The 52124-nt window shown below is 64.2% G+C and carries 53 protein-coding genes, 2 tRNA genes and 1 pseudogene; 13 read left to right on the top strand and 43 right to left on the bottom strand.

The window, feature by feature from the left end; translation table 11 throughout:
* The 27 genes and pseudogenes from dctQ to HMPREF2914_RS27365 form a co-directional block, all read right to left on the bottom strand.
* Positions 1-273 (bottom strand): annotated as a pseudogene (dctQ, locus tag HMPREF2914_RS27470) (C4-dicarboxylate TRAP transporter small permease protein DctQ); the annotation flags it as partial.
* Positions 274-288: 15 nt separating this feature from the next.
* On the bottom strand, positions 289-1284 hold the full coding sequence (gene dctP / locus HMPREF2914_RS27465) for a C4-dicarboxylate TRAP substrate-binding protein DctP (protein WP_003105525.1): 996 nt from the start codon (positions 1282-1284) through the stop codon (positions 289-291).
* A 240-nt stretch (positions 1285-1524) separates the two neighbouring features.
* Complete coding sequence (gene dctD, locus HMPREF2914_RS27460) at positions 1525-2913, bottom strand: two-component system response regulator DctD (protein ID WP_003096187.1); 1389 nt, start codon at positions 2911-2913, stop codon at positions 1525-1527.
* Positions 2910-4748: a two-component system sensor histidine kinase DctB gene (gene dctB / locus HMPREF2914_RS27455; protein WP_049875018.1), complete on the bottom strand. Its 1839-nt coding sequence runs from the start codon at positions 4746-4748 to the stop codon at positions 2910-2912. Before dctB ends, dctD begins: the two co-directional genes overlap by 4 nt.
* Positions 4749-4807: 59 nt before the next feature.
* On the bottom strand, positions 4808-5353 hold the full coding sequence (rfbC, locus tag HMPREF2914_RS27450) for a dTDP-4-dehydrorhamnose 3,5-epimerase (RefSeq protein ID WP_009314461.1): 546 nt from the start codon (positions 5351-5353) through the stop codon (positions 4808-4810).
* Positions 5353-6234, bottom strand: coding sequence for a glucose-1-phosphate thymidylyltransferase RfbA (rfbA, locus tag HMPREF2914_RS27445; RefSeq protein WP_023092732.1), 882 nt, complete (start codon positions 6232-6234; stop codon positions 5353-5355). Before rfbA ends, rfbC begins: the two co-directional genes overlap by 1 nt.
* Positions 6231-7139, bottom strand: a complete 909-nt coding sequence (rfbD, locus tag HMPREF2914_RS27440; RefSeq protein WP_023092731.1) for a dTDP-4-dehydrorhamnose reductase — start codon at positions 7137-7139, stop codon at positions 6231-6233. The genes rfbA and rfbD overlap by 4 nt, the downstream gene beginning before the upstream one ends.
* Positions 7136-8194 (bottom strand): dTDP-glucose 4,6-dehydratase, encoded by a 1059-nt coding sequence (gene rfbB, locus HMPREF2914_RS27435; RefSeq protein WP_003096179.1) that lies wholly within the window; start codon positions 8192-8194, stop codon positions 7136-7138. The genes rfbD and rfbB overlap by 4 nt, the downstream gene beginning before the upstream one ends.
* A gap of 449 nt (positions 8195-8643) precedes the next feature.
* A complete protein-coding gene (locus HMPREF2914_RS32555) occupies positions 8644-9285 on the bottom strand; it encodes a hypothetical protein (protein ID WP_023092730.1) in 642 nt (213 codons plus the stop codon).
* Positions 9285-9680, bottom strand: coding sequence for a hypothetical protein (locus tag HMPREF2914_RS32550; RefSeq protein WP_124128699.1), 396 nt, complete (start codon positions 9678-9680; stop codon positions 9285-9287). The genes HMPREF2914_RS32555 and HMPREF2914_RS32550 overlap by 1 nt, the downstream gene beginning before the upstream one ends.
* 4 nt (positions 9681-9684) lie before the next feature.
* On the bottom strand, positions 9685-10734 hold the full coding sequence (locus HMPREF2914_RS27430; protein WP_023092729.1) for a hypothetical protein: 1050 nt from the start codon (positions 10732-10734) through the stop codon (positions 9685-9687).
* 450 nt (positions 10735-11184) lie between these two features.
* The gene (locus tag HMPREF2914_RS32110; protein WP_023092728.1) at positions 11185-12177 is read right to left on the bottom strand and encodes a hypothetical protein; all 993 of its coding nucleotides are present in this window, start codon (positions 12175-12177) and stop codon (positions 11185-11187) included.
* 269 nt (positions 12178-12446) lie between these two features.
* Entirely contained in the window at positions 12447-13349 is a 903-nt protein-coding gene (locus HMPREF2914_RS32105; protein WP_071537879.1) for a hypothetical protein, read from the bottom strand.
* A gap of 160 nt (positions 13350-13509) precedes the next feature.
* The gene (locus tag HMPREF2914_RS32100; RefSeq protein WP_071537878.1) at positions 13510-13785 is read right to left on the bottom strand and encodes a hypothetical protein; all 276 of its coding nucleotides are present in this window, start codon (positions 13783-13785) and stop codon (positions 13510-13512) included.
* Positions 13782-14762 (bottom strand): integrase domain-containing protein, encoded by a 981-nt coding sequence (locus HMPREF2914_RS27425; protein ID WP_023092726.1) that lies wholly within the window; start codon positions 14760-14762, stop codon positions 13782-13784. Before HMPREF2914_RS27425 ends, HMPREF2914_RS32100 begins: the two co-directional genes overlap by 4 nt.
* A gap of 928 nt (positions 14763-15690) precedes the next feature.
* Positions 15691-17010, bottom strand: a complete 1320-nt coding sequence (locus tag HMPREF2914_RS27420) for a tyrosine-type recombinase/integrase (protein WP_023092725.1) — start codon at positions 17008-17010, stop codon at positions 15691-15693.
* Positions 17011-17173: 163 nt separating this feature from the next.
* Positions 17174-17249 (bottom strand) — tRNA-Thr (locus HMPREF2914_RS27415).
* Positions 17250-17322: 73 nt separating this feature from the next.
* Positions 17323-18852 (bottom strand): DHA2 family efflux MFS transporter permease subunit, encoded by a 1530-nt coding sequence (locus HMPREF2914_RS27410; RefSeq protein WP_003146487.1) that lies wholly within the window; start codon positions 18850-18852, stop codon positions 17323-17325.
* 10 nt (positions 18853-18862) lie between these two features.
* Positions 18863-20047, bottom strand: a complete 1185-nt coding sequence (locus tag HMPREF2914_RS27405; protein WP_003110594.1) for an HlyD/EmrA/EmrK family protein — start codon at positions 20045-20047, stop codon at positions 18863-18865.
* A 14-nt stretch (positions 20048-20061) separates the two neighbouring features.
* A complete protein-coding gene (locus HMPREF2914_RS27400) occupies positions 20062-21540 on the bottom strand; it encodes an efflux transporter outer membrane subunit (protein WP_003118019.1) in 1479 nt (492 codons plus the stop codon).
* 3 nt (positions 21541-21543) lie between these two features.
* Entirely contained in the window at positions 21544-22014 is a 471-nt protein-coding gene (locus tag HMPREF2914_RS27395; protein ID WP_003110596.1) for a MarR family winged helix-turn-helix transcriptional regulator, read from the bottom strand.
* A 403-nt stretch (positions 22015-22417) separates the two neighbouring features.
* Positions 22418-23638, bottom strand: a complete 1221-nt coding sequence (locus HMPREF2914_RS27390; protein ID WP_023092724.1) for a methyltransferase — start codon at positions 23636-23638, stop codon at positions 22418-22420.
* 68 nt (positions 23639-23706) lie between these two features.
* Positions 23707-24399: an ABC transporter permease gene (locus tag HMPREF2914_RS27385; protein WP_003096163.1), complete on the bottom strand. Its 693-nt coding sequence runs from the start codon at positions 24397-24399 to the stop codon at positions 23707-23709.
* Positions 24396-25091, bottom strand: a complete 696-nt coding sequence (locus HMPREF2914_RS27380) for an ABC transporter permease (protein ID WP_003105543.1) — start codon at positions 25089-25091, stop codon at positions 24396-24398. The genes HMPREF2914_RS27385 and HMPREF2914_RS27380 overlap by 4 nt, the downstream gene beginning before the upstream one ends.
* Positions 25092-25152: 61 nt before the next feature.
* Positions 25153-25905 carry an ABC transporter substrate-binding protein gene (locus HMPREF2914_RS27375; protein ID WP_003096156.1) on the bottom strand — a complete coding sequence of 251 codons (753 nt, stop codon included), beginning with the start codon at positions 25903-25905 and terminating at the stop codon, positions 25153-25155.
* A 14-nt stretch (positions 25906-25919) separates the two neighbouring features.
* Positions 25920-26693, bottom strand: coding sequence for an ABC transporter ATP-binding protein (locus HMPREF2914_RS27370; protein WP_003096153.1), 774 nt, complete (start codon positions 26691-26693; stop codon positions 25920-25922).
* Between the two features lie 248 nt (positions 26694-26941).
* The gene (locus HMPREF2914_RS27365) at positions 26942-27631 is read right to left on the bottom strand and encodes a DUF502 domain-containing protein (RefSeq protein ID WP_003135910.1); all 690 of its coding nucleotides are present in this window, start codon (positions 27629-27631) and stop codon (positions 26942-26944) included.
* A gap of 157 nt (positions 27632-27788) precedes the next feature.
* On the opposite strand from HMPREF2914_RS27365, the gene HMPREF2914_RS27360 reads away from it, so the two are divergent.
* Positions 27789-28526 carry an SDR family NAD(P)-dependent oxidoreductase gene (locus HMPREF2914_RS27360; protein ID WP_003096148.1) on the top strand — a complete coding sequence of 246 codons (738 nt, stop codon included), beginning with the start codon at positions 27789-27791 and terminating at the stop codon, positions 28524-28526.
* Between the two features lie 56 nt (positions 28527-28582).
* Here the strand turns inward: HMPREF2914_RS27360 and HMPREF2914_RS27355 are convergent.
* The 8 genes from HMPREF2914_RS27355 to HMPREF2914_RS27320 form a co-directional block, all read right to left on the bottom strand.
* Positions 28583-28658 (bottom strand) — tRNA-Phe (locus HMPREF2914_RS27355).
* Positions 28659-28771: 113 nt separating this feature from the next.
* Positions 28772-29854 (bottom strand): oxidoreductase, encoded by a 1083-nt coding sequence (locus HMPREF2914_RS27350; protein WP_023092723.1) that lies wholly within the window; start codon positions 29852-29854, stop codon positions 28772-28774.
* A gap of 27 nt (positions 29855-29881) precedes the next feature.
* Positions 29882-30154 carry an oxidative damage protection protein gene (locus HMPREF2914_RS27345; RefSeq protein ID WP_003096100.1) on the bottom strand — a complete coding sequence of 91 codons (273 nt, stop codon included), beginning with the start codon at positions 30152-30154 and terminating at the stop codon, positions 29882-29884.
* A 43-nt stretch (positions 30155-30197) separates the two neighbouring features.
* On the bottom strand, positions 30198-31265 hold the full coding sequence (gene mutY / locus HMPREF2914_RS27340) for an A/G-specific adenine glycosylase (RefSeq protein WP_003110600.1): 1068 nt from the start codon (positions 31263-31265) through the stop codon (positions 30198-30200).
* Entirely contained in the window at positions 31262-33514 is a 2253-nt protein-coding gene (locus HMPREF2914_RS27335; protein ID WP_023092722.1) for an AsmA family protein, read from the bottom strand. Before HMPREF2914_RS27335 ends, mutY begins: the two co-directional genes overlap by 4 nt.
* A gap of 93 nt (positions 33515-33607) precedes the next feature.
* Positions 33608-34714, bottom strand: coding sequence for an NAD(P)/FAD-dependent oxidoreductase (locus HMPREF2914_RS27330; protein ID WP_023092721.1), 1107 nt, complete (start codon positions 34712-34714; stop codon positions 33608-33610).
* Positions 34711-34947 (bottom strand): hypothetical protein, encoded by a 237-nt coding sequence (locus HMPREF2914_RS27325; RefSeq protein WP_009314450.1) that lies wholly within the window; start codon positions 34945-34947, stop codon positions 34711-34713. The genes HMPREF2914_RS27330 and HMPREF2914_RS27325 overlap by 4 nt, the downstream gene beginning before the upstream one ends.
* Positions 34948-34983: 36 nt before the next feature.
* A complete protein-coding gene (locus HMPREF2914_RS27320; protein WP_009878269.1) occupies positions 34984-35382 on the bottom strand; it encodes an acetyl-CoA sensor PanZ family protein in 399 nt (132 codons plus the stop codon).
* 160 nt (positions 35383-35542) lie between these two features.
* Between HMPREF2914_RS27320 and hisB the strand changes: the two genes are divergently transcribed.
* The 8 genes from hisB (at position 35543) to HMPREF2914_RS27280 (ending at position 41271) form a co-directional block, all read left to right on the top strand.
* A complete protein-coding gene (hisB, locus tag HMPREF2914_RS27315) occupies positions 35543-36136 on the top strand; it encodes an imidazoleglycerol-phosphate dehydratase HisB (protein WP_003096088.1) in 594 nt (197 codons plus the stop codon).
* Positions 36136-36774, top strand: coding sequence for an imidazole glycerol phosphate synthase subunit HisH (hisH, locus tag HMPREF2914_RS27310; RefSeq protein ID WP_023092720.1), 639 nt, complete (start codon positions 36136-36138; stop codon positions 36772-36774). The genes hisB and hisH overlap by 1 nt, the downstream gene beginning before the upstream one ends.
* Before the next feature lie 3 nt (positions 36775-36777).
* Positions 36778-37038, top strand: coding sequence for a DUF2164 domain-containing protein (locus HMPREF2914_RS27305; protein WP_003111635.1), 261 nt, complete (start codon positions 36778-36780; stop codon positions 37036-37038).
* Between the two features lie 48 nt (positions 37039-37086).
* Complete coding sequence (gene hisA / locus HMPREF2914_RS27300) at positions 37087-37824, top strand: 1-(5-phosphoribosyl)-5-[(5-phosphoribosylamino)methylideneamino]imidazole-4-carboxamide isomerase (protein WP_003106336.1); 738 nt, start codon at positions 37087-37089, stop codon at positions 37822-37824.
* A gap of 10 nt (positions 37825-37834) precedes the next feature.
* Positions 37835-38605: an imidazole glycerol phosphate synthase subunit HisF gene (gene hisF / locus HMPREF2914_RS27295; protein ID WP_003106334.1), complete on the top strand. Its 771-nt coding sequence runs from the start codon at positions 37835-37837 to the stop codon at positions 38603-38605.
* Between the two features lie 171 nt (positions 38606-38776).
* Complete coding sequence (locus HMPREF2914_RS27290) at positions 38777-39523, top strand: substrate-binding periplasmic protein (RefSeq protein WP_023092719.1); 747 nt, start codon at positions 38777-38779, stop codon at positions 39521-39523.
* Positions 39524-39613: 90 nt separating this feature from the next.
* Positions 39614-40366 (top strand): substrate-binding periplasmic protein, encoded by a 753-nt coding sequence (locus HMPREF2914_RS27285; protein ID WP_003106330.1) that lies wholly within the window; start codon positions 39614-39616, stop codon positions 40364-40366.
* Between the two features lie 149 nt (positions 40367-40515).
* Positions 40516-41271: a substrate-binding periplasmic protein gene (locus HMPREF2914_RS27280; protein WP_003096075.1), complete on the top strand. Its 756-nt coding sequence runs from the start codon at positions 40516-40518 to the stop codon at positions 41269-41271.
* Positions 41272-41307: 36 nt separating this feature from the next.
* Here the strand turns inward: HMPREF2914_RS27280 and HMPREF2914_RS27275 are convergent, their stop codons facing one another.
* The 6 genes from HMPREF2914_RS27275 to gpmM all read right to left on the bottom strand — a co-directional run bounded on the left by HMPREF2914_RS27275 (position 41308) and on the right by gpmM (position 49084).
* Entirely contained in the window at positions 41308-42789 is a 1482-nt protein-coding gene (locus tag HMPREF2914_RS27275) for a hypothetical protein (RefSeq protein WP_023092718.1), read from the bottom strand.
* 68 nt (positions 42790-42857) lie between these two features.
* On the bottom strand, positions 42858-43631 hold the full coding sequence (locus tag HMPREF2914_RS27270) for a divergent polysaccharide deacetylase family protein (protein ID WP_021263278.1): 774 nt from the start codon (positions 43629-43631) through the stop codon (positions 42858-42860).
* The gene (cptA, locus tag HMPREF2914_RS27265) at positions 43631-44941 is read right to left on the bottom strand and encodes a proteolytic complex protein CptA (RefSeq protein WP_003096067.1); all 1311 of its coding nucleotides are present in this window, start codon (positions 44939-44941) and stop codon (positions 43631-43633) included. The genes HMPREF2914_RS27270 and cptA overlap by 1 nt, the downstream gene beginning before the upstream one ends.
* A gap of 28 nt (positions 44942-44969) precedes the next feature.
* On the bottom strand, positions 44970-46256 hold the full coding sequence (locus HMPREF2914_RS27260) for a murein hydrolase activator EnvC family protein (RefSeq protein WP_003123645.1): 1287 nt from the start codon (positions 46254-46256) through the stop codon (positions 44970-44972).
* Positions 46257-46405: 149 nt separating this feature from the next.
* Positions 46406-47224, bottom strand: a complete 819-nt coding sequence (locus HMPREF2914_RS27255) for a CPBP family intramembrane glutamic endopeptidase (RefSeq protein ID WP_004365496.1) — start codon at positions 47222-47224, stop codon at positions 46406-46408.
* A 312-nt stretch (positions 47225-47536) separates the two neighbouring features.
* A complete protein-coding gene (gene gpmM / locus HMPREF2914_RS27250; RefSeq protein ID WP_003096060.1) occupies positions 47537-49084 on the bottom strand; it encodes a 2,3-bisphosphoglycerate-independent phosphoglycerate mutase in 1548 nt (515 codons plus the stop codon).
* Positions 49085-49408: 324 nt separating this feature from the next.
* Between gpmM and HMPREF2914_RS27245 the strand changes: the two genes are divergently transcribed.
* From HMPREF2914_RS27245 to secB, 3 genes are read left to right on the top strand one after another with little or no spacing between them, the layout of a single operon-like run.
* A complete protein-coding gene (locus HMPREF2914_RS27245) occupies positions 49409-49828 on the top strand; it encodes a rhodanese-like domain-containing protein (RefSeq protein WP_003096058.1) in 420 nt (139 codons plus the stop codon).
* Between the two features lies 1 nt (position 49829).
* The gene (gene grxC / locus HMPREF2914_RS27240; RefSeq protein ID WP_003096057.1) at positions 49830-50084 is read left to right on the top strand and encodes a glutaredoxin 3; all 255 of its coding nucleotides are present in this window, start codon (positions 49830-49832) and stop codon (positions 50082-50084) included.
* Between the two features lie 36 nt (positions 50085-50120).
* Positions 50121-50612: a protein-export chaperone SecB gene (gene secB / locus HMPREF2914_RS27235; protein WP_003096050.1), complete on the top strand. Its 492-nt coding sequence runs from the start codon at positions 50121-50123 to the stop codon at positions 50610-50612.
* Between the two features lie 58 nt (positions 50613-50670).
* On the opposite strand, the gene trmL is transcribed toward secB, so the two are convergent.
* A complete protein-coding gene (trmL, locus tag HMPREF2914_RS27230; RefSeq protein ID WP_003096047.1) occupies positions 50671-51132 on the bottom strand; it encodes a tRNA (uridine(34)/cytosine(34)/5-carboxymethylaminomethyluridine(34)-2'-O)-methyltransferase TrmL in 462 nt (153 codons plus the stop codon).
* Between trmL and HMPREF2914_RS27225 the strand changes: the two genes are divergently transcribed.
* A complete protein-coding gene (locus tag HMPREF2914_RS27225) occupies positions 51131-51598 on the top strand; it encodes a hypothetical protein (protein ID WP_003096038.1) in 468 nt (155 codons plus the stop codon). The two genes, trmL and HMPREF2914_RS27225, sit on opposite strands and share 2 nt — an antisense overlap.
* 254 nt (positions 51599-51852) lie before the next feature.
* Here the strand turns inward: HMPREF2914_RS27225 and HMPREF2914_RS32705 are convergent.
* A partial coding sequence (locus tag HMPREF2914_RS32705) for a hypothetical protein (protein ID WP_177344136.1) occupies positions 51853-52124 on the bottom strand: 272 nt, incomplete at its 5' end.

The following is a 52124-nucleotide window of genomic DNA, read 5'->3' as shown; positions in this document are numbered from 1 at the left end:
TACGCCGTAGGCGATGCCGAGGAAGATCAGCCAGGCGAACAGGGCCTTGGTCAGGGCGTTGCTCCAGGTCATCTCCTGGGCCAGGGTGAGGACCCCATCGCCGATGGCGAGCAGCGTCTCGTTGCCGCCCTCCCAGAGATCGGCGAGATCGTAGAGCAGCGTATAGAGGTTATTGAGGACTACATAAACGAAGGTAACCAGCGTCATGGCGGCGAGGAGGAAGGCGATCAGGCCTTCCTCCAGGCGCGCCCAGACGCGCGCGAGCGCGTGCATGGGCTTTCCCTCTTCTTATTGGGCCTGGTTGGCGGCTTCGGCGGCCTTGATCAGGTCGGCGCCGATCTCGCCTTCGAACTTCTTCCACACCGGCTGCATGGCCTTGCGCCATTCGGCCCGCTGTTCGGGAGTGAGTTCGATGATCTCGCTGGTCTTGGCCTCGACGATGCGCTGCTTGTCGCCCTGGTTGAGCGCCTCGGCCTGCTTGTTCACCTCCACGGTGACCTCGTCCATGGTCTTGGCCAGCACGCCGCGCACGTCTTCCGGCAGGCCGTTCCAGAACTTGGTGTTGGTGATCACCATGTAGTCCAGCACGCCGTGGTCGGACTCGGTGATGTACTTCTGCACTTCGTGCATCTTCTGCGAGTAGATGTTCGACCAGGGGTTCTCGGTACCGTTGACCACGCCGGTCTGCAGGCCCTGATAGACCTCGGCGAAGCTCATCTTGCGCGGGTTGGCGCGCACCGCCTTGAACTGTTCCTCGAGCACCTTGGAGGCCTGCACGCGGAACTTCAGGCCGCGGGCGTCCTTCGGCTCGCGCAGGGGCTTGTTGGCGGACAACTGCTTCATCCCGTTGTGCCAGTAGCCGAGGCCAGTGATGCCCTTGTCCTGCATCGAGGTCAGCAGCTCCTTGCCCTGCGGGCTCTGCTGGAAGCGGTCGACTGCCTGGATGTTGTCGAACAGGAACGGCAGGTCGAAGATCTGCAATTTCTTGGTGTACTGCTCGAACTTGGCCAGCGACGGCGCGATGATCTGCACGTCGCCCAGCAGCAGGGCTTCCATCTCCTTGCCGTCGCCGAACAGCGACGAGTTCGGGTAGACCTCCACCTTGACCTTGCCCGGCAGGCGTTCCTCCACCAGTTTCTTGAACAGCAGCGCGCCCTGGCCCTTGGGCGTGTGCTCGGCGACGACGTGGGAGAACTTGATGACGATCGGGTCGGCCGCCTGGACGATTCCGGCGACGGTCAGGGAAAGTGCGCAGACGAGCGCCTTCGCGGTGTGCTTGAGCATGAGACTTCCTCTTTGTTCTTGTCTGTCTTTTATGAAGAGGACAGATGTCCTCTCGGCGTGGCCGAACAAGGGAAGTCTAGGCAGCGCAGCGGCAGATGCTGCGTGAATCGGAAAAGCGCCTGGTCTTCTGCTTGTTGGAACGCTCGGGAAGCCGTGAGCAAGCCCTGTGCCAGTCGGGCAAGGGCGTGCAGGGGAGATGCTGCGGGCGCGAATGGCGAACGGCTGGCGGTATTCCGCCATTCATTCGCCATCATCTGGCGGATTCTCGCCAGGCGTGTTGAACGGCAGGCCGTGCTTGCGCAGCTTGTCGTGCAGGGTCTTGCGCGGGATACCGAGGGCCTCGGCGACGCTGCGCAGCGAATTGTGCGGGCGTTCCAGCTCGGCGGCGATCAGTGAGCGTTCGAAGGCCTCGACCTTGGCGCTGAGGTTGTGCGGCTCGTCGGCGGCGTCGGGCAGGACTCCATCGTCCAGGCTCAGGCCGAGGCCCAGGGCGAAGCGCTCGGCGGCGTTCTGCAATTCGCGCACGTTGCCCGGCCAGTCGTAGGCCAGCAGCCGCGCCGACTGGCCGGCGTCCAGTTCGCGTGGCGTCAGGCCATGGCGCATGGCGCCGGCTTCGGCGAAATGGCGGAACAGCAGCGGGATGTCCTCGCCGCGCTCGCGCAGCGGTGGGATGCGCAAGCTGGCGACGTTGAGGCGGTAATAGAGGTCGGCGCGGAAGCGGCCCTGGTCGGCGGCCTGGCGCAGGTCTTCCTTGGTTGCCGCGATGATGCGGATATCCAGCGGGATCAGCTGGTTGGAGCCGAGCCGCTCGACTACCCGTTCCTGCAGCAGGCGCAACAGCTTGACCTGCACGTCCAGGCTCATGCTCTCGATCTCGTCGAGGAACAGGGTGCCGCCATTGGCGTACTCGAACTTGCCGATGCGGCGCTTCTGCGCGCCGGTGAAGGCGCCGGCCTCGTGGCCGAACAGTTCGCTCTCCACCACCGATTCGGCGAGAGCGCCGGCGTTGATCGCGACGAACGGTCCGTCGCGCCGGCTCGACAGGTCATGCAGGGCCCGCGCGACCACCTCCTTGCCGGCGCCGGTTTCGCCAAGGACCAGCACGTCGGCCTGGATCGCCGCCAGCGAGCCGACCTGCTCGCGCAGGCGCTGCATGCCGGCCGAGCGTCCGATCAGGCGCCCATGCAGTTCGTGGCGTTCGGCCAGGGCCAGGCGCAGGGTGCGGTTCTCCAGGACCAGCCGGCGCACCTCCAGGGCGCGGCGCACGCTGTCGAGCAGGGCGTCGCTGGGGAAGGGCTTTTCCAGGAAGTCATAGGCGCCGCCGCGCATGGCCTGGACCGCCAGCGGCACGTCGCCGTGGCCGGTGATCAGGATCACCGGCAGGTCGGCGTCCTGTTCGTGCAATTGGCGGAGCAGTTCCATGCCATCGATGCCGGGCATGCGGATGTCGCTGACCACCACCCCGGGCCAGTCCTTGCACTGCGCGGTATCCAGCTGGCGCGCGTCGTCCAGGGTCGCGACCTTGAGCCCGGCGAGGTCGAGCGTCTGGCGCAGGGCCTGGCGCAGGTGCGGATCGTCGTCGATCAGCAGGACCTGGGTCTGGGCATCGAATGGCGCGAAGGGACTCATGCGCGGGTTTCCTCCTGGGGCATGGCGGCGACGCCGGGAACTCCCGGCAGCAAGTGCAGGCGCACCACGGCGCCGCCTTCGAGATGGTTGCCCATTTCCAGGCGGCCGCCGAGGGCGCGCAATAGGTTATCGCAGATGGCCAGGCCGAGGCCGAGCCCTTTGGCGGTGGTCTTGGTGGTGAAGAAGGGTTCGTGGGCGTGGGCCAGGGCGTCCTCGGAAAACCCCGGGCCGTTGTCGCGCAGGGTCAGGATCACGCCGTGCTGGTCCTGGCTGGCGATCACCCATAGGCGCCGTGGCGGAGCTTTCTCGGCGAGCGCGTCGAGGGCATTGGTGAGCAGGTTGCCGAGGATCTGCCGCAAGCGGGTCTCGCCGGCCTGGACCCACAGCGGGGCGTCCGGCACGTCGCGCAGCAGTTCGACGTTCATCGCCCGCCGCCGACTGGCGAGCATCGACAGGGCGTCCTCGATCGCCGGCTGCAACTGCACGTTCTCCGGCGCCCGGCGCGCACCGCGGGCATAGGCCTTGAGGTGGGCGATGATCGAGGCCATGCGGGTGGTGAGGTCGCTGATCTGCTCGAGATTGCCGCGGGCGTCTTCGGTGCGCTGGTGGTCGAGCAGCACCCGGGCGTTGTCGGCGTAGCTGCGGATCGCCGCCAGCGGCTGGTTGAGTTCGTGGCTGATGCTCGCCGACATGGTGCCGAGGGCCGTGAGCTTGCCGGCCTGGACCACTTCGTCCTGGGCGCGCATCAGCTCGCGCTGGGCCTGCTCGCGTTCGTGGACTTCCTGCTGCAACTGCGCGTTGGCGTTCTCCAGCTCGCGGGTGCGTTCCAGTACGCGCTCTTCCAACTGGCGCTTGGCCTCGGCCTCGAGAGCGATGCGGTCCAGGTAGTGACGGCGGCTGAGGGTCAGCAGGGTAAGCAGCAGGAGCAGGGCGAGCAGGGTCGCGCCGCCGATCAGCAGGACGCTGCGCACCGGCCGTTCGATGAGGGTGCGGGGGGCGTAGATGCTCACCGTCCAGCCGGTTTCCGGCAGCGTCCGGCTCTGGCTGAGCCAGGCGCTCTGCTGCAGGCGCAGGGGCTTCGGGTCCTGCACCGGGTAGGGGATGTTGGCGTGGATCTCGTCGCGCTCCGCCGCGCTCAGCGGCCGACTGGCATGGAAGCGCCAATCCTCGCGCGAGGAGAGGATCACCACGCCGTAGTTGTCTATCACCAGCAGTTGCTCCGGGGAATTGCCCCAGAGCCGTTCGATGTGTTCGAGATCGACCTTCACCACCAGCACGCCGATGATCCGCGAGCCTTCCTTCACCGCACTGGCGAAGTAGTAGCCGCGCTTGATCGAGGTGGTGCCCAGGCCGAAGAAGCGCGCCAGGCGGCCCTGCATGGCCTCGCGATAATAGGGGCGGAAGGCGAAGTTGCGGTGGACGAAACTGTCCGCCTGGGCCCAGTTGGAGGCGACCTGGGTAGTGCCGTCCGGTTGCAGCAGGTAGATCACGTCGGCGCCGGTGCGTCGGCGGATGTCGGCCAGCGCCTCGTTGGCGATCTTCTGCAGCAGCGGGTCGCCAGGTTGTTGCAGGGCCTGGCGCAGCACCGGCAGGCCGCCGAGGATCTGCGGCAGTTCTTCGTAGCGGCGCAGCGTGCCGAGCAGGTTGGCGACGTAGAGGTCGAGCGTCTGGCGGTTCTGCTCGGCCAACTGCTCGCTGTAGTAGCGCTCGGCGAAATATTGCAGGGGCCAGAGCAGCGGCGCGAGAAGCAGGGCGAGGATGACCAGCGAGCGCCAGCGATGGAAATAGGCTTTCAAGACGAACGAACCTGTCGTGGCTGCGAGTATCCGGGGCATCCCGGACGGGATGCCCTAAATTATCACGCCTTGCGCCGAGTCCGGTCGCTCCCTGCCGTTCAGGGGAAGCAGTCGGCGTCGGCGAATGACTTGCCCTGGCGGTCCTTCTCCGAAAGCAGGGGGGCATCCTGCAGCGGCCAGTCGATCTTCAGCTCGGGATCGTTCCAGACGATGCAGCGTTCGTGTTCCGGCGCCCAGAAGTCGGTGGTCTTGTAGAGGAACTCGGCGTATTCGCTGAGCACCACGAAGCCGTGCGCGAAGCCGGCCGGAATCCACATCTGGCGCTTGTTCTCCGCGCTCAGGCGTTCGCCTACCCAGTGGCCGAAGGTCGGCGAGCCGCGACGCAGGTCGACGGCCACGTCGAATACCTCGCCGAGGGTGGCGCGCACCAGTTTTCCCTGGGCTTGCCGGATCTGGTAGTGCAGGCCGCGGAGGACGCCACGGGCGGAACGCGAATGGTTGTCCTGGACGAAGCTGACCGGATGACCGCAGGCCTCCTCGAAGGCGCGCTGGTTGTAGCTTTCGAAGAAGAATCCGCGATCGTCGCCGAACACCCGGGGTTCGAAGAGGATGACGTCGGGGATTGCCAGGCGGGTCGCTTTCATCAGTACACGGTTCCAGTCAGCAGGCGCTTGAGGTATTGGCCGTAGCCGTTCTTGGCCAGCGGCGCGGCGAGTTTTTCCAGTTGCGCGGCGTCGATCCACTTCTGCCGGTAGGCGATCTCTTCCGGGCAGGCCACCTTGAGACCCTGGCGGTTCTCCAGGGTGGCGATGAACTGGCCGGCCTCGAGCAGCGAATCGTGGGTGCCGGTATCCAGCCAGGCGTAGCCGCGGCCCATGATCTCCACGCTGAGCTGGCCGCGCTCCAGGTAGGCGCGGTTGACGTCGGTGATCTCCAGCTCGCCGCGCGGCGAAGGCTTCAGGTCCCTGGCGATGTCCACCACCTGCTGGTCGTAGAAATACAGGCCGGTGACCGCGTAGTTCGACTTCGGCTTCAGTGGCTTCTCTTCCAGGCTGATGGCCTTGCCGCCCTGGTCGAACTCGACCACGCCGTAGCGCTCCGGGTCCAGCACGTGGTAGGCGAAGACACTGGCGCCGGTCTGGCGCTGCGAAGCGCTGCCGAGCAACTCGTGGAAGTCGTGGCCGTAATAGAGGTTGTCGCCCAGGACCAGCGCGCTGAGGTCGTTGTCGATGAACGACTCGCCGATCAGGAAGGCCTGGGCCAGGCCGTCCGGCGACGGTTGCACGGCATATTGCAGGTCCAGGCCCCAGTTCGAACCGTCGCCCAGCAACTGCTGGAAGCGTGGGGTGTCCTGTGGGGTCGAGATGATCAGTATCTCGCGGATGCCCGCCAGCATCAGGGTACTGAGCGGGTAGTAGATCATCGGCTTGTCGTACACCGGCAGCAGCTGCTTGGAGATGGCCAGCGTTGCCGGGTGTAGGCGGGTGCCCGAGCCTCCGGCGAGGATGATGCCCTTGCGTTTCATAGTGGTCCCTGCTCGCTTAGTTCCTGGATCATGCGTCCGGCATGGTAGCGCCAGTCGGGCAGTACCAGGCCGAAGACCTGTTGCAGCTTGTGGTTATCGAGGCGCGAATTGGCCGGACGCTTCGCCGGCACCGGGTAATCCTCGGTGGTGATCGGCAGGACCCGCTGCGGCGTCGCCTGCAACTCCCAGCCCCGCTCCAGCGCCTGTTCGATGACGAAGCGCGCATAGAGGTGCCAGGACGTCTCACCGCTGGCGACCAGGTGGTAGGTGCCGCTGGCCCGTGCTGCCAGCTCGGCGTCCCAGCGCAGGCGCTGCAGGGCCTGGGCGGTGACGTCGGCGATCAGCTCGGCGCTGGTCGGCGCGCCGAACTGGTCGGCCACGACCTTGAGTTCGTTGCGTTGCCCGGCCAGGCGCAGCATGGTCTTGGCGAAGTTCCCGCCGCGCGTGGCGTAGACCCAACTGGTGCGGAAGATCAGGTGGCGGCAGCCGCTGGCGCGGATGGCCTGCTCGCCTTCCAGCTTGGTCTGTCCGTAGACGCTCAGCGGGCCGGTCGGCGCGTCCTCGGCGAAAGGCGCGCTGCCCGCGCCGTCGAACACGTAGTCGGTGGAGTAATGCACCAGCCAGGCGCCGCAGGCCGCGGCCTCCTCGGCCAGTACCGCGACGGCGCGGGCATTGATCAGGCGGGCGTTGTCGGCATCGCTCTCGGCCTTGTCCACCGCGGTGTAGGCACCGGCGTTGATGATGAACTGCGGCCGCTCGGCGCGAACCAGTCGCGCCAGGCCTTCGGGGTCGGCGAGATCGGCGCGCCGGCGGTCGCAGACCAGCAGTTCGCCCAGCGGCGCCAGGGCGCGCTGCAGCTCCCAGCCGACCTGGCCGTTGGCGCCGAGGAGAAGGATCCGGTTCATGCGTACTGCTTACCCACCCACTCGCGGTAGGCACCGCTGGTTACGTTGGCCACCCAGTCCTGGTTGTCCAGGTACCAGCGCACGGTCTTGCGGATGCCGGTCTCGAAGGTTTCCGCCGGTTTCCAGCCCAGCTCGCGCTCCAGGCGCGTGGCATCGATGGCGTAGCGGCGGTCATGGCCCGGACGATCCTTGACGAAGGTGATCTGCTCGCGATAGCTGCGGCCGTCGGCGCGCGGCTGCTCCTGGTCGAGGATGGCGCAGAGGGTCTCGACCACGTCGAGGTTGGCCTTTTCGTTCCAGCCGCCGACATTGTAGGTCTCGCCCAGTTGCCCGGCTTCGAGGACCCGGCGGATGGCGCTGCAATGGTCCTTGACGTAGAGCCAGTCGCGGATCTGCTGGCCGTCGCCGTAGATCGGCAGCGGCTTGCCGGCCAGGGCGTTGTGGATCACCAGTGGGATGAGCTTTTCCGGGAAGTGGTACGGGCCGTAGTTGTTCGAGCAGTTGGTGGTCAGCACCGGCAGCCCGTAGGTGTGGTGATAGGCCCGCACCAGGTGGTCGGAGGCCGCCTTGGACGCCGAGTAGGGACTGTTCGGCTCGTAGCGGTTGTTCTCGGTGAAGGCCGGATCGCTCGGTGCCAGCGAGCCATAGACTTCGTCGGTGGAGACGTGGAGGAAGCGGAATGCCGCCTTCGCTTCCGGCTCCAGCGCGCCCCAGTAGGCGCGCACTTCTTCCAGCAGGCGGAAGGTGCCGACGATGTTGGTCTGGATGAAGTCCTCGGGGCCGTGGATCGAGCGGTCCACATGAGATTCCGCGGCGAAGTTGAGGATCGCCCGCGGCTGGTGCTCGGCGAGCAGGCGGGCTACCAGCTGGCTATCGCCGATATCGCCGGCGACGAAGGTGTGCCGGGCGTCGCCGTCGAGGCTGGCGAGGTTCTGCCGGTTGCCGGCGTAGGTGAGCTTGTCGAGGCTGACCACCGGCTCGTCATGCAGGGCCAGCCAGTCGAGCACGAAATTGGCGCCGATGAAGCCGGCGCTGCCGGTCACGAGAATCGTCATGAGTCATACCTTGTTCAAGCAGTGGTTGTCCGTAGGGCTGCTTCGACACGTCCCGCCAAGGTGTACCAATCGATCGTGAAGACGACGATTAGTACGGGAAAAATGGCGATCCTGCCAACCCCAGATCTGGTAGGTGCATCTGACCCGGCATTCTATTCGAAGTGCCATCACTGGGTAGAAAGGAAGCAGGATAAAACAAAAAGCCCCGCGCGAGGCGGGGCTTTTCGGGATTCATGGTGGCACCAAGAGTCGAAAAATATTATAAATAATTGAAATATATGAACTTGATTATAGGGCTATTTATTTTCTATCCCTAAAACTATCCTTAGGCATTTAGCTGGCTTCTGCATGTGAGCCTTCCTAGAGACTCTGGGGTGTTCGGAAAAGGTCGATGGCGGCACTAAGTTATAAGCGCCCTGGCGCTAAGTACGATGAAGAAGCTAGAGCACTCAGCGACGGTCTTGAGGATCGAAACTAAGGATAACTCCAATATGTCGAACCGTGAACGGGGTCCCTGATCTAGAGTGGTTGTGCTTTGTAATAAAGGCAAAGTTAGGGCGATGTTTACAGTCGCTTTCTTCAAAGCTGTCTAGAGATTTTTCCCGTAAATGCTGTCGCCAGTTTGTAACAACCGCATTCGCATCGCGGTTCCTAATGTATATCAGCATCCCTCCTTGGTCTTGGTTAACATCTCCAGTTGAGTAGCGTGTTGTTAGCTGCTGAAAACCCTGATAGAGATAGTCATACGAACTATGTATTTTTGCTTCGCCGATCCACAAATGGTTTTTTTGACCTCTGACCGCCAAATCGGAATGTCCGCCAATTTTTTCGTCATGCGTAGCCTTGTAACCCATGTGTGTGAGGCTTCGTTTTATTTCAGACGTGAGTCGATCTTCCCCGTCTTCGGACAATAGTTCGGGATTTTCTTGAAGTTTTGAGACGATTTCATCAATATCAATGCGCAACGCCTCGACAAAGTCTTCGTAGCTATCGGCTAATAGCCGATTTATAAAGTTTCCTATCCCGGGAATGTGTGGTGCCAAAACTTTCAGGTCGTTGAGGCTGTAGTCGCCAATTGATGTCTTGCTCACTATTTCGCCTCCTGTGAGAAGGCTTGGCCAATAGTAAAATAGGGATAGATTTTTGTCTCGAAGCCTTCGAAACTTTGGCCGCTTTCTGGGTGGTAAAATATGCCAGTGCGTCTAGCTTCACTTAACTCTTCCGGCGTGACTGGATACGATTCATCACCATCTATGAATTCGAATTTTGCTTCGAGTATTCGAAGAGGATACCCGGTGAGGTATTGGACTGTTAATATCGCCAATGAAATGTCAGGGGCGCTTATTATTTTACTTATTCTAGTAAATGTAAGGTGGTTGATGACTTTTTCAGAAAGGAGATAGTCAACCATAAGAAGACTTGCGCTCATCAGTGGCTCTGATGGTGCGCTTTCTTCTATAAGGGCGACTATCTCATCTCTGGTCATGATCTTAAAGGACTTTCATCATCACGAAATTATAGTCCTCAATGCAAGTGCAGCCCAAAATGTAAATCATATCAATTACGGGGTCTTCGCTGCTTGCAACGGAGAAGTGTGCTGGGATTGCAACTTCAGGGTATCCATAACCTTGTTCCGAAATCCAACGTTTGGAAATGGAGAAGGGATTGAGGTTCTTAACGGCTTCTGTCCCGCCATGATGGTATGGATCTTTTCTTACGTCCAGATCCTTTCGTCGCATTTTTTCTTTATATATGCCTGCGGCATCAGTGACGTGCCCCAACTCGCCAATAGTACCGTCTGGAGCCTCGTAGAGCCGCTCAATGGCAGGATAGAAATTTACAGGGTTGGCTAAGATTCTATCGACTCCCAAGGTTTTTTTTGCGAATTCATTTATGATTCGCTCAATGGCTGTGACCCTGAGTTTGAGATCTTCGGCACTGATTTTTTTTAGCCCGTCTAGCCGAATGTCGATATAGCCAGCTACAGGATCAATGGAGATGACGTCGAAAAGTTGAACAGGCCGTCTCCTAATTCCAATAAGCTCATCAAACGCACCAAAGTCTTGGACCGCTTCATCACCCAGCGCGGTGCCCGGCATTTCCTCCCTTTCGGTGACGCGTATCTTAGAGCAAAGAATGAAGTCGTGCTGATTGCCGATCTGCATGTATGCAACGCAGGTAGCACCCCCGTTATACTCTTGAAGTTCGTCTCTAGGCATAGGGTAGGGGTAGTGATCAGACAAGTCAGAGTCGCAGACGAAGTCTTTAGTCATGCTCTCAATTAGAGCTTTGAGATAGACAGAGTCAACTTCAAACACCTTCAGGCATTTATCACCAAAGCTAGTTAGCTCATTGTGAATGCTCTCAATGGCTACAGCATACTTCTCTTTATCTTGCCCAGTAAGTCCTGGCTTTAGCTTTTCTACCGTTGGGTCCCAGCCGGTGGATGCTGGAAGGTTATGGTTTTTAAGTGCATTTCTGAAATTTGTAAACGAAATGTCTCTAGCTTGTAGTGCAGCAATAAAATCCAAGGTGACCATAACGGTAGAGTCCAGCTGAGCCTAAATACCATGCAAGGAGAATGACATTGGCTACCTTAGGAACCGTCCGAAATTGCATCCTTGCCATTCGACGCCGTCCGCTTTCGAGGTTTCGGCTGGAAAACGTATGACTGATGGCGTTTTAGCATCTGAAGGTGGATCTTGCAAAGTGATTTCATCCCAGGATGCCGGGCAACCATCTGGCTCGGGCCATTTAGCTGCGATGTCAGGGCGGGTCTGGCTGAGACGAGGCCATGACAAAATGCCTTAATTTATCGGCTCCGGGGTGAAATCGGTCGAACGTCCAGCATCTATCTAGCCGAAGGTGAGCAGCTTCAACGTCAGTAATGCGCTCAAGGCTCCTGTCCACGCTTCGTATTGCGTATGGCGTCCGAAGCGACATACGCTAGTTTATGAGCCAAGGCAACCGGCTTCGACACTGGAGCGGCCTTACGGCGTAATTACTTTCATTAGTTCGCCATAGACAAATTGCATCTGCTGGGAACTGCTTTCTTCTGTAGAGGGCTCCCAATTATCTATTGTATTATAGACTCTCCGCATGCCGGTTGGTTTAAAACATCCTAATTCATCGGTTATAGCTACAGCGTAACCATAAAGCTCTAGCCAATGGCTTGTGTAATTCCCTTTTTTGCCTTGATAGTACTTGATGTCTTGGTAGCCTCTCATTCCAAAGTATATGCCAAGAATTATACTCCAGGCTTTATTGGTATAGTCTTTTGAAAGTTGGAAATTTTTTGGGATTACACTCCAGTTCAGCTTGCGTAGCGCCATATTAATTTCCGTGAACTCATGCTCTATAAACTTTGGTTGTAAATTCAGTTTAATTCGATACTTTTCAATTTCATCATAAACTTCTCGGATTGTTTTGATCCCTCTTAACGGGGTGTCGCTATCATCTTCTAGGCTTAGTCTGTATGAGTTTAATGCTTGTTGTGACTCGATGTTGAACTCTGTGCGCACCGCTTCTATAATTGTGATGCATAGCGAGCTAAGAAAAAATAGCTCTGCAATAGAATTTGGGTGGTCTGGGCTCTTAGTGTAATTGCTCAACAAAATAACTTCCTCTTTGTTGCTGTCTACTCTAAAATTATGAGCAGCAAGTGCATTTCTATAATCTCTTAATCCTTTTAGTTCTTCAATTCTTTCTAGTGCTGGTTTGGTCGCCCTGCACACACTCTTGACCCTTTCGTTTTCTTTAGCTAATGATCTGAATGCTTTAAACTCATCTAGAAACGCGCATACGTCAATGACTTGCTTTAAGAATAGTGACTGTTTAAGATCTTCATTGAATTGATCAAGATCCTTGCATCGTCTACTGTACTTTCTTGTCAGAGATACGGAAAACTCAATTAAGAACAAGTCCCTTTCGAACTTTTCTTTAAGGAGGTCGAAGATTATCAAACTGTTGCTCAACTGCTTCATTAAGGCGCCTCTAGTTTTTTGATCTTTAAGCTGAAGGTTAATTTATGTTGGTGTTTAAGTTTTGCATTTGCAACTATTGGGGGTGGCCCCAAAATTAAATCGTGGCGTATATCTACTAATCCGTGCTTCTTCCTTGGACGCTTTCGAAGGGCTGCTTCTGGCCTATATCTGCCCGTTATGAAGAACAGCTCCGAGTTGAGAACGAACTGTACGGCGCGTCACCATAATAGCTTTCAGTTCACGTGCAGCCTAAACAACACCAAGTAGTTCTACTTTTTAGTATTGGTCAAGTGGATAGGATTGCATTCTTGATTGTTTGCTGGTGGTACGATGCCGTCAATAACTTCAATGGCGAGAAGATTTCTCAGTGGTATAAGTGATTTAGGGAATTTGGCTCCCAATACAAGGATGGCTCTCGCGACTTGAGGGTGCACTTCAGCAAGCAGCACTGCATCCATAACAGCTCTATATTTAACGCATTGGAATAGCCCCCTTACAATATCAGACTCTGCTGAGATGGCAGATTTGATCTCCGCAGCTATCCAAACTGCTTTGCTACTAAACGAGACATCAACTGTGTCACCGGATGGTAACCTGTATTCTGTCACGCCCACTGAGATGTTAGAGCCGAGCCCGATGACATGCGGATTGCGTGCTACGTACTCTTTGAGCGCCTTGTGATCCTCGCTCTCTCCAGATCCGTAGACCCGACTGGCCTCTTTCAAGATAGGTGAAAAATCGCACGCCACCGGCTCAAGTGATAACGCTTTTAGAACCTCGTTCCATCGAGAAAAGGAAAAAACGTGCGCAAGCTCTGCCTCAACAATGACGCGCTTCTGGCGGAGTGGAAGTGCTGAAAAATCCTCTTTTTTCACGAGAAACCAACCAATACCTTCTCCTGGGAGGCCTGTATTTTTGTTGATTACAAGACACTGGAGAGGTGGGACTTTCACCTTCCATATCTTCGAGAGCCATTCTAGCGATTGACCAATACTACCAAGAACGTAATTAAGGTTGCGAGGGTTAGGCATTCCCAGCTCCTCAGCAAGATCGGAGTAAAAAATTGGGACGCCGGCCCTCGCTTGACGAACAAGTATAGGAAGAGCGGCGCGGGCACGTACTTGGTATGCCTTGTCACCTAGGATTGGCTTAGAAATCTTCGCGGTACTCATTTCGATCCTTGAATTCATTACTGGCTGGACGGCATGCCGTAGAAGACAGCTATATGCGCACTATTACCCTGGCTTTAGGGTAGCCTATAGCCATCGCGTGCAACAAGTTCCGCTATGAGTTGGTTGCTGTCAGTCACGACAGTCAAGAACAGAACCTCACTCAGAGGTCGAACCTCCATATTTTTTGTAAACGGCGAGCGAGAAGCCGCACGGTCAGAAGATAGTAATACCGCGTCGCCTCGCTGCGTCGATTTAAGCGATGCTCAAGAAACCAATCCACATGCTTTTTCTGCCAAGCCCAAGGCGTCGGTCGTTGCCAGCGCTCAGAAATTTCAGCTTGGATAATTCTCGCCTGCCGTAAATGGCGGTGCTGCGTGGTACGCGATCCTGTCAGCACGCCAGCCAAGAACAACTCCATGTCGAATGACTTACTCATATGCGTCCTCCAATGTAGGCCGCGACCACATCGATCCGACCGTGCCCCAACTCATAGCTGATTTGCCCCCGGGCCTCACGATCAAGGTTCCTATCTACCTGACAACATTGGCCGCCGTTGATTGGCGCGGGGTGTTGGGTGATCTGTTCGTAGCGCTCACATGCGTACGCCGCTCGTAGCTCATGGAAGCCCTTGAGATTGTGTGCATGAAGGATGACCCGCGCAGGGTGGATGATTTCTTGCAGAAATGTCAGGTAGCTTTCGTGTCGCGCAATCAGATTGCGGCCACCCATAGGCGATACCTGCCGTGCAAACTCAAGCGCCTTGCGAACATGATCGCCCACTGTAATCCATCGCGGCGCCGAGGCTCCGGAGCGACCGCCTTTGGTGCCATCCTGAATGTTGATCCTGCCTAGTTCGTTAGCCTCACGGCTCAGCCGTGGCAGGTCAGCCAAGATGGCCTCACGCAAGCGCATGCCGGTGGCTCGCGCCAACAGAACGATCGCGGCGGCCCGCTGCAGATCATGGCGGCAAAGCGCATCAACGATTTGCTTAACCTGTTCGCGGTCCTGGCCTTGTGGGGCCAATTGACGAAACCCGCTGCGCTGTATACCCATTGCCTTGCTCGGGCTTGGCAACTTCACGTATTGATCACCGCGAAGCGCTGCTATTGTCCGGTTAACGCTGGATAGCCGGTTTTGTGCGGTGCTGACAGCAAGGTCACCGCGCCTAACCATGTCGCGCAGATGCGCCGCATAGTCGGCCAACACCTTTCGATCAATCTGCCGCGCATCATTGATACCGGGGCCATGCTCGGAGCGGCACCATTTCACAAATGCCCGCCACCGATCACTGTGCGCCTTAACCGTGCCGTAGTGGCCGCCGCCGAACATGTCTTTCAGCGCTTGCGGTCCTGCGTAGCTCAGTTGCCTTCCATAACCAAAATTACGACCATCGCGTCTACCTGCCAATGCCATCTCAATCACCTCATCTGCCGTTCTCCGATCCTCGCCCCACGTCATCCCGCCAAGAATGCTGAGTGTTATCAGGGATCAAGGCCCCTGCGACCTGTGGGGAGTGTCCTCTACGCGGGACTGGCGGCTCCTTAAGTCCGGGAGCAAGGGCATCTCATGATCTAGCCTCCTGAGCACCGTTACCGGTGGGCGGGTGGAGGCTGCATTGGCTGACGAGACCAGTGCCGCGAGATCCTGAGCCATGTGCAAGCAGCACTGCGATGACCGGGGCGTGCCTGACTGTCAGTCAGGTGCAGTCCATTCCTTGGTCTGCGGCACCATCATCTACAACGCTGTTGCTGGTGACATCGGCGTTTGTCACGCCGATTGTCACGAGGGGGAATGCCGCAAAGCCTTGTGCGATCAGGGCTGCAGCAGTGGTAGAAGTGCCCGTCTCTTTTCAGGAAAAGAGACGGGCACAGGTTGGCGCAGTATTCGGCCAAGCGGATAGGTTGCTGCAGGGCAGCGAGGTACGGTGTATCTGGCGCACAAGCGCTATATGTGTAAGAGCATCCATCACATGGGTAGTGACCGGGCGAGCTGCCGGATGCGAATCGCCCTTGGGGAGAACCACCGCCAGAGCGGCGTGACCTTTAAGGTTCGGGTCACCTGGGGTGCTGTCATCGACAGCGCTTGCAACTTCCGGTCTACGCCTGTGGACAATATTCGTCAAGTAGAGCAATTTCAGGGATTTGGCACCTGTGGATAAAAGTATCCCCCGGTGGACATCAGTGGTTTTCCACAGACGTACGCTGTGCCAGCAGTTATTTTCTTAGATATGGTCCTTTCAAACGGGGCGGCTTTGCAGCCCCGTTTGAAAGGACCCGCGCGGAGGAGCTTCATGCGGTGCTGTGGGTAACTTCACAGCGAGTTGAGGTGGTGGTACGGCGCTTTACTCGGTCCTCTTGGCACTGCGAAGGCGCGTGACGTTCTCGCCCGTCTGCTTGGCAAACTCATGCGGCGTCACATGGTCCTCGCGGTTCGCTTCCAGAAACCGGCTCCACCAGGTCATGATCATCCGGCGCTCTTCGAGGAACTCGGCCTTGTGGGTATAGGCGGCGCGCACGTTGTTGCGTTCCTTGTGGCTCATCTGCCGCTCGATAGCCGTCTCCGACCACAGCCCGGACTCGACCAGCGCACTGCACGCCATGGCTCGGAACCCGTGGCCGCAGATATCCACCTTGGTGTCGTAGCCCATCGTCCTGAGCGCTGCATTCACCGTGTTCTCGGACATCGGTTTCCACGGTTTGGCATCTCCCGCGAACACTAGGTCGAACTTGCCGGTGATCGCGTGGATCTGCTCAAGCAAGGCCACTGCCTGGGGCGATAAGGGTACAACGTGGATATCCCCGGCCATCTTTGTACCCCTTGTGGAAAAGGGCACACCGTCCAGCGCCGGGCGGGTATCGGGAATCTCCCAGATTCCGCGCTTGAGGTCGAACTCGTTCCAACGGGCGAAGCGCAGTTCACTGGAGCGTACGAATACATGCAAAGACAGCATCACCGTGAGGCGCGTGAGCGGGCGACCTCTGTAATCCTGAATGCATGCCAGTAGCTCTGGCAGCCGCGATAAGGGTAGTGCGGGTCTGTGAGTTACCCGTGGTGTCTTGATCGAGCCATCGAGATCGTGAGCCGGGTTCGCTGTGATCAGCCGCAGCCGTTTGGCTTCACGCATGATGCTCTGCAGGTAGTTCTTGATCCTGAGCGCCACGTCGATGGTGCCGCGCTTCGTCACGGCTTCCAATGGCTGCATGAGGTCGTGGGTGTCCAACTCAACGATTGCTCTGGCACCGATCAAAGGGAACACGTGAGTTTTCAAACGGCTGAGCACTGTCTTGGCGTGGCCGGACGCCCACTTGGGCACCATGCTCGCGTGCCAGTCGAGCGCAACGCTTTCAAAGGTGCGGCCGTTGATCACGGCCTGGGTCTTGGCTTGTTGCTTGGACTGGATCGGGTCTATGCCGTTGGCAAGCTGTTGTTTGATCTCGAAGCGCTTGCGGCGTGCATCGCCCAGCCCGACCACCGGATAGCTGCCGAGAGCGGTCAGGCCTTCGCGGCCATCGGGTTTCACGTACCTGAGCCGCCAGCCCTTGCGGCCGTTGGGTTGCACAAGCAGGTAAAGACCGTCGCCGTCGAAGAGCTTGTACTCGCGCTCTCTGGGCTTTGCCGTGCGACAGGCGGTGTCAGTAAGCGGGGCAGTGGTGCGGGCCATAAGGGTAGTCTCCGATATCGAAACGGACCTCTATCCTTAAAACTACCCTTATTAGCGCTGGCTACCCTCGGAATCCGACGGAACGCCAAAACGAAAAAACCCGCCAGAAGGCGGGTTTTTCGGGGGTTCCAGAGATTTTGAAAGCTTTCTATGGAACCTTGAATGGTGCCGGCACCAGGAGTCGAACCCGGGACCTACTGATTACAAGTCAGTTGCTCTACCAGCTGAGCTATACCGGCGAAGAGGGCGACATTATAGCCAGCCGCCGCCAGGAGTAAACCACTGATTTTCCTGCCCGAATGCCGTTCGTCCTCAGTGCCCGGAGGCGGCCGCGCCGGGCTTGGCGCCGAACGGCGGGCGGGCCAGCCAGATGATCACCAGCAGGGCGAGGAACAGCCAGCCGAGCATGGTGAAGTAGTCGATGGTGGACATCATGTAGGCCTGGCTCTGCACCATCCGGTCGAGCAGCGCCGCGTTCGCCTGGGTGTTGCCGCCGAGCTGGGCGAGGGTTTCGTGGGTGGCCGGGTCGTAGAGGCTGATGTTTTCGCTGAGGTAGGCGTGGTGTTGGGTGGCGCGGCGGTTCCAGATCCAGGTGGTCAGCGAGGCGGCGAAGCTGCCGCCGAGGGTGCGCAGGAAGGTGGCCAGGCCGGAGCCGTCGGCGATCTGGTCGGGGGGCAGGTCGGAGAGCAGGATGCTCAGGATCGGCATGAAGAAGAACGCCACGCCGAGCCCCATGATCAACTGCACGATGGCGATGTGCTGGTAGTCGACCTCAGTGGTGAAGTTGGCGCGCATGAAGCAGGTGATGGCCATCGCCAGGAACGACAGGCCGGCGAGCATGCGCAGGTCGAAATGGTTGGCGTAGCGGCCGACCAGCGGCGAGAGGAACACCGGGAGGATGCCGATTGGCGCGGCGGCCAGCCCGGCCCAGGTGGCGGTGTAGCCCATCTGGGTCTGTAGCCATTGCGGGAGCAGCAGGTTGATGCCGAAGAACGCGGCATAGCCCAGCACCAGCGCCAAGGTGCCGGCGGCGAAGTTGCGGTGGGCGAACAGGCGCAGGTTGACGATCGGATGGCGGTCGGTGAATTCCCAGATGATGAAGAAGGCCAGGGCGATCGCCGCGATCAGCGCGCCGCCGACGATGAAGTTCGACTCGAACCAGTCCAGGTCGTTGCCCTTGTCGAGGACGATCTGCAGGGCGCCGACGCCGATCACCAGGGCGATCAGGCCGACGTAGTCCATCGGCGCCTTCTTGATCGTCACCGGGCGTGCCTTCAGTTGCTGGTAGACGACGAAGGCGGCGAACAGGCCGACCGGCACGTTGATGAAGAAGATCCACGGCCAGCTGTAGTCGTCGGTGATCCAGCCGCCGAGGATCGGCCCGGCGATCGGCGCCACCACCGTGACCATCGCCAGCAGGGCCAGGGCCATGCCGCGCTTCGCCGGTGGGTAGATGGAGATCAGCAGGGTCTGGGTGATCGGATACAGCGGCCCGGCGACGAAGCCCTGCAAGGCGCGGAAGCCGACCAGAGAAGGCATCGACTGGGCGATGCCGCAGAGGAACGAGGCGAGTACGAACAGCAGCGCGGCGGCGATGAACAGGCGCACCTCGCCGACCCGCCGGGCCAGCCAGCCGGTCAGCGGCAGGGCGATGGCGTTGCTCACGGCGAACGAGGTGATCACCCAGGTGCCCTGTTCCGAACTCACCCCGAGGTTACCGGAGATGGTCGGCAGGGCGACGTTGGCGATGGTGGTGTCGAGCACCTGCATGAAAGTCGCCAGGGACAGGCCGATGGTCGCCATCACCAGGCTGGGCGGGGAGAAGCTGCTGCTTTCGCTCATGCTGGCGGGCTCAACGCTGGGCGGTCTTGCCGTGGTCTTCGGCGAGGTTGGCTTCGATCAGGCGTTCGATCAGCTTGTCGGCCGAGGCCAGTTGCTGCTGGTAGACATCGGTGGAGAACAGCGCTTCGCGCGGTGGCTGCTGGGCCAGGGCCGGGCCGCTCTGGTCGTGCAGGTCGACCTTGACGTCCATCGACAGGCCGATGCGCAGCGGATGCTTCTGCAATTCTTGCGGATCGATATGGATGCGCACCGGCACCCGCTGGACGATCTTGATCCAGTTGCCGGTGGCGTTCTGCGCCGGCAGCAGGGAGAACGCGCTGCCCGTGCCCACGCCGAGGCTGTCGACGGTGCCGCTGTAGCGCACGTCGCTGCCGTAGAGGTCGGAGCGGATCTCCACCGGCTGGCCGATACGCATGTGCTTGAGCTGGGTTTCCTTGAAGTTGGCGTCGATCCAGATCTGGTCCAGCGGGACCACGGCCATCAGCGCATTGCCCGGTTGCACGCGCTGGCCGACCTGTACGCTGCGCTTGGCGACGTAGCCGGTGACCGGCGCGACGATGGTCGAGCGGGCGTCGTCCAGATAGGCCTGGCGCAGTTGCGCGGCGGCGGCCTTGACGTCCGGATGGGAGGTGATCTGGGTGTCGTCGACCAGCGCGCGATTGGTGTTCAACTGCTGTTCCGAGCTGGTCAGCGAGGCTTTCGCGCTGTCCAGGGCGTCGCGGGCGTGGGCCAGTTCCTCCTGGGAAATGGCGCCGTCGTCGGCGAGGTTCTTGCGCCGCTTGTAGTCGGCCTCGGCCTTGGCCAGCGCGACCTTGCGGGTGGCGACCTCGGCGCGATAGCCGTCGACGTTGCTGAACAGCCCGCGCACCTGGCGCACGGTGTGGGCCAGGTTGGCCTCGGCGCGTTGGAGGGCGATGTCGGCGTCGCTGGGATCGAACCTGACCAGTTCCTGGCCCTTGCGCACCAGGTCGCCGTCGTCGGCGCCGATGCTGACCACGGTGCCGACGATCTGCGGGGTGATCTGTACCACGTTGCCGTTGATGTAGGCGTCGTCGGTGTCCTCGTGCCAGCGGCCGTAGAAGAACTCCCAGGCCACGCTGGCCAGGGTGGCGAGAACGATCACGGCGAGCAGGATCAGCAACCAGCGCTTGCGCTTCGGGTTGCCGGCGGGGGTTTCGCTGTTGGCGGTAGTCATGGTGGGTGCCTCGTTCATTCTGCCGGCGCTTTCGCGGTAGCGAGCGCAGCGGAGCGGGAATCGGGTTGGAAACCGCCGCCCAGGGCCTGGACCAGCTGGACGGAAAGATCGATCTGCTGGCTCTCCAGGCTGGCCAGCTGGCGTTCGGCGACCAGCAGTTGCTGTTGCACGCTGAGGGCGTCGAGGTAGCTGCCGACGCCTTCGCCGTAGCGACGCATGGCCAGGTCGAAGTTGGACCTGGCGATATCGCGGGCCTGGCGCTGGTCGATCACCTGCTGCTCCAGGGAGCGCAACTTGCCGAGGTTATCGCTGACCTCGCCGAGGGCCTGGACCAGCGTCTTGTTGTACTGGCCGACGGCCAGGTCGTAGTCGGCGTCGCGTTCGGCCAGGTTGGCGCGGCGGCGGCCACCGTCGAAGATCGGCAGGGAGATCGCCGGCGCCACCTGGAAGAAGCGGCTCGGCGCCTGCAACACGTCGCTGGTGTGCAGGGCGGCGAGGCCGGCCATCGCGCCGAGATTGAGGTTGGGATAGAACTCGGTCTTTGCCGAGTCGATGTTGCGGCGCGCCGCCTCGACCCGCCAGCGCGCGGCAACGATGTCGGCGCGGCGGCCGAGCAGCTCCGCCGGGAGCACCGAGGGCAAGCTCAGGCTGGCCGGGTTCAGCGGTTGCGGGCGCTGCAGTTCGAGACCGCGATCGGGCCCCTTGCCCAGCAGCACGGCGAGGGCGATGCGGGCGCTGGCGATGTCCTGCTCGGCGGCGCTGAGCTGCTGGCGGGCGGTGGCCAGCTGGGTCTGCGTCTGTTGCAGCTGGACCTTGCTGTCGAGTCCGGCGCTCATGCGCTTCTGGCTCAGCTCGGTCATGCGCTGCGAGCGTTTCAGTTCTTCCTCGGCGAGATCGCGCACGGTAAAGGCGTGGGCGAGGTCGCTGTAGGCGCGGGCGATGCTCGCCGAGAGGCCGATGCGCGCGGCCTGGCTGTCGATCCGGGCGGCATTGGCCTGGCCGAGGGCGGCTTCCCAGGCGGCGCGCTCGCCGCCCCAGAGGTCGAAGTCGTAGTTGAAGCCGAGCGACAGGTACTTGATCGCCGAATAGCGGCCGCCGAGCGGTGCCGGGGCCACGCTGGTCGGCGCGCGGATGCCGGAGTAGCTGGCCTTGGCGTCCAGCGTCGGCTGGCGCGCGGCATCTTGCGCCTGGGCCGTTGCCGCCGCCTGGCGCGCACGCGCCTCGGCGATCTGCAGGTCGGGGGTGCCTTGCAGGGCTTCGCCGATCAGTTGGTCGAGCTGCCGGTCGCCGAGCCCGGTCCACCAGTCCTGGCGCGGCCAGGCCGCTGGCGAAAGGGCTACGCCGTCCAGGCTCCTGCCCGCCTGGAGGGCGCCTGCCGGTTGCAGTCGGGCGTTCGGTTCCAGGCCTTCGGAAGTGACGCAGCCGGCGGCCAGCACTATCGCCGAGGCCAGCGCCAATCGCTGCGGCCAGGGATGGAGAAGAGGGAACGGCATGGATCAGGACTCCTGCAGGCTGGCCCTAGGGCAGCCGGCGTGTAGCAGAACCTTGGTCAGCAGATGGGTCAGCGTCTGCAATTCTTCCGTGCTCAGGCAGGCGACCAGCTCGTTCATCGCCGCCGAGGCGATCAGCGGAAGCTGCTCCTGGACCTTCCGTCCCGCTTCGCTGAGATCCAGGCGCAGGCAACGGCGGTCTTCGGGACAGCGGCCGCGCAGCAGCAGCCCTTTTTTCTCCAGGCGCGCCAGCATGCGCGTCATCGAGCCGCTGTCCACCGACAGCTCGCGACACAGTTCGACCGGACTGTTGGCGCGGTTGAGACCGACGAAGATCAGCACCTTGAACTGGGCGGCGGTGATGTCCAGCGCGGCGAGGTGCTTCTCGAGGATGCGGTCCTTGGTCGCGGCACTGACGCCGATGAGCTGGCCAATGGAGCCCTTGAAGGGAAAGTCGGAGGCGCTGTAGTGACCCATGGTGGAGGGGATCGCTGTCTAGGCAGGGAAAGTGTTTCAAAATAATACTGCCTAGGCAGCGATTAACAAGAGCTCAACCGTTGCAATAAAAGAACAATCCGTTCCTTCGAACGTCATGCGATGCCGTTCTGCAACTATTGCCGGTGCTGAAGTCCACTTTCGGATTAACCGGAAAGCCAGGCTTATGCACAAGTGGGCAAGGGATAGGAAGGAAACGCTCTAAGAGTCGCTGCGGTTATCTCGGTTGTTATCAAGATATTGTTTTATATGGATTTTATTTTTTCTGTTCATTTTTTGAACAGCATTGACCGCCCCTGGATACGGGCCCCTCGGCAGATGTTTCCCAGAACTTGTCACCAGACTTATCCACAGGTTGTGTGGGCAACCATCCGGAACACCCGTATCAGCTGCGCTCCGCAAGGATCAGCAGGTTTCGCGGAGACAGGGAGGTCGGACAGAACTCGCCCAGGCGGACGCTATAGCCCTGTTCGACCAGATACAGGCAGCGGTCCAGCAGCAGCCAGAGTTCCAGCGGGCGGCGGAACAGGGCGCGCACCAGTTCCAGGTTGCGAACCATCGCCAGGCGCTTCCAGCCGGCCGCTTCCAGCGCCTGCCAGTCGCGCGCGGCCGGTTCGGGAAGTCCCTTGAGGGCGGCGAGTTCGCGACAGTAGTCGGCGTATGGACGTTCCAGCCAGGCCACCGGAAGGGAAGGCACGCTGAGGTACTGGTCGATTCCGCGTAGCTCGCGCTGCAGCAGGTCGAAACCCAGGCGCCGGGCCATCGACTGGTCGCGCTGGCGACGGACCCGTTGGCTGGCGGTGACTGTCTCGCTCAGGGGCAGGCGCAGGTCGTCAAGCGATAGCGCGAGCAGCGATCGGCCTGCTGTTTGCGAGAGTGGCTGGTAGAAAGGCCCCGGAATGCGGTTGTAGCAGCATGGCGCCACCGCCAGTTGGCGACAGCCGGCCTGGCTGGCCAGGCGCAGCAGGCGCAGGTGTAGTTCGCCGCAAGCGTGCAGGGCCACTGGCGTATGCCCGGGAAGCAGGCGCTCGGCGCAGTCCACGGCCAGCACATCCTGGCGGAGGTGGTGGGCGGAGAGCCCCAGGCGGTCGCTCAGGCGCTGTCCGTCGGCGACCAGCGCGGGATCGTGTTCGAGGCAGGTCAGCGGTTGCCCCGCATGGGCCAGCAGGCGGCCCAGATGGCCCTTGCCGGAGCACCAGTCGAGCCAGTGGACGACCGGCCTGGCGAACTGCAGGCGCCCGGCGAACAGGCCGATCTGCTGCCACTTGCGTCCCGGTACGTCGACATTGAAGCGGTTCGGTGCCTGCGGGCGTTCCGCCAATCGCAGTTCGCCGACCGCGCCCAGCGCCGCGGCCTGGGCGGCGAGCTGCGGATAAGGCGCGGGCGCGGCCAGGCGGGTGGGCTGGTTGTGCTCCGCGTCGGCCTGTTCGAGGCTGCGCCCGCGCAGCCAGGACGCCAGCTCGGCGTGTTCGGCTTCCCACGCCAGGGTCGGTTCGCTGAACGGGCGGGGTCGCCAGAGCCGCTGGTGTTCGAGGAGGAACGCGTCCAGCGCGAGGAAGCGCTGCGACAGGGCGTCGCCAGTGAGGAACGGGAAGGTTTCGGACACGATGCGAGCGGCAGCGGGAAAACGGGGCGGCGATTATAGCCGCCCCGCAGGCATCGGAAAGCACCCGCTCAGCGGCCCTGGGTGGCGTCGACCCGCAACCAGCGTTCGATCAGGCGGAAGATCCGCGTCAGCACGATGGTGATCACCAGGTACAGCGCGCCGGCCAGGCAGAAGAACAGCATCGATTCGTAGGTGCGGGCGATGATGGTCCGGGCCATGCCCATGATGTCGAACAGGGTCACGGTGTAGACCACCGCGCTGGCCTTGAGCATCAGGATCACTTCGTTGCTGTAGGCCGGCAGGCCGATGCGCACCGCGCGCGGCAGGATGATGTGCCAGAGCGCCTGGCGCCGCGACATGCCGAGGGCGCGGGCGGCCTCCACCTCGCCGACCGGCACCGAGTGGATCGCGCCGCGGAGGATCTCGGCGATATAGGCGGCAGTGTGCAGGGTCATGGTCAGCAGCGCGCACCAGTACGGATCGCGCAGGTAGGGCCAGAAGGCGCTCTTGCGCACTTCCTCGAACTGCGCCAGGCCGTAGTAGACGATGAACAGTTGCAGCAGCAGCGGCGTGCCGCGGAAGAAGAAGATGTAGGCGTACGGCACCGCGCGCACGTACCAGTGCCGCGAGGCGCGGGCGATGCCCAGCGGCAGGGCCAGGGCGAGCCCGGCGACCACCGCGATCGCCAGCAGCTCCAGGGTCAGCGCCGCGCCCTGGAGCATCTTCGGCATCCACTTGAGGATCAGCTCCCACTCGCTCATAGCTCGTTCCTCACGAAACCACGGCCGGCGCGACGTTCGAGGAAGTGCAGGGCGACCATGATGACGACCGTGAGGCTCAGGTAGATGGCGGCCGCGGTCATGTAGAAGGTGAAGGGTTCCTTGGTCGCGTTGGAGGCGACCTGCGCCTTGCGCATGATCTCGTCGAGGGTGATCAGCGACACCAGCGCGGTGTCCTTCAGCAGGATCAGGTACAGGTTGCCGAGGCCGGGCAGGGCGACCCGCCAGATCTGCGGCAGGACGATGCGCCAGAATATCCGTCCGGGCGACAGGCCGAGCGCCTGGCCGGCCTCGCGATGGCCGCGCGGAATGGACAACAGCGCGCCGCGGAACACCTCGGTGGCGTAGGCGCCGAAGCACAGGCCGAGGGCCAGGGTGCCGGCGGCGAACGGCGAGAGCGCCAGGTCCGGCTTGCCGAAAAGGTCGCCGAGGGCGTTCAGGCCGCTCACCGTGCCGAAATAGATCATCAGTACCCAGAGCGTTTCCGGCACGCCACGGACGATGGTGGTGTAGGTGCCGCCGAGGAAACGCAGGGCCGCGTACTTCGAAGTCTTCGCGATGGCGCCGAGGAGGCCGAGCAACAGCCCCACGCAGACCGCCGCCAGCGACAGCTTGAGGGTCATCCAGGTACCGGCGAGCAGTTGCTCGCCGAACCCATGCAGGTCGAGAATCATGAGAAGTCAGGCCTGAAGGCGGCCACCGCCGGGACGCGCCCGGCGGTGGCCTGGCTTGGCATCAATAGATGCTGAAGGGGAAGTACTTGTCGTTGATCTTCTTGTAGGTACCGTCGGCGACGATTTCCTTCAGCGCGGCGTTGAGCTTCTCGCGCAGCGGGTCGCCCTTGCGCACGGCGATACCGATCTTGTCGTTGTCGAACACCGGTTCGCCCTTGAACTCGAACTCCTTGCCGGCGTCGCTCTTCAGCCAGTCGTACTGCACGAACTTGTCGGCCAGCACGCCGTCCAGGCGCCCCGAGGAGAGGTCGAGGTAGGCGTTCTCCTGGGTGTCGTAGAGCTTGATGGTGACCACGTCGGCCATGTTGTCTTCCAGCCAGGTGCCGGCGATGGTGGCGCGCTGGGCGCCGATCACCTTGCCCTTCAGGGAGTCCTTGTCGGTCTTGAAGTCGACGCTCTTCGGCGCGACGAACTGCAGCTTGTTGGTGTAGTAGGGATCGGTGAAGTCGACCGCCTGCTTGCGCTCGTCGGTGATCGACATGGACGCGACGATGAAGTCGAACTTCTTGGCGTTCAACGCCGGGATGATGCCGTCCCAGTCGGAGGTCACCACCTCGCACTCGGTCTTCATCTTGGCGCACAGCGCCTTGCCGATGTCGAGGTCGAAGCCGACCGCCTGGCCGCTGGCATCGATGCCGTTGAAGGGCGGGTAGGCGCCTTCGGTGCCGATGCGCAGCTTGTCGGCGGCGCTGGCGTCGAGGGCGAAGGCCAGGGTTGCAGCGGCGGCCAGCAGGATCTTCTTATAGTTCTTCATGCGGTGTTGCTCCGTTAGCGGTGGCTGGACATGAACTGTTTGCAGCGCGCCGACTGGGGGTTTTCGAAAACCTGTTGCGGCGTTCCCTGCTCTTCTACCAGGCCCTGGTGGAGGAATACCACCTCGCTGGAAACCTGGCGGGCGAAGCTCATTTCGTGGGTGACCAGCAGCATGGTCCGGCCCTCTTCGGCGAGCGCACGGATCACGTTAAGCACTTCCTGTACCATTTCCGGGTCGAGCGCCGAGGTGGGCTCGTCGAACAGGATCACCTTGGGTTGCATGGCCAGGGTCCGGGCGATGGCCGCGCGCTGCTGCTGGCCGCCGGAAAGTTGCGCGGGATAGCTGTGGCGCTTGTCGGCGATGCCGACCTTGGCCAGCAGGCCCTCGGCGATCTCGATCGCTTCGGCCTTGCTCTTGCCCAGTACGCGACGCGGCGCCTCGATCACGTTGTCGAGGATGCTCATGTGCGGCCACAGGTTGAAATTCTGGAAGACGAAACCGAGTTCGCTGCGCAGCCGGTTGATCTGCTGGCTGTCGGCGGCGACCAGGTCGCCGTTCTTGCTCTTCTTCAGGCGCAGCTCTTCGCCGGAGACCAGGATCTGGCCCTGGTGCGGGTTCTCCAGCAGGTTGATGCAGCGCAGGAAGGTGGATTTGCCCGAGCCGGACGATCCGAGGATGGAGATCACGTCGCCGTCGCGGGCGGTGAGGGAGATGCCCTTGAGCACTTCGAGGTCGCCGTAGCGCTTGTGCAGGTTACGGATTTCCAGTGCGGGGGTGGCCTCGGCCATGGATTTTCCTCTTGTTATTCGGATTGGAAGGGCCTTCCTGGCGAAGGCAAGCTAGCACAGCGCTTCAACCGGAGCCAAGCAGGCTGCGTGCCTCTGGAGCGGGGTTGGCGGCATCTTGTCGCATCGCTGCAGTGCGCTGTCGCGTAGGAACAAAACTGTCGGCTTTCGAAGAAAACTCCTGGCGAACCCTGACCTGAAGCAGAGCCTGGAGGTCGGTGCGCGCCCCGTTCCCGGGCACGCGGGACCGCCTATGGAGCCGCCGGCGGCTGCTCCGCGCGCGGCTCCGCCAGCACCTTGGCGGCGGCCAGCGGCGGCGGTGGGGTGATGCCCATCGACACATAGATGCTGGTGAAGGTGTCCATGCCGATCTGTGCCGGTTTCACCCATTCCACCGGAACGTAGAGCAGGCCGCCGCCCACCGGGATCGGCGCGGTCGGCACCAGGATCGCGTAGTGCGCGCGGCCGTCCAGTTCCACCGCTTCGGGGTTGGGCATCAGCGCCAGCACGGCGGCGCCGTCGCCGCCGAAGAAACACCACACCGGACTCATCGCGGCGATGTCGGCGTCCTGCTTCTTGTCCAGCAGGCCGACGAAACGGTCGGCCAGGTTGTACAGGTTGCCGATCAGCGGGGTGCGCCGCAGGGTCAGGTCGAACAGGTTGGCCAGCGGCCGCTTCAGGCCTAGCTGTACGCCGAGGCCAAGCAGGTAGATGGCTACCAGCAGTAGCGCGGTACCGAGCAGGTAGGCCAGTGGCGAATCGCCGGCGAGCGGCTGGCCGATGGCGGCGAAGCCGCGACCGATCAGGCTGGATGGACCGACGAAGCGGTTCAGCAAGCTGACCACCCAGGCCAGCAAGGCTACGGTGAGTACCAGCGGCAGCATCACCAGCAGGCCGGCGAGCCAGGTGGCGAGCAGGGAGTTGAAGCTTTTCTTCAGCATCGATCGGGGTCCTGACAGGGTCCGCCTAGTCTATCGGCACTGCCTGGCTCACGCTCGGCCGTTCGCCGGGATGGGCGAAAGATCCGCCGCGGCGATTCGTCATTCCTTGTAGGCTGTGCGAGTCGCGTTCATTCCAGCAGGCCTTCACGGAGGGCGTATGGCGGAGAGAAAGACCCTGTTGCTGACCGGGGCGAGCCGCGGTATCGGGCATGCCACGGTGAAGTACTTCAATGCCGCGGGTTGGCGGGTGTTCACCGCGTCGCGGCAGAGCTGGGCCAGCGAATGTCCCTGGGCGGACGGCGAGGAAAACCACATCCACCTGGACCTGGAGGACATTCCCGGCGTCGAGGCCAGCCTGGAACTGATCCGCGAGAAGCTTGGCGACGGCCGGCTCCACGCGCTGGTGGACAATGCCGGCATCTCGCCCAAGGGCGAAGGCGGCGAGCGCCTCGGTGTGCTGGAAACCGACTACGCCACCTGGCTGCGGGTGTTCAACGTCAACCTGTTCTCCACCGCGCTGCTGGCGCGCGGCCTGTTCGCCGAGCTGAAGGCGGCGCAGGGAACGGTGATAAACGTGACCTCCATCGCTGGCTCGAAGGTGCATCCGTTCGCCGGGGTGGCCTACGCCACTTCCAAGGCGGCGTTGTCCGCGCTGACCCGCGAGATGGCCCACGACTTCGGCCCGCATGGGGTGCGGGTGAACGCCATCGCGCCGGGGGAGATCGACACCTCGATCCTGTCGCCGGGCACCGAGGAGATCGTCGAGCGCAGCATCCCGCTGCACCGCCTCGGCCGGCCGGAGGAGATCGCTTCGCTGATCTACTTCCTCTGCACCAGCGGCGCATCCTACGTGAATGGCGCGGAAATCCACGTCAACGGCGGGCAGCACGTCTAGGCGAACGGCGGAAAGCAAAAAGGCCCACCCGGAGGTGAGCCTTTTCGTCGTATTCATGGTGCCCAGGGACGGAATCGAACCGCCGACACGGGGATTTTCAATCCCCTGCTCTACCAACTGAGCTACCTGGGCAACGGGGCGCAATTAAACGGGTTTAGCGCGGCAGTGTCAACACCGGCGAAGAAATTTTTTTTGTTTTTTAACGCCTTACGATCCCCTCGCGGTTTCCGCCGGACTGCCGTGCCTCAGTTCCAGGCCTGGCGTTCCTCGTCGCGCAGCTCCACCGGCAGGCTCCGGCCTTCCTCGGCGGAGCGTCGTGCCAACTCCAGCAGGGCCATCAGCGCGCAGGCCTGTTGCGCCGACACCGGGTTGCGCGACTGACCGCGGATGGCGGCGGCCAGCGCCTGGTAGTAGCGGCTCTGGTCGCCAGCCGGGGTGACCAGCGACTGGCGCAGGCCCTGGCCGTCGATATGCTGCAACAGGTCGGGATCGCGGCCCCAGCCGGCGGAACCGGGGTGCAGTCCCTGGAGCAGTTGCGCTTCCTGGATGTCGGCGCCGGCCTTTAGCAGGCTGCCGTGGTCGCCGTGCACATTGAAGCGTGGCGCCGGATTGGCGGCGAGCATGCTGGCGCGCAGCGCCACCTGGCAGTGCGGATAGTCGAGCAGGACCTCGAACCAGTCGTCGGTCAGCGCGCCCTCGCGCAGCCGGCGCAGGTGTCCGTGCATACGCTGCGGTATGCCGAACAGGCACAGTGCCTGGTCGAGCAGGTGCGGGCCGAGGTCGAACCACAGCCCGGAGCCGGGCAGGTCGTGTTCGCGCCAGCGGTCGCGGACCTGCGGACGGAAGCGCTCGATGGCCGACTCGAAGCAGCGCACCGGGCCGATGCTGCCGGCCTGCAGGGCGGCCTCCACGGCGAGGAAGTCGCTGTCGAAACGCCGGTTCTGGAACACCGAGAGGACCTGGCCAGGCCGTTCGCGGGCGAGGTCGGCGAGGCGCCGGGCTTCGGCCAGGGTGACGGTGAACGGCTTGTCCACCACCACGTGCTTGCCGGCGCGCAAGGCCCGTTCGGCGAGGCTGGCGTGGGTGGCATTGGGCGAGGCGATGACCACCAGGTCGATGTCGGCGGCCTCGATGGCCTCATCCGGATCGGCGCTGACCCGGGCTTCGGGCAGGTCGGCGTGCACCCGCCCAGGGTCGCGGGAGACCACGTGCTCCAGGCACAACGCCGGTACCGCGCGGATCAGCGGGGCGTGGAAGGTCTTGCCGGCGAAGCCGTAGCCGATCAGCGCGGTGCGGATCGGAGGCAGGCCAGAGAGGGATGGGGTCATGGCGGCCTCCGTCGGGCGGGGTGGGGGTCAGGCGGATGGCGGCACGTAGCCGTCGGCCTTGGCGTAGTCCTCGCCGGAGAGGAACTTGTCCATCTCCTGCTGGAGGAACTTGCGGTCCTCGGCGTTCATCATGTTCAGGCGACGCTCGTTGATCAGCATGGTCTGGTGCTTCTGCCACTCGTCCCAGGCCTTGCGCGACACGTTGTTGTAGATGTCCTCGCCCTTCGCGCCCGGATACGGCGGGCGGTCGAGGCCGGGCAGCTCTTCGTGGTACTTGCGGCACATCACGGTGCGGCTCATGGTCGTTCTCCTGCAGTTGCCGCCGGGCCCGTGGGCCCGGCATTCACGCGGCCGTGCCGCGTCCGAGTTCCTGTTCTGCGCGCTTGAGCAGCTTCTTCACTGGAGCGGCGAGGCCCAGGCGCGGCGGGGTGGCGAGGTTATACCAGAGCCAGTCGCCCTCGGCCACGGCGCGCGGAGCGCCTTCCACCGCCACCAGCCAGGGCTCGATGGCGAGCTGGAAATGACTGAAGGTATGGGTCAGACCGCTCAGTTCGCGGCGCTCGCCGAGGGCCAGGGAATGGCGCGCGGCGAGCGGTTCGAGGCCGTCGAGGTCGTCCAGTTCGGGGAGGCTCCAGAGCCCGCCCCAGAGTCCGCTGGAAGGCCGCCGGTAGAGCAGTATGGCGCCGTCGCGGTTGGCCAGGATCGGCATCAGCGTGCGCTTCTGCGGCAACGCCTTGCGCGGCTTGGGCTGCGGATAATCGGCTTCGCGGCCGAGCAGGTGCGCGCGGCAGCCGGAGACCAGCGGGCAAAGCAGGCAACTGGGCTTGCTGCGCGTGCAGAGGGTGGCGCCGAGGTCCATCATCGCCTGGGTGTAGTGGTTGACCCGTGCGTGCGGGGTGAAGCGCTCGGCGGCTTCCCACAGCGCCCTGGCCACCTTCGGTTCGCCGGGATAGCCGTCCTGCGCCAGGTAGCGCGCCAGTACGCGCTTGACGTTGCCGTCGAGGATCGGTGCGCGCAGGCCCATCGACAGGCTGGCGATGGCTCCAGCGGTGGAGCGGCCGATGCCGGGCAGTTCGGCGAGTTGCTCGACGTCGCGGGGGAACTCCCCGGCATGCCGCTCGACCACGATCTGCGCGGTCTTGTGCAGGTTGCGCGCACGGCTGTAGTAGCCGAGCCCGGTCCACAGGTGCAGGACTTCGTCCTCGGCCGCCGCGGCCAGTGCCTCGACGTCGGGCAACGCTGCCATGAAACGGTCGAAGTAACCGAGCACGGTGCTGACCTGGGTCTGTTGCAGCATGATTTCCGAGACCCACACCCGGTAGGGGGTGATGCCCTGCTGCCAGGGCAGGTCCTTGCGACCGTGACGGTCGTACCAGTCGAGGACCGCGCCGTTGAAGCCTTCAGGTGTCATTTGCGGTTGAACAGCCCTTTGAGTGCGTCTTTCAGCTCCGGACTGACCTTGTCGCCGAGCTTCTCTTCGAGTTTTTCGTTGAGGCGATTGCCGGCCAGTTTCGCGGCGACCTTGCCCAGGCCTTCCTTGTCCAGGCGGCAGGCCTTGGCGCCGAGTTCCAGCGGGCCGCGGCAGAGCAGAGGCCATTCGATGCCGGCGTAGCGCTGGTTGACCTGGCAGGCCGGGTCCGGCATGTCGCTCTTGTCGCCCTGGATCTCCACGCCGATGCGATAGTCCATGCCCAGCACGCGCAGGTCGATATCGCCGTGGCCGCTGACCGCCAGGCCGGGGATGGCGACCTTCAGGTCAGGGTTGCTGGCCACGCCGTTGGTGAAGTTCAGGCTGCCCTTGAGCTCGCGGAAAGGCGTGTCCTTGCCGCCGTGGGTACCGGCAAGGGCCTTGCGGTTGAGGGTAGCGATGCCCTGGCAGAGCTGTTGCTCCAGGTTGGCGTCGAGCAGCACGCCGTTGATCAGGCTGAAGCGTGCGCTGCCGTTGAGATGGTCGATCCAGGACTTCTCGCTGTTGCCGCTGGTGCGGATGTCGGCGTCGAGGTCGAGCAGCCCCTTCACCGGCGGTTTCTTGCCCTGGGCTTCGAGCAGGCGCTCCACCGGCACGTTGGCGATGTGCTTGGTGGCGGTCAACACGGCGCTGTCCTGGCGTACGTCGAGGTTGGCCTTGGCGTTGAAGCGGCCGTTGTACAGCCCGCCGCGCATGTCGTCGAGGCTGATCACGCCGCCCTGGCCACGCAGCTTCAGGCTGGCGTCGTCGATTGGCAGCTTCTCGACGGTCAGCCGACCGAAGCTCAGCGCCACGTCCAGGTCGAGCTTGCGCAGGGTCGCCATGGGCAGCAACGGCGCGTCGCTCCAGGCCTGCCTGGTCGGTTTTTCCGGTAGCGGCGTGTTGCCCTGGGCGGCACTGGCCACGGTGGCGTCGACTTCCGCCTTGCGCGTGGCGCTGGTGGCATCCTGGGCCTGCTTGGCCTTGGCCGGCAGGTAGCGGTCGAGGTCGAGCTTGTCGCCCTTGAGCTGGGCGCGCAGCGATTGCCTGGCGAAATCGGCGATGCCGAAGCGGCCGCTGAAGGCGGTGTCGTCCAGGCCCAGCTTGAGGTCTTCGAGATTCAGGCTGTTGCGGCTGCCGGCCAGGCGGGTGTTCAGCTCGAACTTGCCGAGGGTGTTGGCGTCGGCCATGGCCGGCAGGGTCACACCGATGCCGGCGAGGAACTCGCGCAGGTTCATCGGCGCGATCGACAGGCCGCCGCTGAACTTGGCGTCCTTGCCCAGCTCGCGGGCCTTCAGTTCGCCGAGGGCGCGCAACTGGTTGACGCTCAGCTTCAGGCCGTTCCACTCGGCGATCTGCGCCGACTGGTCGAGCAGCAACTGGCCCTGGGCGGAGAAGGTGGCGGTCTTGCCTTGCAGCGGCTCGCCCGAGGCCTCGCCGGAGAGCCTGGCGTCTTCCAGTTGGTAGCGTCTGAGCGCGGTGTCGAAGCGCAGGTTGCCGGTCAGCTCGGTCTTGACCCGCACCACCGGCTGGTTGGTGCCGAGGTAGGCGTTGAGTTTCAGCGGAATGCTGCTGCCTTCGCGAATGGCGCCGGTGCTCAGCTCGATGCCCTCGACGTTGTACTGCTTGCCGCTGGCTTCGTCGGTGTAGGTGACGCGGGCGTTGTTGACATTGAGGCTGTCGATGTCGAGCTTGATCGGGGTGCGCGGGCTGTCGTTCTGCGGCGCCTGCTCGGGTGCCTGCGCCTGGGCGCCCTTGCCGTCCGCTGCCGGCGGGGTGGCGGAAGGAGCGGACGGGGCCTGGGGCTGGGCCGGCTTGCCGATGTTTTCCCAGTTGCCCTTGCCCTGCTTGTCGCGGACCAGGTCCAGGCTCAGGCCTTCGACGCGGATCGCGCTCATCTGCACGTCCTTGCGCAGCAGCGGCAGGACCCGCACCGACAGGCCGAGCATCTGCAGGTCGGCGAACGGCTTGGTCGGCGTGGCGGTACTGGCGATGCTGGTGTCGTGCAGCTCCAGGCCCAGCCAGGGGAACAGGCTCCAGCCGATGTCGCCCTTCAGGTCCAGCTCCAGGTTGGCCTTGTCGCGGGCGATCTGGCGAATTTCGTCCTTGTAGTCATTGGGATCGAACAGGTGGGTCAGGGCGAAGCCCAGGGCCACGACGAGCAGTAAGAGTCCCAGGAAGAACAGCCCCAGGACCTTGCCGAATGCTTTCATGGACGAATCCTTTGTGCTGGCAGCGGTGAATGTGCGGGCGAGTATAACAACGCCGTTTTGCCAGGCCGACCCTGCGCGCGGCGAAACCTCGTCTCAGAGTGCTCGGGCGACCCGTTCGGCGAGCGCCAGGCTGGCGGTGAGGCCGGGCGACTCGATGCCGAACAGGTTGACCAGGCCGGGCAGGCCGTGTTCGGCAGGGGTTTGGATGATGAAGTCGGCGGCGGGTTCCCCCGGCCCGCCGAGCTTGGGCCGGATGCCGGCGTAGCCGGCGGCCAGGCGCCGAGGGTCGATGCCGGGGAAGTAGCGCGAGATGGCCTGGGCGAAGGCGGGGCCGAGGGATTCGTCGACGCGGTAGTCGAGGTTGTCCACGTAATTCACGTCGGGACCGAAGCGCAACTGGCCGCCGAGGTCGAGGGTGGCGTGGATGCCGAGCCCGGCGGTGCGCGCCTCGGGCATCGGGTAGACCAGGTGGCGGAACGGCGAGCGGCCGCTGTAGGAGAAATAGCGCCCCTGGCACAGGTGCAGCGCCGGCACCAGGCGCGGATCGAGGCCTTCGGTGCGTTGCGCCAGCGCCTGGGCGAACAGGCCGCCGGCATTGACCACCCAGCCCGCGCGCAACCGGAACGCTTCGCCGACGCTCTGTCCTTCGGCGCGCCAGCCGCCGGCGTGGCGCTCCAGGCGGTCGACCCGGGTGTCCAGCGCCAGTTGTGCGCCGTGGCGCTCGGCGACGGCCTGCAGCGATTGCAGGTAGGCGTGGCTGTCGATGATTCCCGTGCTCGGCGAGAGCAGGGCGGCGACCCCGCGGACCTGGGGCTCCAGCGCGCGCAGCGTGGCGCCGTCCAGCGGCGTCAGGTCGTCGACCCCGCAGGCGCGGGCGTTGGCCGCCAGGGCCTGGAGCTTCTCGCGCTCGTTTTCCTCCATCGCCACCAGCAGCTTGCCGATGCGCCGGTGGCCGACGCCGTGGCGGGCGCACCAGGAGTACAGGCGTTCGCGGCCTTCCAGGCAGAGATCGGCCTTGAGCGAGCCGGGCGGGTAGTAGAGGCCGGCGTGGATCACTTCGGAATTGCGACTGGAGGTGTGGCTACCGACCAGCCGTTCGCGCTCCGCCACCAGTACGCCGTGGCCGGCTTCGGCCAGGCGCGCGGCGCAGGCCAGGCCGAGGGCGCCGGCGCCGACTACCAGTACGTCGACGTCGTTCATGCGTCGCTGGCTGCGCGCTGCAGCACGGCGACGATCGCTGCCCGCGCCTGCGGGCTGTTCTTCCAGCAACTGGAGCCGGTCAGGGCCGCGCCTTGGGCGAGGATACTTGCGGCATCGCTGTCGCGCAGCCGGACGAAACTGTCCAGGCCCATCTGTTCCAGGCGTTGCAGCACGGTCGGGCCGACTCCCTTGAGGGCGAGCAGGGCGGTGCGTTCGGCGGTGGAAAAGGACATGGCGAAGCTCCTTGGCTGGGACCGCCGCCGAGCATATCAGAGGCTGTCCAGCGGCAGCCCGTGGCGCGCGGCGAGGGCGAGGGATTCCAGGTGCCCGTCCGGGGCGACCAGGCGCAGCGGCTTGCCGGCTTCGGCAGCCAGGCGCCGGGCCTCGTCGAGGAGGCGTCGGCCGACCCCGCGGCCGCGGGTGATGCCGCGCACGCAAAGGTGCGACAGCTGCCAGGCGTCGCCGCCGCGCCGCAGCAGGGCGGCACCCAGCAGGCGGTCGTTGAAGCGCCCGGCGATCAGCTCGCCGGCGGCCAGCCCGGCCGCGACCAGCGCCGCGCCGTCGGCATGCGGGGCGAACAGCCAGTCCGGTGCGTCGGCGTAGATCTTCGCCAGGTCCAGGCGATCCTGGGCGCTGGGTTGGGCGAGGGTTTCGACGATCACGGGCATGCGGCTCTCCGCGGCGGGATGGAAGGAGCGCAGTGTAAGGCCTGGCCCGCCGCCCGTGGGGCGATTCGCGCCGACGGTCGCGGCTGGCAGCGCCAGCCCGGGCCTGCCTATAATGCTGGCCCTCTTATAATTACGTGCAGTGTTAGCTGTGGAGCTGGTGATGGCCGAACGCAAGGCATCCGTCGCGCGCGACACCCTGGAGACCCAGATCAAGGTCTCCATCGACCTGGATGGGACCGGCAAGGCCCGGTTCGATACCGGGGTTCCCTTCCTCGACCACATGATGGACCAGATCGCCCGCCACGGCCTGATCGACCTGGACATCGAGTGCAAGGGCGACCTGCATATCGACGATCACCACACCGTCGAGGACATCGGCATCACCCTCGGCCAGGCCTTCGCCAAGGCCATCGGCGACAAGAAGGGCATCCGCCGCTACGGCCACGCCTACGTGCCCCTCGATGAGGCGCTGTCGCGGGTGGTCATCGACTTCTCCGGGCGGCCCGGCCTGCAGATGCACGTTCCCTTTACCCGTGCCAGCGTCGGCGGCTTCGACGTCGACCTGTTCATGGAATTCTTCCAGGGCTTCGTCAACCACGCCCAGGTGACCCTGCACATCGACAACCTGCGCGGGCACAACACCCACCACCAGATCGAGACCGTGTTCAAGGCCTTCGGCCGCGCGCTGCGCATGGCCATCGAGCTGGACGAGCGGATGGCCGGGCAGATGCCGTCGACCAAAGGGTGCCTGTGATGCAGACGGTAGCCGTGATCGACTACGGCATGGGCAACCTGCACTCGGTGGCCAAGGCCCTCGAGCACGTCGGTGCCGGCCGGGTGCTGGTGAGCAGCGACGCGGCAGTGATCCGCGAGGCCGACCGGGTGGTGTTCCCCGGGGTCGGCGCGATCCGCGACTGCATGGCCGAGATCCGCCGCCTGGGCTTCGACGCCCTGGTCCGCGAGGTCAGCCAGGACCGCCCGTTCCTCGGCATCTGCGTCGGCATGCAGGCATTGCTGGAGTGCAGCGAGGAGAACGACGGGGTCGACTGCATCGGTCTGTTCCCCGGCCAGGTGCGCTTCTTCGGCAAGGACCTGCACGAAGCCGGCGAGCACCTGAAGGTGCCGCACATGGGCTGGAACCAGGTGAGCCAGGCGGTGGAGCACCCGCTGTGGCACGAGATTCCCGACCAGGCGCGCTTCTACTTCGTGCACAGCTACTACATCGAGGCCGGCAATCCGCGCCAGGTGGTGGGGCACGGGCACTACGGCGTCGATTTCGCCGCCGCGCTGGCCGAAGGCTCGCGTTTCGCCGTGCAGTTCCACCCGGAAAAGAGCCATACCCACGGCCTGCAACTGCTGCAGAACTTCGTGGCCTGGGACGGGCGCTGGTAGGCCATGGCCAGGGCGAAGAGCAAGACGCCGATCCTCCAGCTGGACGCCGCGCAGACCCAGGACGCGGCTCTGGCGATCAAGCGCTTCATGGAGGACCGCTTCGAACTGGAGCTGGGCTCCTTCGAAGCCGAGGAACTGCTCGATTTCTTCGCCCGCGAGTTCGCCCCGTACTTCTACAACAAGGCCATCCTCGACGTGCAGTCGTACCTGAAGGAACGGTTCGAAAGCATCGAGAGCGATGTCTGGGCGCTGGAAAAGAGTTGAGTTTCCGCGCGCCTGCCCACCGAATACAGACTTGAACAGGGTTCACCGATGCTGATCATTCCCGCGATCGACTTGAAAGACGGCGCCTGCGTGCGTCTGCGCCAGGGCCTGATGGAAGACGCCACGGTCTTCTCCGACGATCCGGTGGCGATGGCCGCCAAATGGGTCGATGGCGGTTGCCGCCGCTTGCACCTGGTGGACCTGAACGGCGCTTTCGAAGGCAAGCCGGTCAACGGCGAGGTGGTCACCGCCATCGCCCGTCGCTACCCGGACCTGCCGATCCAGATCGGTGGCGGCATCCGCTCGCTGGAAACCATCGAGCATTACGTTCGCGCCGGCGTCAGCTACGTCATCATCGGCACCAAGGCGGTCAAGCAGCCTGAGTTCGTCGGCGAGGCCTGCCGCGCCTTCCCGGGCAAGGTCATCGTCGGCCTGGATGCCAAGGACGGTTTCGTCGCCACCGACGGCTGGGCCGAGGTCAGCGAAGTCCAGGTGATCGACCTGGCTCGTCGCTTCGAGGCCGACGGGGTGTCCGCCATCGTCTACACGGATATTTCCAAGGACGGCATGATGCAGGGCTGCAACGTCGAGGCTACCGCCGCGCTGGCCAATGCCACGCGGATCCCGGTGATCGCCTCCGGCGGCATCCACAATCTCGGCGACATCCAGAAGCTGCTGGACGCCCGCACCCCGGGGATCATCGGCGCCATCACCGGCCGGGCGATCTACGAAGGCACCCTGGACGTGGCCGAAGCCCAGGCGCTGTGCGACAACTTCAAGGCCTGAGGCGAACCGCATGGCACTGGCAAAACGCATCATCCCCTGCCTCGACGTGGACAATGGCCGAGTGGTCAAGGGCGTCAAGTTCGAGAACATCCGCGACGCCGGCGATCCGGTCGAGATCGCCCGCCGCTACGACGAGCAGGGTGCCGACGAGATCACCTTCCTCGACATCACCGCCAGCGTCGACGGGCGCGACACCACCCTGCATACCGTCGAGCGCATGGCCAGCCAGGTGTTCATTCCGCTGACCGTGGGCGGCGGCGTACGCAGCGTGCAGGACATCCGCAACCTGTTGAATGCCGGCGCGGACAAGGTCTCGATCAACACCGCCGCGGTGTTCAACCCCGAGTTCGTCGGTGAGGCCGCCGACCGCTTCGGCTCGCAGTGCATCGTGGTCGCCATCGACGCGAAGAAGGTTTCCGCCCCGGGCGAGGCGCCGCGCTGGGAAATCTTCACCCATGGCGGGCGCAAGCCCACCGGGCTGGATGCCGTGCTCTGGGCGAAGAAGATGGAAGACCTGGGCGCTGGCGAGATTCTCCTGACCAGCATGGACCAGGACGGCGTGAAGAGCGGTTACGACCTGGGCGTGACCCGCGCCATCAGCGAGGCGGTGAACGTACCGGTGATCGCTTCCGGCGGCGTCGGCAACCTGGAGCACCTGGCCGCCGGCATCCTCGAGGGCAAGGCCGACGCGGTGCTCGCGGCGAGCATCTTCCACTTCGGCGAGTACACCGTGCCGGAAGCCAAGGCCTACCTGGCCAGCCGCGGTATCGTGGTGCGCTGAGGCACGTTGCGCCGCAGCGCACAGGGCCGGTGATCGGCTAGCCATTCCTGAGCGCGAGTCGACACTCGCGCGGCTTTCTTTCAGGTACAGTCACGCCCCCCGCATCAGGTGCCGCTAGAGCGCCGATGCCCTGCCATAACGACAAACATTGCGACCGACAGGGAGTCCTCCATGTCCATCTTCCGTCTGGCTCTCGGCTGCGTCGGCAGCCTGGCCCTGCTATGCGCTAGCGCCCTGGCGCGCGCCGAAACCCTGGTCCTGCTGACCGAGAACCTGGTGCCGTTCAACATGGCGGTGAACGGCGGCAACTACGCCAAGAACGATGGCATCAGCGGCATCAGCACCGATACCGTGCGCGCCGCCTGCGAGCGCGCGCAGATCGAGTGCCAGCTGATCCTGCGTTTCCCCTGGGACCGGGTCTACCAGCAGGCGCTGAGCGAGCCCGGCTATGGCTTGTTTTCCACCGCCCGTACGCCGGAGCGCGAGGACAAGTTCAAGTGGGTCGGCCCGCTGGCGGTCAACGACTGGGTACTGATGGCCCGCGGCGACAGCAGCATCCACCTGAACAGCCTGGAAGACGCCGCGCGCTATCGCATCGGCGGCTACAAGAACGACGCCATCAGCCAGCACCTGGTCGACCGCGGCCTGCAGGTGCAATTGGCGCTGCGCGACAACGAGAACGTCGACAAGCTGGCCAGCGGGCAGATCGATCTCTGGGTCACCGCCGATCCGAGCGGGCGCTACGTCGCCCAGCGCGAGGGCCTCAAGGAGGTGAAGGTGGTCCAGCGTTTCCATACCGCCGAGCTGTTCCTGGCGCTGAACAAGGACACCCCGGACGAGCTGGTGCAGAAGTTGCAAACGGCGGTCGACGCGCTGCGCAGCGAAGGCTTGTTGAAGCAGATCCGCGAGCGCTACTGACGCCTCGCCGGCGATGCTGGCAAAAGGCTGGCCTGGCGGCGCGGCGCTGGTTATTCTGCCTCGCTCCAGGCCCCTGACAGGATGACAACAATGCAAAGAAGCCTGCTCTTCGCGCTGCTCGCAACCCTGCTGTTGGTCGGCGGCGCGCGCGCCGAAACCGATCCCGACTACAGCATGGTCCTGCTCACGGAGAACTTCCCGCCGTACAACATGGCGATCAACGGCAAGAACTTCGCCCAGGAAGACAACATCGACGGCATCGCCGTGGATATCGTCCGCGAGATGTTCAAGCGCGCCGGCATCAAGTACAGCCTGACCCTGCGTTTCCCCTGGGACCGCATCTACAAGCTGGCGCTGGAGAAGCCCGGCTACGGGGTGTTCGTCACCGCCCGCCTGGCCGAGCGCGAGGACAAGTTCAAGTGGGTCGGTCCGATCGGCCCGGACGACTGGGTGCTGCTGGCCAAAGGCGACAGCCCGATCACCCTGGGCAGCCTGGACGAGGCGAAGAAATACCGGATCGGCGCCTACAAGGGCGATGCCATCGCCGAGTTCCTCGGCAAGAACGGTTTCGAGGCCGACCTGGCGCTACGCGACCAGGAAAACGCGCAGAAGCTGGTCAAGGGCCAGATCGACCTCTGGGCCAGCGGCGATCCCGCCGGGCGCTACCTGGCCAAGCAGGAAGGCGTGACCGGCCTGAAGACGGTGCTGCGCTTCAACAGCGACCAACTGTACCTGGCGCTCAACCGCGAGACTCCCGACGAAGTGGTGCAGAAGCTCCAGGCAGCCCTGGACGGCATGCGCAAGGAAGGCTTCGTCGAGGACATCCTCAACAGCTATCTCTGATTCGCTCCGTCCGGCCGACAGGGGGCCGGGCGGGGAAACGCCTTTGCCGGCCCCGCCGGCAATGCCATGGAAGGCCGACGAGCCAGGTATTTCGTCCTGACGCAGGGATGCCGCTAGCCAATAACGATAACCAAGCGAGCGGTGTGACCATGCTGAAAGTCCTGATCCAGACCCTGATCCTGGGGGTGTTGCTGGGGGCCTCCGCGGCCCGTGCCGAATTGCCCGCCGACTACAAGGTGGTGCTGCTGACCGAGAACTTCCCGCCCTTCAACATGGCGGTGGATGACAAGAACTTCGCCCGCGACGACGGCATCGACGGCATCAGTGCCGACATCGTCCGGGAGATGTTCAGGCGCGCCGGCATCGGCTATTCCCTGAGCCTGCGCTTCCCCTGGGACCGCCTGTACCGGTTGACCCTGGACAAGCCCGGCTACGGGCTGTTCTCCATGACCTACACCCCCGAGCGGGTGCCGCAGTTCAAGTGGGTCGGCCCGCTGGCCGACACCAGTTGGGTGTTGCTGGCGCCGGCCGGCAGCAAGATCGCCGTGAAGAATCTCAAGGACGCCGCCCGCTACAAGCTCGGCGCCTACAAGAACGACGCGGTCAGCCAGCACCTGGAAGCCCAGGGCATCCCGGTGATCAATGCCCTGCGCGACCAGGAAAACGTGAAGAAGCTTACCGGCGGGCAGATCGACCTGTGGGCCACCACCGATCCGGTCGGTCGCTACCTGGCCAAGCAGGAAGGCGTGTCCGGCCTGCAGACGGTGCTGCGTTTCAACGAGGCCAAGCTCTACCTGGCGTTGAACAAGGACACTCCGGACGAGGTGGTGGAGCGCCTGCAAAAGGCCCTGGAGCAGATGCGCCAGGAAGGCTTCGTCGACGAAGCCGTCGCCAACTACCTCTGACTGGCGGGCGCCCCTCCGCCGGTGCGGCGAGGGGGCTCAGTCCAGGTCGTAGGCCTGGACGCCGAGGTCGCGGCTGTCGTACCAGTTGCCGCGGGCCCAGAACACCCGGTCGTGCGCCTCGTCGAAACCGAGCACGCCGAGGTAGCCGGCGATGTCCAGGCGGCGCCAGGATGATCCCCAGTCGTCCGAGTAGTACACCGCGTTGGCGGAGACGCTCGCCGGCTCCTCGTCGGGATACAGCCACAGCGGCACTTCGTAGTGGCTCATGGTGTTGGCCAGCAGCACATTCCTGCCCATGTAGAACTCGCGCAGCCCGGAACTGGACGGCAGGGGCCAGAACGGGCTGGGCAGCTTGCCGGTGATCTTCCATTCGAGCGCGTCGCGATCGAGCTCGGCGATCAGCGAGCGCGATTCGTCCGGGTGGTCGAGCACTGCGATCACCCGACCGTCCGTGTTCTGTTCCAGGCGCTCGACGGCCACGCCGTCGGTGCGCCGGATCGCGCCCATCTGCCAGCGTCCGCCCTCGCGGCGCAGTTCGGCCTGGGTGGTGACCAATACCGAGCTGGTCAGGTAGCGCCCTTCGGGCGGGCCATAGCGGAAGGTCTGGCTTACCCAGATCGCGGCGCGCTCCGCGTCCAGTTGGGCGACGTGTGCCTTGATCTGCCCGTGCTTGCCGTTGTAGTCGCCCCAGTTGACGCCGTTCGGCGCCAACTCGCGGGCGTAGGCGAGGTCGACCAGCAGCGGCGCGGAGGTGGCGATCGACTCGACGCTGGCGCCGCGGTCGGGCGAATAGAACAGCCCGCTCGGCTGGCCGGGTTCCCGGCCGCCATCGGCACCGCCGTATTCGAAATCACCCCAGACCCAGACTTCGTCCTTGCCGTGGAAGCGCGGTGCGAGAGCCCAGCCCAGTCGATTCGCCTCGGCCATGAAGCCTTCCTCGAGCCGCCGCCAGCTCTTGCCCTGGTCGTCGCTGCGCAGCACCACTGTCTGCTCGCGCTGACCGTTGTCCTTGCCCGGGCGCCGCAGGCCGGTGAGCAGGAAGACGCTGGAACCGTCCGGCGTGACTTCCAGGCAGGCGGTCTCGCCGAGCCGCGCCACTTCGTGGAATACGCCGTCCGCGCCCAGGCGCGAGACATAGGTGGTTTCCGGATCGCCGCCGGATAGCAGCATGCCGTTGAGGAAGTTGAAGAGGTGGGGTTCGGATTCTTCTTCCCTGGGCTGGGCGGCCGCCACCAGGTCCAGGTCGATGACGCCCTCGGGCAGTGCCTGCTCATCGCGGCCGACCTCGCGCCGGCCTACCAGCCAGGTACCGGCGGGCGTCGCCCGCACGCCGGTGCAGAATTGCTCCATGGCGCGCTGGTCGATGTTCTCGACCTTGCCGACGGTGCTCTCGCCGGGGCTGGCGCCGCCTATCTCGAACTTGGCGCTGGTGAGGATCCAGATGAAACCGAGGGGAATCGCGCCAGCGACCAGCAGGGCGGCGGCGAGCAGGGGCATGGGAGGGGAAGGGCGGGCCATCGGTGCGTCCGTGCAGGAATGACGAGGGCGTCACCTTAACCGCTGCCGCGACGCCGGTAAACCCGGGTTCAGTGCGGAGCCTGGCGTGGGTTGACGTTGCGGTTGCCGCGCTCGCCGATGAGCATCTGCGGCGGTACCAGCTCGATGCCCTGGGCGCGCAGCTTCGGCAGCTCCCGCGCCAGCACGTCGAGGGTGGCCTTGTGCGGGTGGCCGATGAGCAACGCCGAACCCTGCTTGCGGGCCAGGGCGACGCCGGCCTGCAGTTGTGCGGAGACCGCTTCCGGTGTGGCTTCGTTGTCGAGGAACACATCGCGCGAGACGCTCGCCAGGCCGATCCGCTGCGCCTCGCTGGCGGCCACGGTGGCGGCGCTGGTGCGGCTGTCGACCAGGTACAGGCCGCGACGCTGGAGTTCCTCGGCGAGCCAGGCCATCGCCGGGCGCACCGCGGTCATGCGGCTGCCCTCGTGGTTGTTCAGGCCCTGCACGAACGGCACCTTGGCCAGCGCCGCGTCCAGCCGCCGCGCACGCTCTTCCTGGGTCAGCTCCGGCCGCCAGGCGTAGGGACCGCCGGCTGGGTCCATCGGCATGTGCAGGATCACCGTGCGCCCGCGCTGGTGCGCCTCGCGGGCCAGTTCGGCGGCATGCGGGGTTTCCGGGATGATCGCCAGGGTTACGCCGGGGGGCAGGTCGAGGACCCGGCGGTCGCGTGCCAGGTTCTGCCCGAGGTCGTCGATGACCACGGTCAGCAGCGGCGGGCGCTGGTAGGGGACGGGGTCCTGGCGGGCCTGGGCCTGGTTGAACAGCAGGCACAGGCCCAGCAGGACAACGCGGAACGCCGACATCAGTTGCCGCGGGTGACGCTCAGGCCTTTCAGCAGACTAAGGGCCTGGCTGAGCTGGTAGTCGGAATCCTGCGGGCGCTCGCTCGGCGCGGCACGCTTGCCGGTGGGGCGGTCGGCGCCGCCGTTGCCGTTGGCCAGGTGGCCCTGCAGGTCGGCTTCCTTGAAGCCCTCGAAGCTGCTCCGCTCCTGGGTCACCTTGGCGCGTCCGACCTCGATGTCCGGAACGATGCCCTGGGCCTGGATGGAGCGCCCGTTGGGGGTGTAGTAGAGCGCGGTGGTGAGCTTCAGGGCGCGGTCGTTGTTCAGCGGCAGCACGGTCTGCACCGAGCCCTTGCCGAAGCTGTCGGTGCCCATCAGGATCGCGCGCTTCTGGTCCTGCAGGGCACCGGCGACGATTTCCGCCGCCGAGGCGCTGCCACCGTTGATCAGCACCACCAGCGGAACCTTGTCGCTGGGATCGGCCGGGTCGGCGCTGAAGCGCAGCTCGGAGTTGGCGATGCGGCCCTTGGTGTAGACGATCAGGCCCTTGGTGAGGAAGGCGTCGGCTACCTCGACGGCGGACTGCAGCACGCCGCCGGGGTTGTTGCGCAGGTCCAGGACCAGGCCCTTGAGACGGCCCTTGTTGTCCTTGCGCAGCTGGTTCAGCGCCTTGACCACTTCCTCGCCGGTGTTGACCTGGAACTGGGTGATGCGCAGGTAGGCGTAGCCGGGTTCTAGGACCTGGCTCTTGACGCTCTTGACCTTGATGATGGCGCGCTTGAGTTCGACGTCGAACGGTCTGCCGCCATCGCGGACGATGGTCAGGGTGATCGGGGAGCCGGCCTTGCCGCGCATGCTGTCGACCGCTTCGGTCATCGACTGGCCCTTGGTCGGCTTGCCGTCGATCTGCACGATCAGGTCGCCGGGCTGGATGCCGGCGCGGGCCGCGGGGGTGTCGTCGATCGGCGAGACCACCTTGATGAAGCCGTCTTCGCTGCCGACCTCGATGCCCAGACCGCCGAACTCGCCGCTGGTGCTTTCCTGCAGCTCGGCGAAGTCCTCCGGGCCGAGGTAGGCGGAGTGCGGGTCGAGGTTGCTGAGCATGCCCTTGATGGCGTTCTCCAGCAGGGTCTTGTCGTCCACTGGCTCGACGTAGGCGGCCTTCACCCGGTCGAGAACCTCGGCGAAGGTACGCAGCTCGTCGAGGGGCAGCGGGGCACTGCTACCGTTGGCCAGTGGCGCGGCGTCGGCCGGGGCGTCGGCAGCCTGGGCCGCGCCCGCGCCGAGCAGCAGGGCCAGCGCCAGGGTGGTGGGACGGAAGCAATGCAGCATGTTCAGCTCCTAATCACGAGTTCGGCGCCTATCCCTGTGCGCGGCACCAGGTAGTAGGGTCCGCCGGGCGGCCCTGATGGCGAATGGCGAAGTACACGGCCGGGCTACTCTGGCCGCCGCTGGTTCCAACGGTGGCGATCGGGTCTCCGGCCTTCACGGTGTCGCCGGCGTCTTTCAGCAGGCTTTGATTATGGCCATAAAGGCTGAGGTAGCCGCCACCGTGGTCGAGGATGACCAACAGGCCGGCTCCGCGCAACCAGTCGGCGAATACCACGCGTCCGCCGTGCACCGCGCGGACGGTGCTGCCGGCGCTCGCCGAAATCAGTACGCCGTCCCATTTCGCCCGCGGATCGTCGCCGCGCTGGCTGCCGAAGCGCGCCACGACGCGGCCATTCACCGGCCACGGCAGCTTGCCGCGGGCCGAGCCGAACGCGCCGCCGTAGACCGCGCCAGTGCTTGAGACCAGCGGGCCCGGCGCAGGTTCGCGCGGCGGGCTGGTGACTCGTCCGGGGGCGGCCTGCTGCTGGCGCGCACGCTCGCGTTCGGCGGCCAGCGCGCGCTGGCGCTCGCGCTCCGCCGCGGCGGCGGCTTCGCGGGCCTGGCGGGCCAGGGTTTCCTCGATGGTCCGCAGTACCTTGGCCAGCTCGGCCTGGTCCTGTTGGCGGGACTTGAGCTTCTGGTCGCGTTCGCGGTAGTCGCTGTTCAGCTTGGCCAGGGCTTGCTGGCGCTCCTTGCGGGTCGCTGCCAGCGCCTCGCGGCGGCTGTCCAGCTCGCCTTGCTTGCTCAGTTGTTCGGCTTTCTGCGCAGAGATGTCCTGCTCGACGTTGGCCAACTGGCGGAGGGTTTCGTTGAAGCTGGCGAGCTGTTCGAGACGGGCTTTGTTGATGTAGTCGTAGTAGGTGAGGGTGCGGCTGAATTTTTCCGGGTGTTCCTGGTTCAGCAGCAGCTTCAGGTACTCCTCGCGTCCACTCTGGTAGGCCGCGCGGGCCTGGATGGCGAGGAGGCGCTGCTGCTCAATGCGCGCGTCCTGGAGTTTTTTTTTCTCCCCATCCAGCCGTTTCAGCTCGGCTTCGCTCTTGTCCAGCTCGTCCTGCAGGGCCTTGATCTGTTTTTCCAGGTCGCCCATTTCGGTCTCGGTGGACTTCAGCTGCTTCTGCACGCCGCTCTTTTCCTGCTGGATGCCGTCCAGCAGCTTCTTCAGCTCGCCGATGTCCTTCTGCGTCTGTTCCAGCTGGCGTTGGGTGTCGGCGCGCTCGTCGGCGAAGGCCGGAGCGAGACAGGCGAGGGATAGCAGGAGAGGAAGGAGGCGGAGCATGGGGTGGCGGGCACCTGGGAATTGGACCGGCCTAGTATGCCCGTGGCCGCCGTTAAAAAAAACGCCCCGCACCGCGCGCTGTGGGGCGCTTCCACGTATTTCAGCCGGATGGCAGCGGCGGATGTCGTCGACGACGAAGGCCACGGACATCAGGCGGGTCTGTAGAGCGGGTAGGTGAACAGCAGCAGATGCGTCAGGTTCAGCCCGAAGTGGAACAGCGTCGCCACCCACAGGCGGCCGCTCCACAGCCAGGCCAACCCGTAGATCAGCCCGGCGAGGCCGGCGAACAGCATCAGCAGCGGGCCGCCGGCGAAGTGCGCCAGGCCGAACAGCGCCGAGGCCAGCGCCAGGGCGGGCCAGGGGCCCAGCCATTGGCCCAGGCGTTGCTGCAGGTAGCCGCGGAACAGCGCTTCCTCGGCAAGGGAAACGAAGAACAGGTTGGCCAGGACGAACTGCCAGAGCCAGGCCGGCGCGTGGAGTTCCGGCCGCAGCAGGCCGACGCCGACAGCCAGCAGAAGCAGCGCCGGCACCGCCGCCACGAGCAGCAGCCAGTGCCAGGGGCGGCCGGGAGCGCGGGCTTCGTCGCGGAACAGGCTCGGCAGGCAGGCCAGTAGCAGGAACGGCACCAGTGCCTTGTCGAAGTTGAAGTACATGGTGAACGGCAGGCTCTGCGGGCCGACCACCGCCTTGTCCAGGACCCTGGGGTTGGCGAAGCCGGGTAGCAGGTGCAGGAACAGGCCCACCGCGCCGGCGACCAGCAGCAGCTCCAGGCCCAGGGCCCAGGCGCGGCGTGCCGCCAGGCGCCGGCGCAACAGGGCGAGGACGCCCAGTACAGCCAGGGCGGCGACCGCAGGCGGAGCGAGAACTCCGTCGTAGAAGGCGAGGCAGCAGGTCGCGAGCAGCAAGGCGAGAGCCAGCAGGCGCTGGAAGGACAGGGCGAGGAGCGAGGTGGCGAGGAGGAACCACATCGGCGGAAATCCTTGTAGGGCAGATGGAAAAGACAGCGCGGGCAAGGCTAGCACGGGCCTCGGCGACGTAGCGGGAGGTAGGGGGAAGACGCGGAAAATGAAAACCGCGGCACACGTCTCGAGGTCGCGTGGCCAGGCCTGGCGGCCGATCGGCAGCGTTAAAGCGGGGAAGGTGACGTCGTGGAAACGGGGCGCGGCGCCCGGCCCGCTACGGCGGATAACGTCGCAGGCGTTCTCCGCCGATGGCCTGCAGAAGCGGCGGATAACCGCGACGCGGTTATCCGCCCTGCGCGGGAGTTCGTCGTTCGCGGATCAGCCGAGGATGACGATGCTGCGACCGGTCATTTCCGCCGGCTGCTCCAGCCCCATGAGGGTCAGCATGGTCGGCGCCACGTCGGCCAGCACGCCGCCTTCGCGGATGCTCAGCTTGCGCTTGCCGACGTAGACGAAGGGCACCGGTTCGCAGGTGTGCGCGGTGTGCGCCTGGCCGGTGGACTCGTCTTCCATCTGCTCGACATTGCCGTGGTCGGCGGTGATCAGGGCTTCGCCGCCGACCTTGTCCAGCGCCTCGACGATGCGCCCCATGCAGGTGTCCAGGCACTCCACGGCCTTGACCGCGGCCTCGAACACGCCGGTGTGGCCGACCATGTCGCCGTTGGCGTAGTTGACCACGATCACATCGTAGCGTTGTTGCTCGATGGCCTCGACGATACGGTCGGTGACTTCCGGCGCGCTCATCTCGGGCTGCAGGTCGTAGGTGGCGACCTTCGGCGAGGGGATCAGGATGCGCTCCTCGCCTTCGTAGGGTTCCTCGCGGCCGCCGGAGAAGAAGAAGGTCACGTGGGCGTACTTCTCGGTCTCGGCGATGCGCAGCTGGGTCTTGCCATGCTTGGCCAGGTATTCGCCGAGGACGTTGGTCAGCGGCTCCGGCGGGAAGGCACAGGGCGCCGGGATGCTCGCCGCGTACTGGGTCAGCATGACGAAACCTGCCAGTTGCGGGGCTCGTTCGCGGGGGAACTCATTGAATGCCGGCTCGACGAAGGCGCGGCTCAGCTCGCGGGCGCGGTCGGCGCGGAAGTTCATGAAGATCACCGCGTCGCCATCCTCGACCCGCACCGCTTCGGCGCCGGCCGGGACCACCGCGGTGGCCTTGACGAATTCGTCGCTCTCGCCGCGGGCGTAGGCGGCCTCGAGGGCTGCCACCGAGGAGTCGGCGGTGAACTCGGCCTTGCCGTCGACGATCAGTTCATAGGCGGCCTGGACGCGGTCCCAGCGGTTGTCGCGGTCCATCGCGAAATAGCGGCCGATGATCGAGGCGATGCGGCCCTTGCCGAGCCCGGCGAAGGTGGCGTCGAGACGCTCCAGCGACGGTTGCGCGCTTTTCGGCGGGGTATCGCGGCCATCCAGGAAGGCATGCAGGTAGATCTTGCCGGCGCCGCGCCTGGCGGCCATCTGCGCCATCGCCACCAGGTGGTCTTCATGGCTGTGTACGCCGCCCGGAGAGAGCAGGCCGAGGATGTGCACCGCCTTGTCGGCGGCGACGGCCTTGTCGACCGCCCCGGCGATCACCGGGTTTTCGAAGAATTCGCCGTCGCGGATGGCCTTGGTGACGCGGGTGAAGTCCTGGTACACCACGCGGCCTGCGCCGAGGTTCATGTGGCCGACCTCGGAGTTGCCCATCTGGCCGTCGGGCAGGCCGACGTCCATGCCGGAGCCGGAGATCAGGCCGTGCGGCTGGGTCGCCAGGAGGCGATCCCAGACCGGCTTCTTCGCGGCGTAGATGGCGTTGTAGTCAGGGCTTTCGCTGTGGCCGAAGCCGTCCAGGATGATCAGGACCAGGGGTTTGGGCGTGGCAGTCATATGTCCGGCTCTATTTCCGCGGGGTTCAGAAACTGACCAAATTTAGTGGGAACATTGTCGTTCAAGACGTAGGAAGAGGCTGATTGATTAAACCGATGACGCCGATCCGCAACCGAATGCCGCTATCCTCGCTCCCTCTGTCCTGCCCGAGCCGTGCCCGGGCCGGAACTGGCCAGCTTCACAGAAAAGGACCGGCATTCTAACCGTGAAGTTTCCCGCGACGCCATTTCCTGGAGCCGAGCGGGGCGCCGCCCGGCGGGTTCCCCCCTGGCCGGCGCGGTCTGTATACTGGCCGGCATTTTTACGCCCTGGATATCCGTCACCATGCAATTCGTTTCCCGTCTGATCGAGTTCGCCACCAACCACTACCTGCTGGTCGCGGCGCTGCTGGTCCTGCTGGTCCTGCTGTTGCTGCACGAGCTGCGCAAGGGCGGCAAGAGCCTGTCGACCCGCGAGCTGACCGCGCTGGTCAATGCCGACCAGGCGGTGGTCCTGGATATCCGTCCGGCCAAGGAGTTCGCCAGCGGGCACATCGTCGACGCGCTGAACATCCCGGCCGACAAGCTGAACAGCCGCATGACCGAGCTGGAAAAGTACAAGGGCAAGACCATCATCCTGGTCGACGCCATGGGCCAGCATTCCGGTACCTGGGGCGGCGTCCTGAAGAAGGCCGGCTTCAACGCCGCCAAGCTGTCCGGCGGGATCGGCAGCTGGCGCGGCGACAACCTGCCGCTGGTGAAGTGACATGCCGCCCGTCGTGATCTACACCACTGCCTGGTGTCCGTACTGCATCCGCGCCAAGCAGCTGCTGCAACGCAAGGGCGTGGACTTCCAGGAGATCGCCTGCGACGGCAAGCCCGAACTGCGCGCCGAGCTGGCACGCAAGGCGGGATCGACCACCGTGCCGCAGATCTGGATCGGCGAGACCCATGTCGGCGGCTGCGACGACCTTCATGCACTGGAGCGCGCCGGCAAGCTGGACGCGCTGCTGTCTGCCTGAAACCATTCATGAATTGACCCAAGGGAAGGCCCGAAAATGACCGAGCAAGCTACCAACGGCGCTGCCGACGAGCAGCAACCCCAGTTCTCCCTGCAGCGCATCTACCTGCGCGACCTGTCGTTCGAGTCGCCGAAGTCCCCGGAAATCTTCCGCCAGGAATGGAACCCGTCCATCAGCCTGGACCTGAACACCCGCCAGAAGCAGCTGGACGGCGACTTCTACGAAGTGGTCCTGACCGTATCGGTGACCGTGAAGAACGGCGAGGACACCACTGCCTTCATCGCCGAAGTGCAGCAGGCCGGCATCTTCCTGATCAAGAACCTCGATCCGTCGAGCATGAGCCATACCCTCGGCGCGTTCTGCCCGAACATCCTCTTCCCGTACGCTCGCGAAGCCCTGGACAACCTGGTGGTACGCGGTTCGTTCCCGGCGCTGATGCTGTCGCCGGTGAACTTCGACGCTCTCTACGCCCAGGAAATCGCCCGCATGCAGGCCTCCGGCGAAATCCCGACGCCGTCGGTCCAGTAAGCCCAGCGCTTGCGAAAAAGCCCGCCTTGCGCGGGCTTTTTCATGCCTGCCGGCCGGCTCAGTCCATGGCGAAGCCGAGCTGGCGCCAGGCTTCGTAGACGGTCACCGCCACCGTGTTGGACAGGTTCAGGCTACGGCAGCCTTCGCGCATCGGCAGGCGCAGGCGCCGATCGGTTGGCAGGGCGTTGCGCACGTCCTCCGGCAGTCCGCGGCTTTCCGGGCCGAAGAGGAAGGCATCGCCGCGCTGGTAGGCCACTTCGTGGAAGGCCCGCGACCCCTTGGTGGTGAAGGCGAACAGGCGTGGCTGGCCGAGGGCCTCGAGGCAGCTCTGCAGATCCGGGTAGCGGCGTACGCTGGCGTATTCGTGGTAGTCGAGGCCGGCACGGCGCAAGCGCTTGTCGTCCAGTTCGAAACCGAGCGGCTCGATCAGGTGCAGACTGCATCCGGCGTTGGCGCAGAGCCTGATAATGTTGCCGGTATTCGGAGGAATCTCCGGTTGAAACAGGATGACGTGGAACATGCAGGGCTCCGGAGCAGATAACGGGCGGCATTCTACCTCCGCCATCGACGATCTGCGGCGCCAGCGCTGGAAAGTCTGGGGTGCGCTGGTGCTTGCCGGGTTGTTGTTCGGGCTGATGCTCGGCAGGTTGTTCGGTCCCGCTTCGCTGCCGACGTCTGCGCCGCAACTGCTGGCGGTCGGGGAGAGCGAGCAGGGCCTGGTCCTGCGCTTCGATCGCCAGGCTGCGGTTACGGCGGCACGGGTGGAGGGTGCCCTGACGTTGCGCATCGTCGCCCGGGGCGCGGCGCAGCAGGGAGACGGGCGATGGCTGGGCCAGCCGTTGCGCTGGCGCGTCCGCGAGGAGGGAAAGGCGCTGCTGTTGAGCCTGGTCTCGACCCGCCCCTTGCAGGGGCGCTGGCAGTGGTCGGAGGACGGCGAGGGCTGGCGCCTGGTCGTCGAACTGCAGGAGCGCGACGGCCGGGAATAAAAGGGGGAATTCTCAGCCTGCCTGTACCGAGGTCCCCAAACGGGAGGGCGGAGGCGCGGATCGCTGCGCTGCCGCCGGGCATAAAAGAGGGGAGTTCTCAGCCTGCCTGTACCGAGGTCCCCGAAACGGGTGTGGCGGTTGCGCGCGGATGCTGCGTCTGCCGCCGGGTGTAAAAGAGGGGATTCCCCAGCCTGCCTGTACCGAGGCCCCCGAAATCTTCGTTATCTGCTCCAATGCAGGGGCTGTGCCAATTCTCATGAGACGCTGGCGGCGCGCTCGCTTTCCTGAAGGGTTGTGGATAAGTCTGTGGGCGAGCTGGTGATGAATGCCTCTGGAAGCCCGTGGATCAAGGGCTTGGCGGCATCCCAGGGGTTTGTGGGAAGTCGATTGCGGAAAAATGACGGAGCGGGCTTTTCCGCCAGCGATTGATGCCGATTTGTCGCCTGCTGGTGCACGCTGCCCAAAATCCGGGCAAGGGCCGCTGCCCCGCCGAACCGGCGGATAACCGCGATGCGGTTATTCGCCC

It is taken from the genome of Pseudomonas sp. HMSC067G02, from assembly GCF_001813485.1.
GTDB lineage: Bacteria > Pseudomonadota > Gammaproteobacteria > Pseudomonadales > Pseudomonadaceae > Pseudomonas > Pseudomonas aeruginosa.
Note: the sequence above shows the minus strand (reverse complement) of the source record. Positions and strands in the feature narration are given on the sequence as shown.

Coding starts and splice junctions, on each gene's coding strand:
- rfbD (WP_023092731.1), bottom strand. CDS start 7,139: ATGAACCGGATCCTTCTCCTCGGCGCCAACGGCCAGGTCGGCTGGGAG.
- HMPREF2914_RS27260 (WP_003123645.1), bottom strand. CDS start 46,256: ATGCTCCGCCTCCTTCCTCTCCTGCTATCCCTCGCCTGTCTCGCTCCG.
- HMPREF2914_RS27385 (WP_003096163.1), bottom strand. CDS start 24,399: ATGAGCGAGTGGGAGCTGATCCTCAAGTGGATGCCGAAGATGCTCCAG.
- HMPREF2914_RS32550 (WP_124128699.1), bottom strand. CDS start 9,680: ATGACCAGAGATGAGATAGTCGCCCTTATAGAAGAAAGCGCACCATCA.
- mutY (WP_003110600.1), bottom strand. CDS start 31,265: ATGACACCTGAAGGCTTCAACGGCGCGGTCCTCGACTGGTACGACCGT.
- HMPREF2914_RS27255 (WP_004365496.1), bottom strand. CDS start 47,224: ATGTGGTTCCTCCTCGCCACCTCGCTCCTCGCCCTGTCCTTCCAGCGC.
- secB (WP_003096050.1), top strand. CDS start 50,121: ATGACCGAGCAAGCTACCAACGGCGCTGCCGACGAGCAGCAACCCCAG.
- HMPREF2914_RS27370 (WP_003096153.1), bottom strand. CDS start 26,693: ATGGCCGAGGCCACCCCCGCACTGGAAATCCGTAACCTGCACAAGCGC.
- rfbA (WP_023092732.1), bottom strand. CDS start 6,234: ATGAAACGCAAGGGCATCATCCTCGCCGGAGGCTCGGGCACCCGCCTA.
- dctD (WP_003096187.1), bottom strand. CDS start 2,913: ATGAGTCCCTTCGCGCCATTCGATGCCCAGACCCAGGTCCTGCTGATC.
- HMPREF2914_RS32100 (WP_071537878.1), bottom strand. CDS start 13,785: ATGAGTAAGTCATTCGACATGGAGTTGTTCTTGGCTGGCGTGCTGACA.
- hisA (WP_003106336.1), top strand. CDS start 37,087: ATGCTGATCATTCCCGCGATCGACTTGAAAGACGGCGCCTGCGTGCGT.
- hisF (WP_003106334.1), top strand. CDS start 37,835: ATGGCACTGGCAAAACGCATCATCCCCTGCCTCGACGTGGACAATGGC.
- HMPREF2914_RS27325 (WP_009314450.1), bottom strand. CDS start 34,947: ATGTCCTTTTCCACCGCCGAACGCACCGCCCTGCTCGCCCTCAAGGGA.
- HMPREF2914_RS27350 (WP_023092723.1), bottom strand. CDS start 29,854: ATGACCCCATCCCTCTCTGGCCTGCCTCCGATCCGCACCGCGCTGATC.
- HMPREF2914_RS27395 (WP_003110596.1), bottom strand. CDS start 22,014: ATGGGTCACTACAGCGCCTCCGACTTTCCCTTCAAGGGCTCCATTGGC.
- HMPREF2914_RS27330 (WP_023092721.1), bottom strand. CDS start 34,714: ATGAACGACGTCGACGTACTGGTAGTCGGCGCCGGCGCCCTCGGCCTG.
- HMPREF2914_RS27400 (WP_003118019.1), bottom strand. CDS start 21,540: ATGCCGTTCCCTCTTCTCCATCCCTGGCCGCAGCGATTGGCGCTGGCC.
- HMPREF2914_RS27360 (WP_003096148.1), top strand. CDS start 27,789: ATGGCGGAGAGAAAGACCCTGTTGCTGACCGGGGCGAGCCGCGGTATC.
- HMPREF2914_RS27290 (WP_023092719.1), top strand. CDS start 38,777: ATGTCCATCTTCCGTCTGGCTCTCGGCTGCGTCGGCAGCCTGGCCCTG.
- HMPREF2914_RS27425 (WP_023092726.1), bottom strand. CDS start 14,762: ATGGCATTGGCAGGTAGACGCGATGGTCGTAATTTTGGTTATGGAAGG.
- gpmM (WP_003096060.1), bottom strand. CDS start 49,084: ATGACTGCCACGCCCAAACCCCTGGTCCTGATCATCCTGGACGGCTTC.
- HMPREF2914_RS27285 (WP_003106330.1), top strand. CDS start 39,614: ATGCAAAGAAGCCTGCTCTTCGCGCTGCTCGCAACCCTGCTGTTGGTC.
- HMPREF2914_RS27305 (WP_003111635.1), top strand. CDS start 36,778: ATGGCCAGGGCGAAGAGCAAGACGCCGATCCTCCAGCTGGACGCCGCG.
- HMPREF2914_RS27365 (WP_003135910.1), bottom strand. CDS start 27,631: ATGCTGAAGAAAAGCTTCAACTCCCTGCTCGCCACCTGGCTCGCCGGC.
- trmL (WP_003096047.1), bottom strand. CDS start 51,132: ATGTTCCACGTCATCCTGTTTCAACCGGAGATTCCTCCGAATACCGGC.
- dctP (WP_003105525.1), bottom strand. CDS start 1,284: ATGCTCAAGCACACCGCGAAGGCGCTCGTCTGCGCACTTTCCCTGACC.
- HMPREF2914_RS27275 (WP_023092718.1), bottom strand. CDS start 42,789: ATGGCCCGCCCTTCCCCTCCCATGCCCCTGCTCGCCGCCGCCCTGCTG.
- HMPREF2914_RS27320 (WP_009878269.1), bottom strand. CDS start 35,382: ATGCCCGTGATCGTCGAAACCCTCGCCCAACCCAGCGCCCAGGATCGC.
- HMPREF2914_RS32110 (WP_023092728.1), bottom strand. CDS start 12,177: ATGAAGCAGTTGAGCAACAGTTTGATAATCTTCGACCTCCTTAAAGAA.
- HMPREF2914_RS27380 (WP_003105543.1), bottom strand. CDS start 25,091: ATGATTCTCGACCTGCATGGGTTCGGCGAGCAACTGCTCGCCGGTACC.
- grxC (WP_003096057.1), top strand. CDS start 49,830: ATGCCGCCCGTCGTGATCTACACCACTGCCTGGTGTCCGTACTGCATC.
- HMPREF2914_RS27270 (WP_021263278.1), bottom strand. CDS start 43,631: ATGTCGGCGTTCCGCGTTGTCCTGCTGGGCCTGTGCCTGCTGTTCAAC.
- cptA (WP_003096067.1), bottom strand. CDS start 44,941: ATGCTGCATTGCTTCCGTCCCACCACCCTGGCGCTGGCCCTGCTGCTC.
- HMPREF2914_RS27375 (WP_003096156.1), bottom strand. CDS start 25,905: ATGAAGAACTATAAGAAGATCCTGCTGGCCGCCGCTGCAACCCTGGCC.
- HMPREF2914_RS27335 (WP_023092722.1), bottom strand. CDS start 33,514: ATGAAAGCATTCGGCAAGGTCCTGGGGCTGTTCTTCCTGGGACTCTTA.
- HMPREF2914_RS27345 (WP_003096100.1), bottom strand. CDS start 30,154: ATGAGCCGCACCGTGATGTGCCGCAAGTACCACGAAGAGCTGCCCGGC.
- HMPREF2914_RS27430 (WP_023092729.1), bottom strand. CDS start 10,734: ATGGTCACCTTGGATTTTATTGCTGCACTACAAGCTAGAGACATTTCG.
- HMPREF2914_RS32105 (WP_071537879.1), bottom strand. CDS start 13,349: ATGAGTACCGCGAAGATTTCTAAGCCAATCCTAGGTGACAAGGCATAC.
- HMPREF2914_RS27420 (WP_023092725.1), bottom strand. CDS start 17,010: ATGGCCCGCACCACTGCCCCGCTTACTGACACCGCCTGTCGCACGGCA.
- HMPREF2914_RS27410 (WP_003146487.1), bottom strand. CDS start 18,852: ATGAGCGAAAGCAGCAGCTTCTCCCCGCCCAGCCTGGTGATGGCGACC.
- HMPREF2914_RS27245 (WP_003096058.1), top strand. CDS start 49,409: ATGCAATTCGTTTCCCGTCTGATCGAGTTCGCCACCAACCACTACCTG.
- HMPREF2914_RS27405 (WP_003110594.1), bottom strand. CDS start 20,047: ATGACTACCGCCAACAGCGAAACCCCCGCCGGCAACCCGAAGCGCAAG.
- hisB (WP_003096088.1), top strand. CDS start 35,543: ATGGCCGAACGCAAGGCATCCGTCGCGCGCGACACCCTGGAGACCCAG.
- dctB (WP_049875018.1), bottom strand. CDS start 4,748: ATGCCCCGGATACTCGCAGCCACGACAGGTTCGTTCGTCTTGAAAGCC.
- HMPREF2914_RS27225 (WP_003096038.1), top strand. CDS start 51,131: ATGCAGGGCTCCGGAGCAGATAACGGGCGGCATTCTACCTCCGCCATC.
- HMPREF2914_RS27280 (WP_003096075.1), top strand. CDS start 40,516: ATGCTGAAAGTCCTGATCCAGACCCTGATCCTGGGGGTGTTGCTGGGG.
- hisH (WP_023092720.1), top strand. CDS start 36,136: ATGCAGACGGTAGCCGTGATCGACTACGGCATGGGCAACCTGCACTCG.
- rfbC (WP_009314461.1), bottom strand. CDS start 5,353: ATGAAAGCGACCCGCCTGGCAATCCCCGACGTCATCCTCTTCGAACCC.
- rfbB (WP_003096179.1), bottom strand. CDS start 8,194: ATGACGATTCTCGTGACCGGCAGCGCCGGCTTCATCGGCGCCAATTTC.